This window comes from Erythrobacter sp. SN6-5, from assembly GCF_057364945.1.
Window position 1 is genome coordinate 2,902,585 of record NZ_CP200282.1, and the last position, 57,014, is coordinate 2,959,598.

Sequence of the window (57,014 nt, forward strand, 5' to 3'; positions counted from 1 at the left end):
AGAAAGCATGGTCACTTCATCGTCGCAACAAGGACAAGTTATCGAAGCGATTGATCGATGAAGCGACAAAGGAGTTTTACGCGAATGATGCGTTGAACGATATCGCCGATTGGGTCTGGAGATTTGCGCTATTTTCAACTGGCATCGAGTACGAGCCGAAGCTCAAAGCCGCAATGGACCTAATCGCGGAACCACTAAAGAACGGTGATCTCAAAGGTGTTTTGACTGATTTGGAGAAGTCGGCTTCAATTCGCGGCGAGCAATATCATTCGATCATCCGAGATTATTTCTCATCTTGGACCGAGTTTTCTCAGGTCCATTTCTCGGTCGCGGGTGGGGTCGACGTCACTGGGCTCTCAGCGCAGACGGCCAACTTTGCCTCAGTGCAAATGTATTATGGCAACGCGTTCGAGATATTTGCGTCGATGATCGATATTCTGACAATGATAAACAATGCCCTTTCCGGTAGAGCTTACGACCAGCTCCAGAATATCACGCTCGATCAGTATCGCAGCAGTGACAAGGGTAAGCGGTTCGACGCGCCATCGCAGAACAAAGTCTTTGCAGACCTCTGCGCGGAACGGGACAATCAGCTTCGCAACGCATCTCATCACCGAGAGCTTAAGTATGATGAAAAGGGTGCAGTCGTGCGTTTCAATCTTGGCAAAGGTGCTACTGGAGAAACGCGCGAGCTCACCTACGCCGAATATCTAGCGAAGTGCTCTCGCATGCATCAACAGATAATTGTGCTTCTTCGTTTGCATTTGCTCGTTGCCCAAGTTGGGCGAGTTTCTTTCCCAATCTAGCGACTGACCATGCATACCTTCGTCCGCGATCAAGAAATCAAGCTGCCAACAACCCTCTTTCCATCTCGCCCATAAGGTCCACGTCTTTCGCAGGATCATGAAACAGATGCCCATAGACATCATACGTCATGGTGATGGATGAATGTCCCAGCATGGTCTGTATCTTCTTAGGCGACCATCCTTGCTCAATGAACAGCGATGCAGCAGCGTGGCGCAAAGCATGTAGCGAGAAGCGAGGCTTGCCGTCTCCGTCAACGATACCGCACTTCACCATCAGCGGCGCGAATATACGGTTGTAGATATTCGAATGCGTCTCGACGTTTCCGACCCCGTTGGGGAACACCAAGCCTTGCTCACCAGCAGGACATGCAAGCTTCCACTCTTTCAGCACAGATGCCAATTGAGGCCCCATTGGGATTTCTCGCCGCCCTGCCCTGCTCTTTGTGTTTCCCATGTCGCAGTAACGATCTGCGCGTTGGTTGACGGTGATGATACTGCGCTCGAAGTCGAGTGCTCCCCAAGTCAGCCCTCTTAGCTCTGACATACGCATGCCAGTGAACAGGGCGGTCATGATAAGCGGCTGGTGACGCGTCGGTGCATTAGCAATCAACGCCTTGATTTCATCCTTGGTCGGGAACACGCGCTCTGGCTCGTGTCGATCAGAACGACGCAGTTTCACATCACGAGCGACGTTGTGTTTCACCAGACCGCGTTCTTGAGCTTCACTGATGATCGAGCGCAGCGTGGTGAGACACTTCTTGGCCATCGCACGACTGCTGTCTGCAAGCATGCTATCGAGGAATTCACGCACGTCTGGCGCACTTAGCTCCTTGAGCAGCAGATGCCCCATCTTCGGTTCAATATGGTTGCGAACATGCCCCCGATATGAGTGCATAGTGGCGCGTTCGAGCTGTTCGATTTCGCAGCGACGAAGCCAGATTTGTGCAGCTTCGGCGATAGTGACGTTAGTACTTTCAATTCTCATTCTTTGTCTCCGTAGTGGATTGATTTATCCCACTATTCTAGGAGACGCGGATCGCCCCGTCGGGCTAAAAATGGTCCTATCGGCTAGTTTTCTTAGCCTCGTCGATCTTCTTCTGGCGGACATAGACGTCCTTCATGAGTTCACCCAGCGCTTGGAAGTTTGCACCGATAAACAGCATACGCTCCGCATAGCTAGCGCGCTTCCAATGGTACGAAAGCTTGTCCGCTGGTGACTTGGGCTGCTTCGCACGATAGCCAGCTTCTTGCGTCGCTACGTACATTTTGATCTCGCCGCTCTCTACTCGGTCGAGTAACTCACGGTGGCCGTCCTTCTTCAACCTTGCAGCAAAGTAGGCATTATCGCGTTTACGTGACGTTGGCATTCTGGGTTCCTTTCGTCGAAATTATAGACGCGTCTACGTTGCACGCCGTTCGCTTGTGTTCTGAATGCATCTCGAAAATTCGCTCCTCTTTATTGAGCTTCAGAACGCCGAAGATTTCCCGCGTTGAAGAACTCAAAAAAATTGAAACAAAACTGAACACCGTTCGCGGTGTTTCGCCCTTCGCCGTAGGCGAAGGGTAATAAGATATATGCAATCGAAGCCCCGGAGGGGGATTTAGAATTTATAGAATATATGACTCATACATCTACGCATAACAGTCAAAGTAGTGTCTGAATGCGAGGGTTAGGTAGGGTCAATCAGGTAGAGTCAAAATCTAGGTCCGCATCTGGGTCAAACGGCTGCCAAATGCGTCCGTAGACCCCTTTTTCGGTCTCAATTGCTCGCTCAATGTCTCGCTTCAACCTGCTCTTCAGGTTTGCATATGACTGCCCCGGCGCGAGATCGCTGTCGATCAACCATCTAGCCAAGCTTCCCGGCTTGACTGGCAAGTCCTGAAAACCAAAGAGCTCCGCATAGTACCATGCGTAAGCGGTCAGATCGCAGCCTTGATCTTTGAGCGTTGAGATTTCTCGCGGTGTACCTGCAACTTGTCGAACCGCTCGAAGCTGAGCTGCACGCTTCAGGCATTCGTCCCAAGCTGCTTTCACAAATTTCTTTGTAGGTGGTTCGTGATTTGCCTTCAGTTCCTTGCGCTCCGCTTCCCGCCGCTTCCGCATCTTCAACATCTGCTTCTCATTCTTGCGGCGTTTCGTTTCCGCAATCTGGTCAGCGACGGCGTTATCGTTCGAATTCTCAAACCTGCCACGGTTGATGATCGCATGTCTTACATTTTGCCAAAGATATCCAAATGGGTCGCCAACGAATTGCCTCGAACGAACTTTCTGTGGGTGATGGGGAAAAGGGTCGTTCATGACTTCGTCGACCTCTGTTTTCCAAGCTTGCATTGCAGCGAGAATATCTGGGTCGGACTTCAGACGCTCCGCAACAAGCATCTTGCAGCTGTGTCTGGTTGACACTGGGCAGCGGTCGCAGCGGGTTTCTGATTTAACCTCTTTCCCATAGAAGTTGGAGGTTTCACCATCAGGGCGTTCATGCCGGAAGCGAAATTCGATACGCCCAAAGCACAACTTTGATGTCAACAAGGGCATATCGAGTACGTTGCCTTTCCCGTCAGTTTTTACGTCAGACCATTCGACCTCGATGACGTTTTGATTGTTGAATTCAAATTTGGGCTTCGCGCCGCCGAAGTTGTTCACTTCTGCGCGGTATTCCCAGTCGCAGTCAGGTTTCAGTTCAATTTGCATCGTTAGTTCCAATAAGTTGTTCGTCAGCGGTCAGCGCAATGCAGCTGAAATCACTGAGAATGTGTGTTGAATTAGGGCTGGAGCTCGGCTGGTGCGTATCGACAGTGATGGAGTGCTTGAGCGCAGATTGATTGACTGCCGAGGCCAAGAACTTTCACTTATTCACTTGGTCTTGCGAAAAGACCCAGATTTCTGCCATTTCGGCTTGATTTGAAGCTTACTGGGCAGGTTGACATGTAAACGCTTGTTTCAATGCAAACAGAGAAGTCTTAGGGGCTGAGTACTGCATCGAATAGGATGGCTCCGATCTGCCGGTGTTCGGGAATTCAGAGCCATCCAGAGCCGTGGTCACGCTGCCTTCTTATGGTCGCCAAAGCGTTCCAGCAGGAGTGCCTCAAAGTAGCCTGCAGAAAAGCAAACGTGCTTGAGCACAGCTTCGTCGAGCAAATGCCCCATCTTTGCAGCGCAAGAATGACAAATTGCGGTGATGGCAATGAGTGCCTCTTCGTCAACATCATTGTCGGGCATGTGCCCAAGGCACCAATCGTCCCAATCTTCGTCTGTTGCGAATGGGTGAAGGCTAAGAAATGCGCGGCGCGCGCCATCGTACGGGTTTCCGGTAATATAGTTCATCAATTTTACTCCTTGTCGATGTTCGCTGAACCGCGAACTGATTGGAGCACCCCATAGAAAGCATGTTTCAAACGCTGTCACGATGGCAAAGTGTTGCAAAATGTGTCCGCGCTAGTAACCTACAAAGACATGGTTGTTGACGTTAAAAAGCAGCGCGCTCGTTGGAAGCGGAACAAAACCGCTGAGCGCGAGCGAAAGAGAGCGGAGAAATCTGCGGCAAAGCCAATCGATCCTGATTTCGAAAAGAGCGTCTGGGCTGAGCGCGACAAACGCTTACGAAACTTCCCATGGAATTTGCCTCGATTGCCTGACGGACGTTCGCATCATCGGCGAATGTTCCCGGAGACCTACGCACTTGTCTGTGACGTTTGGGCCATGGAACTACTGCTGCAACATCAAGGCGGCTCCAAAAAGGTCTCTGACGGCAGTATTGCTAACGAACTTTGGAAGGCGGGAAGGCGGCACAGCGTGGCGAAATCCTCACTACGGACCAAAGTATGGCGCACACGTCGTGTCGTCAGATATCTTGAGGATACACCGTCCAGAGATGGCAAAGGCCGTTACTGGCCCAAGTTTCCTGATAGTGTTGCGGAACATGGCTCGTGGCTGAAGCAACACACTGACGACTTGTTCCGACTTCTGAAGCTTGAAGGACACTTTCCACCGGATCAGTGAGGGCCAAGCCAATGAACAACATTGCCGCCAAATGGTAATACGCTCGGAGCTTTACCCGATCTGGTAATACGGTTCGCGACAAGCTGTTTCACCACAATACGCGTTAGGCACACATAGAAGTCTTGGGGGCAACCCTTGCCGAAACGCAGGCGCCGTGCGTTTTACTCTGTGCATGTGCTGAGAGGCGCTTAGGATCGACCTCAGGTGTAATCTAGGTCCTCAAGCTAGAAGCCCAAGGAACGGCTGGTCACGTTCATTTGGTTGGTTTCAAACTGGCGGAGTTTCTACCCTGCTTGCCACGAATTTCTGCCCTGAGCTGACGCTTCGTTAAAGACCAACAAATCAGACCTCTACCTCTTCAGACAGTCGTCCGGTCAAACCCAAAAATCTTAAGGCTTTTGGCTCTCATCAGCTTGGCAAGGTTACCGTTGGGTTTGTCGTGTTGCTCTCGTGCTAGCCCTGCTAGATTGTCGACGAACAATTCGCGTTGCATTTCGGCTGTTGGATCAGGCACCCCAATCACGGTAGCGCGCTTATCGGTTGCTTTCTCAAGCAGTGATTTGAACAGCGTGGCTTTGTAGTAGTCTTCACCACCCTGCTCGTTGGGAAGGCGATCAGACAGGACATCTAGCTTTACTTTTTCACCATTTATCTCATCGAGCTGAGCGAGGAAAGAAGCGCACGCCTCGGTCAGCCAACCCAGAATGAACAGATCATCTTGCAGCACCTCGAAAGGCGGCAGCGGCACACCATCAACCTTGTATCCGCCGAGAAGGATTCTCGGTTTCCCTTTTTTGTTCAGACTTGATGGCGTGGGGAGCGGTCCACTTAGCTGTTCAAACACCAGTTTTCCGTGTGTAGCGATAAGCCGCTCGCTGGCGCGATTTACGCCGCAAATGATCTGCGCGCCGTCGACAACATTATGCGCATGAAAAATGAACTTTTCACGATATCCCTTTGATCCAGACGACCACTTCTTTAATGGCAACGGATCGTCCACGAAGTTGCTACCGACGAGATCGAAAGACTTCGGTGAATTTAACCCAACCAACATTCCCATCGAAAGTACTGCATTTGGGTCCCCGGATAGCTGTTCAGTTGGTGATACATCGACAGCTACTGCGTATTTCTTGGTAAGGTTTGTCATGACTGTACTATGTAGAAGATTGATCGTGATGTCATTTAGACTGATCGAAAACAGGTTGATCGTCTGTCCCACAATCACTTCTGGTCGTTGCTTGTCTCTGTCGAACCGACCAAAATCAAACATTGAAATTGTTGCATGCATGCGACCTTGTCTCGAACTGGTAATATGGTTCGCGACAAGCTGTTTAACGACAATACGCCACAGAAGCTTTAGGAAGCTCATAGGGGTTGTTGGCAGCAAAGCGCAGTATGATTGCATTTGGGACAACTAACGCACTGAGGGGCGCTTAAAATCGCCCTCAGGTTCAATCGAGTCATGCTAAGGCATGCTTTCATACTGACGACGCAAAATCTCTGCTTCAGCGCACGTTGAGCCGTATTGCTTGCAAGCAAATTCCATAGTCTCAACGTTCCTACGCATGCCATCTAAGATTGCTGGATCAGTACTGCGCCCAATTGCTGGAACGTCTGGTCCTTGTTCTCCAGAACCGCTGGCTCTAACTGCTGCAATTGCTTCAGCAGCAGCTTCTTCAGCTGCTCTCAAGCCATCGTCCTCATTCGACGGCTGGTCGTCATATCGGTCTAACAATTCTCGCGTTGCAGCGTTGCTAGCTCTTCTACCAATGCTAAGCGCAGCCTCAGCCGCTTCTTCATAATAGCGCGCCTTGTCGAAGTCGCCGTTCATGCGCGCTTCCTCATGTAAACGGTAAGCGCTTCTGGCGTCTTCGAGCGCATTCTCAGCGTCTATATCGTTGTCTCCGGTGGGAACCCTCACCAACCCGTTGTGGGTGGTTGGCTGCGGGTCATGTAGGACAGCATAAGACCCTCCGGCGAGTGCCACTGCTCCAATTGCCCAGTAAATTTTTGATTTCATGTTTTCGCCTCTCAAGTTCGAATTGAAGAGGCAAGCCCGGTCGAAGCCGGGTGTTCAAAACCCTGCGTCACCACAAGGCGCCGCCGCCTTTAGGCGAACCTTGGACATACGCGACGGCCACCCGGACACAGAAACTGTGACCGGCGGTGACGTTTTTGAGGTTTTGAAGGCCTCACGCTCAGAATTGGCTGAGCGCGGGGTTGTGATAGGAGACGCTTGATCTGACCGCAACAGATTGCGCGGCCAGAGATGAATATGGTGGATAGAAAGCAATTGGGTCGGCTTCAGAACGTTCGCCAATTGGTAGTGAGTCGCTCATTTTTCAGCATGCAGTCCTTTGGCCGCTGTGTCACAGATCGGATGGGCATTCAAAAAACTTCACAAGGAGTGGCCTGAGTTGAGCACTTAGGCTCTGCTATTCGCTTGTCGCTGCATTTGGCTGTTGCAGCAATAAAAGAAGGGGGCGCCCTATGATTAATCAGCCAGCCAACGAATAATTTATTCTAAATGATAGTTATGATGTAAGCAGCACCAGCTGTTGGTGAGGTACTTATTGATGATAAGGGGGATAAATGGGCAAACTTTTGGAGTGGTCGGAGAATAAGCCTGATTGGGTCAAAGATGCTCTCCAGCGCGTCGGTTGTAACCCGCAAGTCAGCGAAGAGAGCATTGATGCGGTCACGAACCGTGTTTCTATCGCTCATGGCTTGACGGTTGAAGGCGATCACCCTTGCCTCACATTCGATGAAGCAAGTCTTATCGACGTGGATGCCGTCCCAGATGATGTCGTACTATGTTCAGTCGGCCCGCTCCAAGGGCTCGATAGGCTGGTAGCGGATCAGGTGCTCGAGTTCGCGAACAACGGAGTTACCGTCATCTTTGGTGATAATGGAGCTGGGAAGAGCGGTTATACTCGCGCTATACGACAGCTCACGCGAGTGCGCGAAGCCGCAGTACTTGAAGGGAATGTTTTCGATCCCGGCCCCAAACCTCAGAAGACTGTCACCTATAGCTACCGCAAGGGCCAAGGAGAGAAAACATCAGAAGTTTGGCAAGACGGAGAGCCAAAGCCTTCGTCTTTGGCAGGCATCACCCTTTTAGATTCGGACAACCTGCGGGTTTATGTCAGCGGCAGAAACGACATCCTTTACATGCCGCCTGAGGCGGCATGTGTAGGACGACTTGCCGAACTCTATCAGGCCGTGGCAGGGCGCTTCCGAGCCGCGATCGACACTACCACACAACAGTGTTCGACGCCGTTCGGCGGCAGCCTCAAAGCTGGCACAAGCGCTGCGGCGCTTGTTGCCAGACTGAGTCTCAATACAACCGAAGCTCAATTGCCAAACGAAGAGGAAATGCGCCAAAGCGCTAGCTGGACTGCAGAGCACCAAGCGGAGCTGGAAGCTTTGCGACAAGAATTATCTCATGGACCCGCCATGCAAGCGGCAGCAAGCGATCGTATAGCACAAGCATGCGCTAATGTTGCCGCTGCGCTCGAAGCAAATGAGTCGGCATTATTAGATGATGTCATGGGCGGCGACGCATCGCTTCTCAAAACTAAAAGTGCGACGCGCCAAGCGGCAGACGCTCTAATTGCGGAGCAAATTGGATCACAGCCGATCGGTGCAACTGGCTCAGACGCGTGGCAAAATCTATTCCGCATGGCGCGGCAATTTGCTGCAGAAGCCGGAGTCCGATCCGTTGAAGAACCTTTCATATCGGGGGACCCTTGTCCGCTTTGCCAGCAGGCGCTCGATGAAGATGCTGCCGCGCGGATGTCTTCGTTCGACAGCTATATCAAAGGTGCGGCAATGGATCAGGCGCAAACGGCAGAGAACGCTGTAGCGCAACGTCTTCAAACTCTTCGCGGATTATCATTCAAAAGTTCCGAGGAAGTCGGCGCGCTTCTGGCCGAGGCAGCGGCACAAGACACCAACGCAAAAGCGCTCGTCTCAGAGGCGATAGCCTTTAACGATGCTCTGCGAACACGCCGTGATGGGCGTGTTGAGCAAATCGAGGCAGCGACGATTGGAGACGTTCCTGCGCTGCCTATCAACCCAGTGGAACGTATGAAGGCATGGTCTATGCAGCTTCGCGAGTACGCCAACCAATTGCGCAACACTGATGACCGTACTGCGGTCGCATCGGCAAGGGTTTCCGAGCTGGAAAGTAGGCAACAGCTGAGCAGTCAAATCGAAGAGGCTGTTGTTCGTCGAAATCAGTTAGCCAGCATTCATCTCTGGAAGAAATGCGAGGACGCGCTTGGTACTCGTACCTTGTCGCTACTGATGAGTTCGTTGAGGAAAGAATTGACTTCGCCAGCACTAGAGGCACGGATAAAGGAGGAGATCGCAAATTTTGGAATGGAACATGTGCCGCTCCGCTTCACCGATGCGACTGACCATGGCACCAGCGTCTTCGAGGTTGGATTGGACACGGACCAAGCGGCGAAGAAAGCGCGCATCTTGAGCGAAGGCGAACAGCGTGCTCTTAGCCTAGCCTGCTTCATGGCCGAAACTCATGTCGCCGAGCGAAAATCAGGTATCATCCTAGATGATCCAGTAACCAGTCTTGACCATATGCGAATTCGCAAGGTCGCTCGGCGTCTAGTCGATGAAGCGGCCAAAGGGCGGCAGATCATCATTTTCACCCACAATCTGGTTTTCTACAACGAATTGATGCTGGCCTGTACGGATCGAACAGAACCGGTGCCAGCCCTCCCTTGCTTGATCGAACAAGGCGGCACTGGAGAGTTCGGAGTGGTTACTGTCGACAGCGCGCCATGGGTCGCTCGGAAGGTCAAAGAGCGGGAACAAACCCTCAAAACGTTGCTAGATCAGATGCCCGACGAGGCCCCTTCGACAAGCGACAAGTATCGGCGAGCTTGCACAAGCTTTTACTCTGCTCTGAGAGAGACATGGGAAAGAGCTGTAGAGGAAATCGTGCTTAACGATGTCGTCAGACGGTTCGGCTCAAATGTCGGCACACTGCGTCTTGGCGGTGTCGATGTAACTGACGAGGACTACTCCGTCATCTATCGAGCTATGACGCGAGCATCAGAACATTCCGGTCATGACCAGGCTGCAGCGAAGCAAATCGAGATGCCCACAAAGGAACAGATGCAAGCTGAGTTGAACGAGCTGGCAGCGTTTCGAGCGAAGAAAGTTAAAGCGAACAAAGTTGCAGAAGCCCGAAGAAAAGAAGCAGCTACGAAACCACCCAAGGCGGAGGTTGGCTAGCGTTCACGAAGAAAGTAAGTGAACGATCATTGTCAAACCTAGTATCTAAAACCACAAATCCAGAAGCGGTACACGCAAATGTTTGCTACCGAGAGCTAAGCTTTCGGATCGCTACGGCTTAAACTAGGGCGCTAAGCAGCCATCGAGCGCCAAAAAATCACTAAGATTGATGGCGGAGATTGATTTGCCACAATCTAAGTGGATGGCACAAATACGCTCTTTCGCCAGTGTCCGCTGTGCCTCGCAGGACACAAGAAAAGCGGCAATATCATCAAGCCGGTATTTTATCTTTTAAAATCAGATATTTGGTAGCGGAGGAGGGACTTGAACCCCCGACACGCGGATTATGATTTCTCGGCTTTTCCAACAATTTCAGACCCTTCCGCTGTAAACCTTCCCCAGACCAGCCCCTTACATCTCAATGACTTACCCGTAGTGAGTAAACCGCTCACGCGCTCAACCGATCAACTAGACTAACGATCACGCGGGCCTCGTCTACGTAACGCGCGCGCACTTCAGCGATGCGCTGCGAAGTCCACCCAACAATCCGCGCGATCTCATCATCTGTGAGACCTTTGGTCGCTAGCCAGGTCACGTAAGTGCCGCGCAGATCATGGATTGTCCGATCAAAACCGTCAGGTTTGCTCCGCTGAAAGACTGTCCCCAACCCGCTCTCCGTCCACGGCTTCCCCCGGCTATTGCGCAGCAACGTACCCTCAGAATGGTCGATAGCATTAAGGAATGCGCGAAGCTCGGGAACCACGGGGATAACCGCCCTCCCCTTGCGCTTCCTGGTAGTCAGGATGATCGCCTTATCAGAGACTTGCGACCAATCGAGCCGCACAAGATCGCCAAGACGAAGGCCTGTCATGCTGGCAAGCCGCAGGGCTTGCATAAGGTGTTCAGGCGCATCGGCCAGCGCCTCCCAATGGCGAGGTTCCCAAATCTTGTCAGACTTGTCTGCGCTGTGAAGCTGATTGATGCCCGCCGCGACATTCATCGTCAGCATGGCGTTCTCGACAGCCCAGCCCAGCAAGGTTGCCATCATCACGGTTGCCTTGTCGGCGGTTCTCGGCTGTCCTCGCCACTTGTCACGCCATTCGATGATCTCCCGGCGCATCCGCCTGTCCTCGAAAGCGGCAATTGGCGCTGCGCCGAACTGATCGTCAATTCGGTCCAGGACACGGTTGTAATCGCGCCGAGTGCTGTTGGCCAGACGCTCAAACTCAGGCGAGGCACGATAGGCGACAATAACAGCCTTGAAGGTATCGCTTGGGGCACCGCCGCTGGCTTGCTCACGCGCTGCGAGCGCCTGTGCAAGAATATCGGCTGTAATAACAGGCCGCGCGCCATCCTGACGATGAACGCATGGTCCGCCACGCCAAGCATAGACGTTCCAGCGAACAATCCCGCTCGCCAGTCGCTTCTTAACGACGTGTAGGCCGGTCAGAATTCTGTTGCTTTGCCTTCCACGCATCAAATGCGCTCCCTTGTCCTTCGTTTTTCGGATAAACGGTGATGCCATCGCTTCGCAGGTCAACCGCCCCCGGTTCAACACCCAACTCGCGCAACAGCTCAATCGCGCTGCGGATTTCATTCTCTGGCAAGAGGCGGCGGCGAGCTGTCATTCGCTAGCTTCCGTTGTCTTGCGGGGGTTCCAGCCCTCGACATGGCGCACTTCGTCTGGGTCCAGAACTTTCGTCTCGATTGCGATCTTGTGAGCGTCCCAGCGTGTCTTCGGATCACCGCGCAGGAAGCCTGACAGATCGAATTCGAGTTCCAGGCCAGAATTGGAAGGGAAGACGCTGCGAGCGAATTCCGCCTCCAGCTTGCGCGCCCAAGGAGCAAGCGTGAACTGGGCAAACCAACGTCCGGCCGTCTCCGAATTGGTGAAGGTGTTATGGCTGTAGTCCTGGACCAGCGGCGGCGGCACTTGAAACAGGCGACAGATTTCTTCGATCCCGAACTTGCGGCTTTCGAGTAGTTCGGCGTCCTCTGGCGAGATAGTCGCCGTTGTCCAGGTAAGGCCCGCGTCCAAGATCAACACGCGTCCGACGTTCTGCGCGCCGGTATGGCGCTTCGTGAAGGCTTGCTGCAACGCTGCCTTGTCCTCTGGCGACATTTTCCCCGGATGCGAGAGAACGCCCGACGGATAGCCGCCCCGATCAAGGAAGCTCTTGGCGAACGTGTTGGCCGCAGCAACGCTGGCGACCGTCTCGCTTGCACGCGACAGCCGCGAACGCCCGATCAGGCCGTCGTCGGTTCGATCCCGCAAGTGAATGACTTCGCCTTCCAATAGGCGTCTGGAACGGCCCCTGTCCCACGGATCGGTTACGTCATAGGCAAGGCGTCCACTCGCCAGATATTCGACCGACACGCGCGACCAGGGAATGAATTCTAGGCCGGTGACTTGTCCGCGCCCATTGTGTTTGATTTCCGCGAGGCCGTTCCCGGTTAGCAGCGTCGATGCAACGATGTGTTCGACGAATTCAGGCCACGTCATTTGCGTGTTCACGCCCTGGCGCGTCAGCTTGGCGAGCGGATGGTTTTCAGCTTCAATCCTCTCCCCACTGGTATCGCGGCGATAGACCAGCGCAGGAATGTAGGCGAGCGCGGAACTGATTGCGGACGTGCAGGCATAGACCGCCGAGATATTCTCGGAAGCCCTTGCGTTCACAGTGGCAGGCACCCCCAGCCCCGTTGATATGGCGTTCCAACTCGGATCGGCTTCCCGGCGTTCGAAGCCAAGGCGATTGGCGATGGTATCGATCAAGCGCATGATTGCATCTCCGCAATCGTTATTGCCCGACGGCGCGCCGAAAGCCCGCTTACTGCCTCTTTCGAGCGAAGCGCAATGCTTGTGTCAGGATAGGCCGGGAAGGCACTGACAACCGAGATTTCGCGCAAGTCGATAGCGCGAAGGCTACGGCGATTGCCCGCCCAGCTTTCACCGCCATCCGGGACTAGGAAGCCAAACGACATTCCGCCAAGGTCATTGCGTTCGGCGAGCGTCAGAATATCGCGCCCCGCCTGAGTGTCAGGAAGGTCTAGCGAGAACGCCAAGCCACGGTTGTCTTCCGATAAGCGAAGCGTACCGGACTTTGTTCGACCGAGAACGCGCCCAGGATCGTGATCCATAAGTGCGAGAACATCGCCAGCGAGTGATGCGCGGAACGCGCCCGGTTCAATCGTTTCCACGATCTCGCCAAGACGCGCTTCGCTGCCAAAGGTTGCGGCATAGCCCTCTAATCGCCGCTGGTTAGCCAGCGCCCGAATTTCAGGAAACGCTCGCCTTTCGATGGCGATGGAAGGGTTTGCCGCTGTCATTATGCCATCCCCACGCTTGCCGCATCGACGCCGGTTGCAGCGACGAAGGCGAGAGGGTGACGGACTGCAATGTCGCAGGTGGCCATTGCGCGGATGCTGATATTGCCCTTCGAATAGGCGGTGCTTTCGAACGGATTGACCAGAATATCCAGCTCGCTCCACAGGCCGATCAGGAGTTCGGACCAATCGCCATAGATGTGGGCATGATCGTCACCGTCACCCAGATCAGTTGGAACCTGGTTGGAAAACGTAACCGCTTCATCATGGAAGATCGGGGCGATACCGAGGGGCTTGTTATCCATGTCCTTTTGCAGCGATGCGATCTTCTTGATCGTGTTGCTGGCAAGGAATGCGCGCTGCGCTTCGGCGACATTGGCAACGTCACACTTCGCGATCATTTCGGCGTTCGTGGTGAACAGATCGGTTGTGTAGACTTGGGTTCCGATCCCAGCGGTTGCCAGAATGCCATCCGGTTCATTTGTACCCCCGCCCTGGATAGCCGCCGCATCGATTGCGAGCGCCACGTTGCGCGCCAGCATGGAGCGCAAGAGCATTTCGACATCAGGGCTTCCTTGCATCAGCATATTGCGGCTGAATTCAGACAGCGCGCCAACATGCTTTGGCGACATGGTAACGTTATCGAAGTTGGCATCATCGCTGGAAAGCGCGCTGTTCTCAGCAACCCATCCCACGGCGGGACTGTTCGTCTCACGCGGAATGGAGACATTTCCACTTAGGCCAGTGAGCGGGCGAGCGCCCAGCGCACGAACAACGGACGAAGCGACAAGCGCGTTAATGTAGAGTTCTGGGCGATGATCGTTCGGGACCAATTCCCCGCCGGTCGCAGTTGTAAGAACGCGTTTTTCAAACAGTTCGGTAGGGACGAAAACGCCTTCCGGTGACTTACCAGCGCGCTTCGCCAATTCGACCTGCATTTCGCGCTCAAAGCCCCAATCAACTCCGGGCAGTCCAGCGGCCCCGGCAATCGCGCGAGACAGGCTGAACTTAGACCGGATTTCAGTTTCAAGAACGCTGTCACCGGAAAGCGGTTTACCCCGCTCTTGTCGTTCGGCTTCTTCGATCACGCGGGCGCGGTCGATCTGGACTGTTAGCGCCTTGAACTCGGCTTGCGCCGTGTCGAATGCTGCACCACCCGTTTCCTCGCTATCTTTCATTGTGTCGAGCGCAGCGGCGCGGCGTTCGAGCAGTTCACTCAGTTTGGTCATGCTATTGCCTTTCTATCAGGCCGGGGGAGAACATCCCCCGGCACGGAGATTGCCGACAGTCTCGCGACGTTGGCCGATGGTTTTGTTGTGTTGCTCTTGCGGGTGCTGAAGCGGATGCTGCGCCGCTCGCCCCGCCCGCAAGAGCATTGTAGAGGGTGGACAGAGTCCCTCATTTCTTCGGGGCCGAAGAACTGGTGATTTGATCGCTGCCATAAGCGCTTTCGATCAATTGACCGGGGTTGAAGCCGAGCTTTTTGACAGTGTTGTCGAAGATGTAGTCGACGCAGAGAATTGCGACACCGTCACCAAACTCTTGCATGATCGCTTCAAGCAAACCTTGGTCAGAAGCTGGGTCCCAGCGATAAACTCGGGACTTCTCTCCGACGACGCAAACGAGTGTCCGTTCGCCATTCCGATTATCGAATGGAAGACCAGTGCGACGTCTAGAAGGATCAATCTGCACCTCGCCATACCCGGCGACTGCCGCCCCCATGTGCGCGAAGTGGGCCGACGCTTGCATTGCTCCGGCGATTGGCACTCCCATTTCGGTAAAAGCCTTGGCCAGCGCAATTTCGAGAACTGTTCGGAACGAGAACTTGCGATGCTTTCCAGGCGTCCCGCCTCCCTCAATCGGATTGCTGGCGTGGCCAAGTAGCAGGTCGCGCTTGAGCCAGCTCTGAAGTGTGTGGTTTGACACTCCAGTGGCGTTGATGACCTCGCCCGTTGAAAACGTCTTCGTGAGTATATCCATAGGTGGCTCCTAATTAGCGTTTGCCAACTTAAAGCATAACAGTAATAAATTGGCAAATGCCAATTTGATCATCGTCGGGTCAGTCCTTCAGGACAGGCCCGAATTTTGCTTCATATGCTGCAATGAACTCCCGCCCCTTGTCAGATGCTATGTAGCATTCGCCTTCCCATCCCGGCGGAGTGCCAAACCGGACAAGTCCCAGCGTAGCTAGCTTTCGAATGAAAGGCTCACCCACGCGAGACGCCCTGTCGTAAATGTGACGCCATTCCGTGCGACAATATTTTAGCGCATGGCATTGCTTCTCTGAAATCATAGCTGTTCCTTTCAAACCCACGATATGCCGCTCCCCTGATAGGTGTTCTCGCCTTCGTTACGGCTCGCCAGACCGCAAGCCATGATGAGCGCCACCATCGGGTCGATCCGGTCAATCGACCTGTTCTTGCTCGGCTTCCGCGCGCCAGCGGGGTCCGTTTCGTAAATCATATTGCCCGCGCACCATCGCAGAAGCGGGTGCATCCCATGCTGTAGGTTCCTGTCCAGCATGGCGATTTCGAAAGCATCGACCGCCGGACCCATGTCCCGAAAGCCTTGTCCAATTTCGACAAGGGGAAGGTCGATCCCTTCGCGGTTCAGCACAGTGCGGAACTCGGCAATGCCCCAGCGGTCAAACGCAATTCCGCGAACGTCGTATTTGCTCGCGATTTCGCCCAGCGTTGCGGCGATGAACTGTTTGTCGATAGCGCGTCCAGGCGTCGGAGTTATGTAGCCTTGTTTCGCCCAAGTCCGGTAGGGAACGCGGTCCGTTTCCTCTCGCTCGCCGAGGTTCTCTTTCGGACACCATGCGAAGCTAAGGACCGCCCCTTCGTCCTCTGGAAAGTAAAGAACAAGAGCGGACAGATCGCGAGTGCTGGAAAGGTCCAGTCCGCCGTAGCAAGGACGCCCAGCGAGCGCCGCAACGTCTACCGGCGCGCCGCAAGCCTCCCATTCCACCGGATTGATCGCTTTTGGTTCCGCATCGACCCGCTGGTTCAAATACAGGTTGCGGAACGCAGGTTCGAACGTCGGCATTCGCTTCGCGCGCCGCGCTTCCTCTGCCAGTTCCTTTTCCGAACGGAACTTGCCAAGCGCGGGATTGGCGAGCGCCCAGTTCCTCGGATCGAACGGATCAGCGTCATCGGGAACAGCATAGACCGCGCCGTGGAAACTACTGTCCTGGATTTCGCCTGATGTGATCCGGGTCGTGTAGTCCACCATTTCCGACATTACGTTTTCGGCGTGAGGCGATTGTGTGCCGATCACAAGCATCAGCGGCTCACGCCTCTTACCTAACGACGTGCGCAGAACGTCGAACAGTTCGCGCCGCTTCCACTGGGCAAGTTCGTCACAGATGACAAAAGACGACGCCAGACCGTGAACCGAGCCGCCGTCGCTCGCCAGCGCGCGGAAGATCGAGCCTGACATGCTGTCTTCGATCCGCTTGTGAAAGCGCTGCAAATTGAGCCGTGCAGCCATCCACGGCATTTCTAGGATGATCGCTTCCATTTCTGAAAAGATCAGTGCTGACTGGTCGCGGGTCGCGGCGGCGCTGTAGCACTCCCCGCGCTGTTCACTTTCCGGACCGATTAGGTGAGCAAGGCAAAGCGCGGCGCAAAGGACGGTCTTCCCGTTCCCGCGCGCCACGCTCAAAAGACCTGTTCTTACAGCCCGCTCGCCGTTTGCGTCATCCTGATAAATGCCTTCGATCCAGTCCCGCTGAAACTGGTCGAGCCGGATGTTCTCACCAACGCCAAACCCCTTCGTGATCGGAAGACTCTCAATGAATGCGATTACCCGATCAGAGCGGGAAAGCCCTTCCACTTCCCACGGATGCACAACCACCTTCAACTTAGGTTCTAGCGGCGTAAGCAGATCCACAGCAGCGAGCGCTTCAGCCTTTCTTGCGACCGCTAGTTGCTTGGATGCTCCTGGACCTCTTGCACCCATTCTATCAACTCCGGTGCCGACGGCTCTGAAGCCGATTGGAAACTAACTCAAAATTTGTGTCCCCCATTGGTCTACACTCGCCAGCTATGAGCGATTTTCTCCGCGTCTTGTCAGGGCTTTGCGGGCTAGAATGCCACGGATGAGACGGATCGATCGGACTGCCATCGGGGTTGCATCCCTTGCGAGGCTTGCTGGTTCGCACTGCACCCGCCTCAACGCCCCTGGCTGTCTTCGCAGAGTGGCAGGAAGCGCAATAGCTGGCGAGTTCGTCAATCTGCGGGAACGGATCACCGCCTTGGTTGACGGGTGTACGGTGATCGACCGTATTGGCAGGCTTCACAATTCCCATTGCAGTGCACCCTTCGCAAAGCGGCGCTGAAGCGAGTTTCAAGCGGCGAAGGCGCTGCCAAGTGGTCGTGTTGTAGGGCCAATCAGCCATGCTGCTCAGCCTCCACTTCCACCCGGCTGACATGCTGCCCAAACGCATTGCGAGCCGCGCCGATCAGCTTGGGTTGGAAGCGCTGTTCGATCCAGTCGCGCTGAAACTCGCTCCGAACGATCACCCTGACACAATCGCCCTCGCCCAGAAACGCCGCATGGGCCAGCCAAGGGACGTAGATCGTTTCGCTAAGGCACTTGCGCATCGCATTGTGCATGGCTTGCGAGAGTTCGTTCTCGCTCGCCTTGGCTTGCACTGGACGCTCCGGACGAACGGGTTTCGGTGTCGAGAATGTGCTAGCCGACTTGCGACGGCGGCGCGTTCGCTTCTCTGGATTTCTTTCCAGCTTTCGAAGCATTTTGCCGGTATCTGTCCAGTTTCGACCGGACACACCTTTCCAGTATTCGTCACCCTCATCCCTGCCCTCACTCGCCGGTTGCTTGGGGGGATAGGGGGTAATGGGTTTTGATAAGGGTTTGGGTAAAGCTGCTTGACCGGTGGGGATCACGCTCGTTGACCGGTCAACCTCTTTTACCGGTGAAGAACGCTTACGGCTTTCCGCCTTGTCAGCTCGCTTTTGTTCGTATCCAACAGGCGGCATTGCGAACAGTGCATCCACGTTGATCGCATATTCGACCGTATGCCCAGTGTCGCAGCGCCTCTGCCCGATCTCGAACAGCAAGCCATCGCCAATCAATCCCTTGATGGTGTTGATGACAGTTTGCTTCGAGAGGTCGAGTTCATCGGCCATCGTTTGCTTGGAAGCATAGATGCCGCGTCCGTCATCGCTGGCCTTGTCGGCCATGAGCACCATCATGGCTTTGCGCGTTCCCGAACCGAGCGAGCGTTTGTAGGTTGTCGAGATGAGATGATTGCTCATGCCTGACCTCGATTGGACAGAATGAGAACGCCAATCGGGCGCGACAAATTGCAACACGGTTTACAGCCTAGTGTAAACCGCCCAATCGCCAGATCGCTAAGTGATTGAAATATGGTAGCGGAGGAGGGACTTGAACCCCCGACACGCGGATTATGATTCCGCTGCTCTAACCAGCTGAGCTACTCCGCCAGAACCAAAGTCTGGCTGGTCTCAAGGGCGTTTTCGCCCGGACCGCAGGCGGCGCGTTTAGGCGGGGGCAGAGCCTGGGTCAACACCTGTTTGACACTGTTTACGCTCGAACCGGCACTCTAGCTAGCGGCGCGGCGCCCTGCGAAAGGCCGCGCGCTTTATGAAAGTCCACGGCCCGCCTTCATACAAGTGCAATTCGAGCGCGGGAAAAGCGAAGCTGCGCGGCTCAATCTCCAACGCCAGGGCTGCTTGCAATGCCCGCGCCTCCTCTTTCGTGACCTTGTTTTGGACCGTGATATGCGGACGCGGCTCGTACAAATCCTGATCCGTGAGGCTACCATGGAAATGATCAGCAATTTCTGCACGAAGGCTAAGCAATTGCGGGCTCTCAAGGGCGATGGCTGTCCCCTTCCCCAGATCCATCACCCCGGTAACGCGGCCTTCGAGTGGCGAATATTCCGCTGCGATGCGCGGCAAGTAACTTTTTAGCTCCTCCAGCAAGGAAGGCGCAAAGGAGTGGAACATGGTGACATGCGCATGCAAGTGATTGCGATGGGTGGGATAATGCTCTCGCCGCAATCCTTCGGCCCAGGAAGCGATCTCAGGCGGCAAAGCGGCGGTGACGATAAACGGACGGGCCATGGTCTAAGTCGCCTCCTGAGACGTCTCGCTGGGCCCGACAATTGTCTCAAGCCCCAACGCCTCGCTGCTACATCTCACCGCGTTCGCGGCGGATCGCATACCATTTCTCAACATTGGCGTTGTGCTCGGCCAGGGTCTCGGCAAACCAATGGCCTCCGGTTCCGTCCGCCACCATGAATAACGCGCTCGTCTGGTCCGGGTTGAGCACGGCAGCGATGCTTTCCCGGCCCGGATTGGTGATCGGCCCCACCGGCAATCCGACACGCGTGTAAGTGTTGTAGCCATTTACAGCCGCAATCTCAGACTGACGGATACGTCGGCCCAGTGGTTTACCTTTGGTGATCGGATAGATGATCGTTGGATCTGCTTGCAGTAACATCCCCGTCTCGACCCTGTTGGAATAGAGGCCAGCGATCTTACGGCGTTCGGACGCTTTACCGGTTTCTTTCTCAACGATGGCGGCAAGGATCAGCGCCTCTCGCATAGTATCGACCGCTATATTGGGGCCGCGCTCCGCCCAGGCTTCCGCCAGGTAAAGATCCATCGCCGCTTGCATCCGCTCGACAACTTTTTGGCGGCTTTCCCCACGCTCAAAATCATAAGTGTCCGGCAAGATTGAACCCTCTACCGGAACTTCAATCTCACCTGTGAGCAGCTCTTCAGCCATCAGACGCTCGTGAACGAGGATAGAGGGCATACCTTCTGGAATAGTGACGAAGCGCCGGATCACATCTCCGCTTTGGAAGGTGGAAAGGATCTGGCCCTGCGTCATGCCGGGGTTGAGCATAAACTCACCCGCCTGAATTGGATCGCTGGAGCCAAACAACCGCGCGCGCATCACAAAACCATCAGAGGACGTGATATGCCCTTCGTCCTCAAGCTTTCGTGCAACCGAGCTGAGCGAAGCGCCTGGCGGAATGATGAAGCTGCTGTCGACCTTTACCGTGGCCGAGCCAAGATAAAGGCTGCCCGCATAAGCGCCCACCGCCAGCAACAGCGCGCAAATGAGGCCAGCGATCAGGCCGAGCCGCTTCATCTGCCTCAGTCGACCTTCTGCATGACGAGCGAGGCATTGGTGCCGCCAAAGCCGAAGCTGTTGTTGAGCACGGCACGGACTTCGCGCTTACGCGCGGTGAGTGGGACCAGATCGATCCCCTCTGTGCCATCATCCGGGTTCTGAAGGTTGAGCGTTGGTGGGACGATGCCGTCACGCATTGCGAGAACGCAGAAGACAGCCTCAACCGCGCCTGCACCGCCCAGCAAGTGTCCAATGGCTGATTTGGTAGAGCTCATCGAAGCCCCGCCCAGATCATCACCGAGCACGCGTTTCACCGCAGCAAGCTCAATCGTGTCCGCCATGGTCGATGTGCCGTGCGCGTTAACATAGTCGATATCGCCAGCAGACAGTCCAGCCTTCTTCAACGCCATGCGCATCGCCATCTCTGCACCCTTACCTTCTGGGTGAGGCGCCGTGACGTGATAAGCGTCGCCAGAGAGGCCATAACCGGTCACCTCGGCATAGATCTTTGCGCCGCGTGCCTTGGCGTGTTCGTATTCTTCGAGAACAACAACGCTAGGCACCCTCACCCATCACAAAGCCCTCGCGATCTTTGTCGTAAGGTCGGCTGGCCTCGGTCGGACGATCATTATAGCTGGTGTTCAGTGCACGCGCCTGAGCAAAGCCTGCAATGCCGAGCGGGTTCACGGTGCTTTCCGCGCCGCCTGCGAGCATAACATCCGCATCATCGAGCATGATCATGCGGGCGGCATCGCCAATTGAGTGCGCGCCAGTGGAGCAGGCCGTCACAACGGCGTGGTTGGGGCCCATAAAACCGTATTTGATCTGAACCTGACCGGTAACCAGATTGATCAAGCGGCCATGAACAAAGTGCGGGCTGACCCGGCCTGGGCCGCGCTCGTGCAGGTTAACGCTCTCTTTTTCGATGCCCGGAAGGCCGCCGATCCCGGCGCCTATCGAGCAACCTGTGCGCAATTTCAGCGCATCGTCCATGTCTTCCAGACCAGCGTCTTCTAGCGCCTGACCGGCGGCATCAATGCCGTAGACGATGAACGGATCAACCTGACGCTGAATTTTGCCATCAACGCGTTCGTCAGGATCGAACCCGTATTCGTGATCCTTGCCTTTGACCTCGCAGGCGATCTGACATTTCTGGTCAGAAGCATCAAAGCGGGTAATCGGCCCGGCGCCGCTCTTCCCAGCAATCAAATTCGCCCAAACGGTCTCGACATCTGCCCCCAGAGGCGTGACGAGGCCCAAACCGGTAACGACAACACGGCGCATTGCAGTCCTTTCGAGGCTCTTGGCCTTTCAAATACGCTACAGGCCCACGCCCACTTCGGGGCGCGGGCCTGTGATTTTGGCAAAGCTATGGAATGATCGGCGCGCGAATGCGAACCGTCAGCCTCAGCTGATTAGCCCTTATTGCCTTCGATATATTTGGTCGCATCACCAACGGTGGTGATTTTTTCGGCCGCATCGTCAGGGATTTCGACACCGAATTCTTCTTCGAAAGCCATTACCAATTCAACAATGTCGAGGCTGTCTGCGCCCAGATCGTCGATAAAGCTCGCATCTTGCGAAACCTTGTCGGCTTCTACGCCGAGGTGTTCGACAACAATTTTCTGCACGCGGTCGGCAGTATCGCTCATAATGTTCCCTCTTAATTTTGGGGTGTAAAACTCGCATTCGCCCTAATGAACGGCGCGCATGAGTGCAAGGGGGGAAGATTGCCCGTCCCAAGCGGTGATGGATGCATCAATCGAACAGCGCCCGGGTGTCGAGCAATTCAATATCGCGGCGCGCAGCCATGGACCGCGCAATCATATATTTGTGCCAACTTCCGAAAGTTACAAGGGCACGCAACCCTTTGCCGGTGATGGAATCAAGCGCTAAATTGATTAAGTCATTGTGAGCGCGGTTAATTTGCGTCCAACCGCCCGGTCCCAGATCGGCATCGAAATAACGTTGATAAGGCGTTTGGGCGCGCTCTACGATGGCATCATATTCCGCCGTGTGGATGAATTGTGGGTCATCGCCGCGCCCGGCCAGTTCCACCGAATACTGCCTGCGAGCGGCCAAATGCTCAGCCCATTGATCAGCTCGCGATGGATCATTTTCGATTGTTCTAAGCGCAGCGTTCCGATTATCGGCGATCTCCTGAGTCCAACCTGCGCCAGCGAGAATGTCAAAGTTCATCTCCCGGCTCAGCGGAAAGACGACATCGGTATATTCAGGGAAAACTTTGGTCCGCGGTTCCGTCACTGCGCCTGTTTCGACGAAACCAGCCTTCGCAGCCTCCAGCCGATCAGGCGGAATTTCCGTGATAATCACATCGGGTTTTGCCCGGAGTACCGCCTCGCGCAAAACATCGAGCGAATATTTGGTGCTGGTGCGGTGCCTTGAGTGGATCGCACCCAACACATACAGGCGTGTTTTGCCGGATGGTCTGGCTGGATTGGGGGCACAAGCACTCAATGGCAGCGAAGTCGATATCGCAGCGGCCAGAGAGCCAAAGACAGCGGAACGGCGCGTGAATGTCATAGCGTGTTATTCGTAGCTCATTGCGGCGCAGTTACAACGCGCAAAGGCTGACACGGGCAGCAACTAACCTGCGATCCCTATCCGCCGTCGGCTAGCGCCGTCTCTTCGGTAACCTCGCCTGCACCATCCACATCGGCATAACGCCGGTTTAGGATTTCGACACGCGCCGCAAGCTGATCCTCTGCGCGCATCCAGCCATCAACGCGGTCTACAGATTCCAGCGCCATCAGTTTTTGCGGTTCAACCGCCAATGCGCGCTGCAAAGTCTCAAGCGATAGCGCGAACTCACCATTGCGCTCGTGGCATATTGCAACGTTGAAAAGCACTGACACATGCTGTGGATTGCTCGCTTCCAACGACTTGAACGCATCGCAGGCCGCATCTTGATCACTTTTTGTCAGTTTGACCGCCTGCTTAAACGCCTTGCGATCCGCCTTTTCCAAGCCTTTGCGTCGTTCAAGAATTCGGTACTCCCGCTCAAGAAAGCGCGGCGCAAGAGCCGTTCTCACTCGCCATGCGAAGCCGGAGACGAGCGATTCCGACATTTCCGATATTGACGGAGGCGAACCCGTGTCTGCGCACACTTCTTTGCTGCGACTAATTTCATCACGAGCAGCATAGAGTATCGCGCCATCTCGCCCGATGATCTCAATATCAGGGTAGAACGACACTTCCGTGCGACTGCAATCGTAATAGGTCGTTTTATAGCGGATGCATTTTTTATCCTCGTCCTTTTTAGCGCATTTGCGCTCACCCTTCGGCTCTAACTCGATGACGGAGGACTCGATTCCAGCGCTGCCCTGAATGACGGCATCGACAGACGTGGCACCAATCGCGACCACTTCAAACCAGGTCTCATTTTGAGCGCGCGCTTTTTGCAACGCATCTTTGAGCTCAAACGCGAGCTGTGCCCCCTTGCTACCGCTCAGCGTATCGACCGAAATCGTTTCGATTTCGAGCCCAGCATCCGTGGACGCTGGCAGGTGCGCTCCAACTGTTAGCGTCTCAGCGTGCACAGACGTCGCGGCCAATGCGAGCCCAGCGCACAGTGCGCCAGCTCCTGTTGCATTTGTGAACTTCATGCCAATTCCCCCATTCTCGAAGGCACTGTATCGCGCATAAAGGATTAGGGGAAGATGAACCAGTTTTGCTGTCGACAGCTACAATTCCATCACTGAAGCAATGACTTGCCTATTCAGCTGCCTTTTGTGGGTTAGCCGCATCGCCTTGCTTCTTTGGCGGCTCAATCACCCTTAAAGACAGCTCGCGCAATTGCGGCAGTTCTGCCTTACTTGGCGCACCCATCATCAGGTCTTCGCCCTTCTGGTTCATCGGGAATGCAATCACTTCACGGATCGCCTCTTCACCAGCCAGAAGCATCACGATCCGGTCAATACCCGGTGCAGATCCGCCATGCGGCGGCGCGCCCAGCTTGAATGCTTCAATCATACCGCCAAATTCGCGGTCGACGTCTTCCTTGGAATAACCAGCGATCTCAAACGCCTTGTACATGATGTCCGGGCGGTGGTTCCGGATCGCGCCGGACGACAGCTCATAACCGTTGCAAACAATGTCATATTGCCACGCTTTGATCTTGAGCGGATCCTGATTTTCCAGCGCCTCCATCTCGCCTTGCGGCATGGAGAATGGGTTGTGCGAGAAGTCCACTTTCTTCGCGTCTTCGTCATACTCGAACATCGGGAAATCGACGATCCAGCAGAACTTGAAACAGCCCTCTTCGATCAGGCCGAGCTGTTCGCCCACCTGAGTGCGGGCGGCTCCTGCCAACTTCGCCGCGTCCTTTTCCTTACCCGCGGCAAAGAACAGCCCATCATCAGGGCCAAGACCCAGCTCGTCATAAAGTTGAGCCATGAGGTCGGGGCCGTGGTTCTTGGCAATCGGGCCGCCGAATTCGCCGCCCTTCCGGGTGACATAGCCAAGGCCAGCAAAGCCTTCACCGCGCGCCCAATTGTTCATATCATCGAAGAACTTGCGGCTCTTCTCATTCGTGTTTGGCGCAGGCACCACACGGACAACACCGCCGCCGCCCACGATCTTTTCAAACAGGCCAAAGCCTGACTTCTCAAAATGGCTGGTAACATCTGAAATAATCAGCGGGTTGCGAAGATCAGGCTTATCGCTGCCATATTTCAGCATCGCCTCAGCGTATGGAATACGCGGGAAGTCGCCCGAGGCGGTCACGCTTTTGCCATTGGCGAACTCAGCAAAGACGCCTGCAAGAACGGGTTCCAGCGTTTGGAACACATCTTCCTGCGTCACAAAGCTCATTTCAAAGTCGAGCTGATAGAACTCCAAGCTGCGATCAGCGCGCAGGTCTTCATCGCGGAAACATGGCGCAATCTGGAAATAGCGATCAAACCCGCTGACCATCAGCATTTGTTTGAACATCTGCGGGGCCTGCGGCAGGGCATAGAAATTGCCCGGATGCATGCGGCTCGGCACTAGGAAGTCGCGCGCGCCCTCTGGCGACGAAGCCGTCAGGATCGGTGTCTGAAACTCCGTGAACCCTTGGTCGATCATGCGCTTGCGGATCGAGGTGATCACCTGGCTGCGCAGCATAATGTTGCGGTGCATGGTTTCGCGCCGCAGATCGAGGAAACGATATTTGAGGCGGATATCCTCGGGATATTCCTGCTCGCCAGCGACCGGCATTGGCAATTCTTCAGCCGCACTTTGTACGTCGACCGCGCGGGCAAATACCTCAATCGCTCCGGTTGGCAGGCTGCCGTTCACAGTCTCGGCTGAACGCGCCTTCACCTCGCCATCAATCGTCACAACGCTCTCTACGCGCAGCGAATCGAGAACTGGCAGGGCGGGAGAATCCTCGTCCGCCACGATTTGCGTGATGCCATAGTGATCGCGCAGATCGACGAACAGCACTCCGCCATGGTCACGTTTGCGGTGAATCCAGCCAGAAAGGCGAACGGTTTCGCCGACATTGGCTTCACTTAACTGTGCGCAAGTATGGGAACGATAAGCGTGCATGCTAAACTCTTGTCCTGTTCGAGAGTATGGCGCTAAAGGCGCGCCAGCAATGATTGCATGGCGTGGCCTAGTTTAGAGCGCATATCAATATGCGCGCGCTAACAGGGCAAGCGCGGGGCTTTGTCAAGTTTCACGCACGCTAAGCGATCATCAATGGGCTGACGCCCGGAGGCGGTACTCCGCCTGACACACTGAAAAGACAGATATGAAAATACATGATCTGATTACAACAACCGACGCTTTGACTGACCTTTGCGAGCGTTTGGCGAAATCCGAATTCGTCACCATCGACACCGAATTCATGCGCGAGAACACCTATTGGCCGGAACTGTGCCTGGTGCAGATCGCCAATGAGGAAGAAGCCGCGGCGATTGATCCGCTAGCCGATGGAATTGATCTTAAGCCGCTGCTCGATCTGATGTGCGAAAACGACGAAGTGCTCAAAGTCTTCCACGCAGGCGGGCAAGATGTCGAGATTATCGTCAATCTCACCGGCAAGACCCCCTTCCCCATTTTCGACACCCAGATTGCGATGATGGCCATCAGCCAGTCAGAACAGATCGGCTATGCCAATCTGGTCGACAGCTGGCTGGGCCTGCAAATCGATAAAGGTGCGCGCTTCACCGATTGGAGCCGCCGTCCGCTGACCGACAGGCAGATCGAATACGCCATCGGCGATGTAACGCATCTTTCAGAGATCTTCCCGAAGATGCTCAAGAAATTGATCAAAACCGGTCGCGGCGGCTGGCTCGATGCGGAAATGGAAAAGCTCGCCGATGCGAGCAATTACATCGTCAATCCTGACAATGCCTGGCGCCGCATTCGCCAACCGGGCCGCAATCCAGCGGTGCTGGGACGGATGAAGGGCCTCGCCGCATGGCGCGAAGGCGAAGCGCAGCACAAGAATATCCCGCGTGGCCGGATCATGCGCGATGAGACCTTGGCAGACATCGCCAGCCATCCGCCGAAAAAGCAGGCAGATCTGGCGAAAGTGCGCGGGCTATCCTCCGCATGGCGCGACAATGATATTGGAAAGCGCCTGATGCGGGTCATTGAAGAGGCAGAGCCGCTGCCCAAGAGCGAGCTTCCCGAGAAGATGAAGCGCGGGGCGCCTCTGGGCAAAGAAGGCGCTTTGGTCGCTGACCTTCTAAAACTGCTGCTCAAAATTCGCGCGCGCGAAATTGATGTGGCCGCCCGCCTGCTAACGAGAGCAGACGAGATGGAAGCCCTCGCCGCCGGGGTCCGCGACCTCAAAGTGCTGCAAGGGTGGCGCTATGACGTATTTGGTAAAGACGCGCTGGAACTGGTCGAAGGCAAGCTCGGCTTTGCAGTAAAGAATGGCAAACTCGCCATGACCCATATCGACGATATGCAGGCGAGCATGGAGGAGGCCGCCGCCGCCAGCGATGATGCGGCAGAGGCGGAAGCCGAGGTCGATGCTGAGACGGCAGCGGCCGAGTAAAGCTCAGCCATGTCCACCTATCTCCCCACGATCAAACAGCTGCAATATCTCGTGTCCTTGCACGAGCATAAGCACTTTGGCCGCGCAGCAGACGCGAGCTACGTCTCGCAATCGACACTGTCTGCGGGTATTCGCGAACTGGAATCGCTGCTGGGTGTGACACTGGTTGAGCGCAGCCGCCGCGTCGTGCGCTTTACTGCGCTGGGCGATCAGGTAGTGGAGAAGGCGCACCGATTGCTGCGCGAGGCAGAGGAGCTTTCCGACCTCGTCCAAGCCGCCGGAAAGCCACTGTCCGGCACGCTGCGCATGAGCGTCATCCCGACCATCGCGCCGTTTCTGCTGCCGCATTTGTTGCCACGACTAAAACGCGAGCGGCCCGATCTGAAACTGCTGCTGCGCGAGGAGACCAGCCAGGATGCGGTGGAATCGCTGCAACATGGCCGGGTTGATTGCGTGCTGCTCGCCCTGCCCTTTGGCACCGGCGAGGTAGAAGTGGAGCATATCAGTGACGACAGGCTGTTCGTCGCTTTCCCCCAGGATGATCCGCGCGATCCGCCAGACAGTATTCCGCCCAGCATGATTGATGAGGGCCGCCTGCTATTGCTCGAAGATGGGCATTGCCTGCGCGATCATGCGCTGGCCGCCTGCGCGCGCCCGGAGATGCGCGCAAATGCAGCGATTATTGGCACCTCGCTGCACACTCTGGTTCAGATGGTCGACAATGATTTGGGCCTGACGATGCTGCCTCAAATGGCGCTGGATGCCGGAATATTGAACGACACCAATGTGGTCGCGCGCCCGCTTAAGTCCGCGCAAGCCAGCCGCGAGATCGCTCTGATCTGGCGCAAAAACAGCCCGCGCGCCGATGACTTTAAGCTGCTGGCTGAGGAATTGCGGGCGGGTTGATCATCGGCTGAGTCTCAATTGGAGGTGCCCGAAGCACATCAATCCATATGCTTGAGGCCGACGCGCAGATAATCCCAGCCGGTGATGCAGGTTAGCACCGCAGCAGCCCACAAGGTTGTAAGGCCGATCAAGTGCAGCCAGGTCTGTTCAACCGAGGCGCAGGCATCGCCGGGCACTTGGCATGGCTGGCCATGCACTGCCCCGCCGCCAATCAGTGCAGCCAAAGCGATCAATTGAAACGCAGTCTTCCATTTGGCCAGTTTGCTGACTGGCATCGACACCTGAATGCCTCCCAGAAACTCACGCAGGCCAGAGACGGCAATCTCTCGCATCAGAATAATCAATCCAGCAATCACATGGAAATCGCCCACATATGGCCCGCGCAAATATCCTTGCGCGGTCAGCACCAAAATAACGGTCGCAACCATGATCTTGTCAGCGATGGGATCGAGGAAAATGCCGAGCTTTGACACTGTCCCTTGCGCCCGGGCCAGATAGCCGTCGAAGAAATCGGTGATCGCAATCAAACCGTACAGCACAAAGCCGATTGCATATCCCAACTGCCATTCCGGCCACCACAGAAAGAACGCGAGCAGTGGCAAAGCCAGAATCCGCGACAAAGTGAGAATGTTGGGCAATGTCATCATTGTAAATGCCTCCTTAGCCGCCTTTGCCAATGCGCAAAAGATAAAACAGGCACCTTGTTAACCGCCGCGTATCGTCTATCTCGTGGGCCACGGGAGCGAACATCTTCATGACCACGACGACGCATCTTTTGCGCCGCAGGCGCTTCCTGCCCCTATTCTGCACGCAGTTGCTGAACGCGTTTAACGACAATTTGTATAAGACCGCGATGGTCCTGTTCGTCGTTTACCAGGTGTATAATGACGAAAGCACCGAGGCGATCTTTAGCGCGGTTGCCTCTGGCCTGTTCATTCTGCCGTTTTTCATCCTGTCTGCGCTGGCTGGGCAACTGGCCGATATGCGCGACAAGGCGGCGATCATCCGCACGGTGAAAATGTGCGAAATTGGGCTGATGTTGATCGGCGCGACCGGCCTGTTTCTGGCCTGGCGCGGGATCGCCGTCGACAGTTTTGCCATACCGCTTTTAATGTTCGCCCTGTTCTTGACCGGAGTTCAGTCGACGTTTCTGGGCCCGATCAAATATGCGATTCTGCCGCAGCATTTGAAGAAAGACGAAGTGCTGGCCGGAACCGGACTGGTCGAGGCGGGCACTTACATCGCCATTTTGCTGGGCACGATTTTGGCCGGGTGGATCCCGGTCGAATGGGCCGCTGGCGGGATCATCGTCACCTCGCTGATTGGCTATCTATCCAGCCGCCAAATTCCCTCAGCCCCTCCCTTGGGTAAGGTAGAAAAACTCGACTGGCACATCATCCGCGCGTCCGTCGCGCTCATTAAAAACACGATGCATGATCGCCAGATATTTTACGCGATCCTTTCAATCAGCTTCTTCTGGACGATTGGTGCTGTGCTGTTCATCCAATTCCCGCCACTCGCCAAAAACACCCTTATGGCCAGTAAGGAAGTCGCTAGCCTGTTCCTCGTCATCTTCTCAATCGGCGTCGCGATTGGGTCCGTTTCAGTCAACAAGCTGCTGAAAGGCAAAGTGTCGGCGCGCTATTCGCCTGTCTCCGTCATCGCGATGGGCGCTTTCGTAGTTGCATTCTATCTGGTGTGCCGCATGTGGCAGGCGGATCAGCCGACAGAGTTACTGAATGTCACCGAATTCGTCGCATGGCCGCTGGCAGCCGTCATCTTGCTGTGCTTGCTTGGCATTGCGGTGGCAGGCGGCATGTTCGTGGTGCCGCTTTATGCGTTCCTCACCACCCGCTGCGCCCCAGACGAAGCGGCGCGTACAATCGCCGCCAATAACATAGTCAATTCAGGTGCAATGGTGGTCGGATCTCTGCTCGCTATTGGCCTCAGCGCGCTTGGCGTGCCGGTGGTGGAGCAGGTGTTGCTGAGCGCGGGAATGTGCCTCGTATCCGCCTGGCTCGGCAAACGCCTGCACAATGCTGAGTTGGAGCATGCTGACGCCGCTGCTTAGAGCGCGGAGGAGTTTCGCTGACTTAAGCGATGAAGGCGATGATCGCCGCGAAGGTAGAGACATAGACCGTTGCGAAACCGCGTACATCGTCACGGGTCAATTGCCACAGACTTTCCGCCGGTGCGGCCAATTCGTTGCTGCGCACATGCGGCGGCAGTGAAGCGCGAAACGAATGCTGCGCCGCTTCGTCCGTCAGCACCAATGCACGGCGACCGCCCCGCCTTTTCGGTGCCAAACCAAGCTCTGGCTGAGTGCGTTCAATGGCGACTGTTTTGAGACTCGCATATGTCATGGGAGCATTGTTAAGACTTTCTTAACCGTTTTGGCAGGGGCGATTTGTAAACTGTCGCGCTGCGGGACATTAAGTGTTTTTGTTCATTTGGGCCTGTGGAAAATTCCGCCGGATTGCACGCGTGCAGCGCCCCCGCTAAGCGCGGTCAGAGCGCAAACAATTGCGCCGCGAAGACGGGATATGGAATGATGGAAAAGACTGCTCAAACGGCGGCAGAGCTGTTGGTCGATTGCCTGATCGAACAAGATACAGACCGGATATTCACCGTCCCGGGTGAGAGCTTTCTCGCCGTACTGGATGCGCTGCATGCGAGTGAAAGTGTGGATGTTATCACGTGCTCGAGCAAGAAGGAGGCGCGGCCTTCATGGCATGCGCCGATGGGGCTATGACAGGCCGCCCTGGCATTGGCTTTGTCACCCGAGGCCCCGGCGCAACCAATGCCAGCATCGGCGTGCATGTCGCACATCAGGATTCGCAGCCGATGATTTTGTTCGTTGGCGATGTTGCCCGCGGGATGAAAGACCGCGAAGGCTTTCAAGAGGTCGATTTTACCGCCTTCTTTGGGCCGATCTGCAAATGGGCCGCTCGGATTGATGATGCCGCGCGCATTCCGGAATATATCGCTCGCGCTTATTCAGTTGCGATTTCAGGCAGGCCTGGCCCGGTAGTCCTCGCTCTGCCGGAAGACATGCTGTGCGACCTGATCAATGATAAGGCGGGCGAACCACCCTTGCAGCCTCGCCCGGAGGTCACTCGACCAGCACAAGCCGTGTGCCCAGACGCCATGCAAGCTATGCTGGCAATGATCGGCGATGCGGCGAGCCCAATTGCGATTATCGGCGGGGCCGGTTGGAATGCCAAAGCGCGCGAGCATTTCCAGCAATTTGCTGAGAGCATTGGCGTGCCAGTCGCGACCGCTTTTCAGCCGGCAGGATGCAATCTCTCCTGGCTCACCGGTCTATGCCGGAAATCTTGGCTATGGCCCAAATCCAAAACTGGTCGAGCGGGTCAAAACCGCCGATCTCGTGCTTACCGTTGGCGCTCGCCTGGGTGAAGCGACAACGGATGGCTACACTTTCCCAACCTTGGAACATCCCGATCAAACATTGATCCATGTTCATCCGGACCCCGACGAGTTGGGCAGAGTGTATCGAGCAGACCTCGCGCTATGCTGCGCGGTGGATGAATTTGCCGAGGCCGCCGCGCTTTGGGAAGATCACAGTGTCATCCCATTCGATGCGGGCGCGCAAGCAAATGCGGAATGGCGGGAATGGTCAAGCTACGAACCCGGCGAACCTTCAGATCATGCGCTCGATATGGCCGCCTGCGTCGCCTTTATGCGGGAGGCCTATCCCGCTGATACGATCATCGCCAATGGTGCGGGCAATTTTGCCGGATGGTGGCACCGCTATTGGCGCTATGATGGCTATCCCACGCAGCTTGCCCCTACCGCTGGCGCGATGGGATATGGCGTCCCAGCCGGGATTGCCGCAGCCCTGCGTCATACGAACCGGCAAGTGGTCGCAGTTGCGGGCGATGGAGATTTCCTGATGAACGGCCAAGAGCTGGCCACAGCGGCTCAGCACGGTGCGAACCTCACCGTTTTGGTGGTCGACAACAGCGCCTATGGCACCATTCGCATGCATCAGGAACGCGAATATCCCGGCCGCGTCTCAGCCACTAAACTCACCAATCCAGACTTCGCAGCCTTCGGCGCGGCCTTTGGCGCGTGGAGCGCCCATGCAAGCACAACGGAAGAGTTCAAATCTGCTCTGACAGAAGCGCGCGGAAAGAACGGTCTAAGGCTTATCCATATGTCGATTGATATCGAGCAACTTGCCGCAAGTGGAGCGAGCGTTAGCGGACTGCGTGCAAAAGCCTCGGCAAAGGGCTGACGCTAACCCTCAGCCATCTCGCAAATGACCTGCCATTCTTCTGGCGTGATCTGCGCGACAGACAGTCTCGACAGCTTCACCAGCTGGCATTCGGCAAGCTTCGGCTCCGCCTTGATCTGCTTCAGTGAAACTGGATTTCTAAACTTGCGTTTCGGCTTCACTTTCACCGCCGCCCATTTGCCGGTTTCATCGGTAGGGTCGAGAATATCGGCCACGCTGACCGTGCAAATGCCGACAACCTCCAGCCCCTCTCGCGAGTGGTAGAAGAAGCACTCATCGCCAACCTCCATCGCCTTGAGATTGTTCTTCGCCAAGTGATTACGCACCCCGTCCCAAACACCCTCTTCCTCAGCGATCAAATCATCCCAGCCATATTTGAACGGTTCCGATTTTATGAGCCAGTAATTGGGCACAGGTTCACTCCCCAGTTTAGTGCGGTCAGACGGGCAGTGTTCTGCCGATAGAAACGCGCCACGCCAAGCGCCAAATTGTCCGCGCAGGCGTCTTAACCTGATATTTAATATGTGGTCCCATTACGGGCGAGACTGAAATCGCTGGGGGCACAGCCGATTATGGCTGAAGAGAAAACTGAGCAACGGATCGGTAAGGCCGAGCGCGACATAGTTGCGCTAGGAATTGCAACCGCTGCGATCATTATTTTTGTTGGTATCGGCGGCTCTGTAATGGGCGACGTTGTCGAGGCAACGTTTGGCGAGGGCAAAGGTCCTGACCGCTTGCTAGTCAACGCCATGCTGCTGAACATTGCGTTGATAATTTTCGGCTGGCGCCGCTACCGCGAACTCAGCTCTGAAATTCAACAGCGCCGCGCCGCCGAAGAACAAGCGCGCAGACTGTCCGAAATTGATCCCCTCACCGGCTGCCTCAATCGTCGCTCCATGGCGAAAGCGACCGAAGAACTGCGCAATGGATCAAACCGTCATGGCCAGGCACTCGCCTATGTCATGATTGATCTCGATAACTTTAAGCAAGTCAATGACATGAACGGCCATGCGATCGGCGACAAATTGCTGATTGAACTCGCCGCACGGCTTAAAGAAAAGCTTCCCAAAGACGCTCTGCTGGCGCGTCTGGGCGGCGATGAATTTGCATTCGTCATGCCCTATGATGGCAAGCACCCTGAACGCATTGATGATCAGGTCATCCGCCTGTTTGAAACCGCAACGGCCATGTATCAGGTGGACGATATGGCGGTTGAGCTGACCATGTCGATTGGTATTGCCACAGATCATGACGAGCAAGGATTCAACCCGCTTGTCAGCGACGCACAAACGCTGATGCATCACGCCGATATCGCGATGTATCACGCCAAGAACCAAGGCAAGAACCGCTATTACTGGTTTGAGCCAACGATGGAAAATGAGCTGCGCTTCCGCAATGAACTGGAAACGGGCATTCGCCGAGGGCTTGCAGTTGGTGAGTTCGTGCCATTTTATGAGCAGCAGATTGACCTGGAAAGCGGCGATCTGGTCGGTTTTGAAATGCTTGCACGCTGGCAGTCACCTCAACTTGGCCTCGTCAGCCCAGACATCTTTATTCCAATCGCTGAAGACATCGGCGTGATCGGTGATCTGTCTGAGAAACTGATGGTTGAGGCCTTTGCCGATGCCCGCGATTGGGACCCGGATCTAACATTGTCGGTGAACATCTCGCCGATCCAAATGCGCGATCCATGGTTTGCGCAAAAGCTGCTGAAACTGCTGGTCGAGCACAATTTCCCCGCGCACCGACTTGAGATTGAAATCACTGAGAGCTGCCTGCACGACAATGTCGGCATGGTCCGCTCCATGATCGCCAGCCTGCGCAACCAGGGCGTCAAGGTCAGCCTCGACGACTTTGGAACGGGTTATTCGAGTCTTGAGCAGCTGCGTTCTCTGCCGTTCGACCGGCTCAAAATTGATCGTAGCTTCATCAGCGAGCTGCGTAATCCGGATGCAAGTTCCAAGATCGTCGATGCGATTGTCTCGCTCGGCAATGGTCTGGACATGCCGATCACCGCCGAGGGCATCGAAGATGAAAACATCCTCGACCTGCTCAAAACGATGGGTCGCTTGAAAGGCCAAGGCTACCTCTATGGCCGCCCAGAAACCGCCGACCAGGTGCGTATGCGCCTGAAAGCTGCTGGTCGCCTGGTTGAGCAGCCAGACGTCGTTCCTGCAGCGCAGGACAGCGCCGTTGAAAGCAGAGTGGACCCTGAGAACCTGAGGCGTATTGCCGAATAAGGCAGCTGCCCTAAGGCACCAGCAGGACCAACGCTCAGACAAATCACTGACGCAAAACTGGACGTAGAGCCTGCGCGTGCATAAATGCGCTCCAGATCATGCGCACTCCCTTCATCAAGATGCACGGCCTCGGCAATGACTTCGTGGTGCTCGACGCCCGCGAAACCGAATTGCCAAGCGTGACGAACGCTTTCGCAAAGGCGATCGCGGATCGGCGCATCGGCATTGGCTGCGATCAGCTTGTCCTGCTGGAACCCAGCGTGTCGCATGATTTCAAAATGCGCTTCTTCAACAGCGATGGGGGCGAAGTGGGCGCGTGCGGCAATGCCAGCCGCGCGGTTGCAATCCTGCATGGCAAGCAAGCCAATGTAGAGACCGCAGGCGGCACCTTGTCACTGCATCCCAGCGAAGGCGGCGCCAGCGTCGATATGGGCACGCCCCGCTTCGATTGGGACGCGATCCCGCTCGACTATCCGATGGACACGTTGTCGATGCCGCTTGGTTGGCCGATGGACGATGGGGCACTCGAAAACCCAACCGCCGTCAATGTCGGTAATCCGCATGCCGTGTTCTTCGTCGAGGACGCCGATGCGGTCGACCTTGCGACTTACGGGCCTATCATCGAGCATGATGCAGTCTTCCCCGAACGCGTGAATGTGAATGTCGCGAGCCTAATCGCGCCGGATCATCTGCGCCTGCATGTGTGGGAACGCGGCGCGGGCATCACCCGCGCATGCGGCACCGGGGCCTGCGCCACGGCGGTGGCAGCCGCGCGGCGCGGGATCACCGGACGTGACGTCATGGTGTCATTGCCCGGCGGTGATTTGCGGATCGAATGGCGTGCGGATGATACGATCCTCATGACGGGTCCCGCGACCGAAGCCTTTAGCGGTACGTTCGAGTGGGACGATTTCGCGTGAGCGCCCGATTTACCGATCAGCCCGACGTAATCTCGCTCGGCTGCCGTCTCAACATTGCTGAGAGCGAGAAGCTGCGCGCGATGTTGCCAGAGGACGAGAATGTCGTCGTCGTCAACAGCTGCGCCGTGACCAATGAAGCGGTGCGCCAGACGCGCCAAGCCATCCGCAAGGCTCGCCGCGCCAGGCCCGATGCGCGGCTGATCGTGACCGGATGCGCTGCCGATATCGAGCGTGAGCAGCTTGCTGATATGCCAGAAATCGACGGGCTTATCTCCAACCAGTCAAAGCTTGATCCGCGCGCCTGGAACCTGCCCAGCGATCACGCGCCGCTTGCCCCGACAAAAACCCGCGCCTTTATCGCGATCCAAAATGGCTGCGATCACGCCTGCACCTTCTGCATTATCCCACAAGGGCGCGGCACCAGCCGTTCCATGACCATTGCTGAGGTGCTGCGCGAGGTGGAGCAGCATCTGGAGCTAGGCGCACGTGAAGTTGTGCTGACTGGGGTGGATGTGACCAGCTGGGGGCACGATCTGCCCGACACCCCGCCGCTGGGTGCGCTGGTCGGCGCGATCCTGGACCGCTTCCCACAGCTCGCGCGCCTGCGCATGTCATCACTCGATGGCATTGAGATTGACGAGGCTCTGTTTGAGCTCTTCGCCAGCGAGCCGCGCCTGATGCCGCATCTGCACCTATCCCTGCAGCATGGCCATGATCTGATCCTGAAACGCATGAAGCGGCGGCACCTGCGCGGCGACGCGGTCGATCTGGTGCAGCGTCTAAAGGCACGTGCGGCCGGATATCACCATTGGCGCAGACCTGATCGCGGGCTTCCCAACCGAGACCGCCGAGCATCATCAGGCGAACCTCTCGATCATTCGCGAGCTGGACATCGTCCATGGCCATATCTTCCCTTTCTCCCCGCGAGAGGGAACACCAGCGGCCCGCATGCCTCAGCAGCCCCGCACCCTTATCAAGGAGCGCGCCGCTGAACTGCGCGCGCTCGCGGCGGAAACACGCACCAGATGGCTCAATAGCCTTGTGGGCGAACCGCTTCAGGTCCTCGCCGAGGGCGACAACAGCGGCTACAGCGAGAGCTACGCCCGCGTCGCCCTGCCCAGCGGCACAGAGCGCGGCACAATTTTGACCATCACACCGACTGCCCATGAGAAAGGCCTGCTGCAATGAGCGATCCCGAGAATGCGGGCTCTAGCTGGAGTGATCGGCTGTTCGGGGGGTTTCGTAAGACCTCAGAGCGTCTGTCCACCAATCTCACGGGCGTGGTCGGCACGGCGAAGCTTGATGATGCCACCTTGGACGAGGTGGAAGACGCGCTGATCATTTCTGACCTTGGCCCGTCGGCCGCCGGGCGGATCCGCGCAAAACTGTCTGAAAAGCGTTTTGGCCTGGAAATCACTGAGCAAGAATTGAAAGAGGCCGTCGCTGAGGAAATCGCCGAAATCCTCCGCCCGGTGGCGAAACCACTCGACATAGTTGCCTTCCCCCGCCCACAAGTGATCCTGGTGATCGGCGTCAACGGGTCCGGCAAGACAACAACCATCGCCAAGCTAGCGCACCTATTTCAAGAGGATGATTACGGCGTGATGCTGGCTGCGGGCGACACCTTCCGCGCCGCCGCAATCGGCCAATTGGCGACCTGGGCAGAACGTGTTGGCGTACCCATCGTTCGCGGACCAGAGGGCGGCGATCCGGCCTCCATCGTATTCGACGCGGTGAAAGAGGCGACAGACACGGGCATTGACGCACTGATCGTCGACACCGCCGGACGACTCCAAAACAAGCGCGAGTTGATGGACGAGCTGGAGAAAATCCGCCGCGTCCTGGGCCGCCTCAATCCAGAGGCGCCGCATGATGTCGTGCTCGTTCTGGATGCAACCAATGGCCAAAACGCCTTGTCTCAGATCGATGTGTTCAAAGAGGTTGCAGGCGTCACTGGCCTGATCATGACCAAGCTGGATGGCACCGCGCGCGGCGGGGTGCTGGTGGCGGCGGCGGAGCAATATGGCCTGCCAATCCACGCGATTGGTGTTGGCGAGACAATGGACGATTTGCGCCCGTTCGACCCCGATCTGGTCGCCAAAGTTATCGCAGGAGTGGCATAATGTCAGACACTGAAACCGCCGCCCCTCCCGCAAAGAAGGCAGGCTCTGGCTGGCTCAACGTAGCGGTTGATTACGGCCCGCTCCTGGTCTTCCTAAGCGTCTATAAATATTTCTCTCCCGAAGAGCCTGAGCCTGCGGGCGAGCTGTTTGCGATCATTCGAGGCACGGCGGCCTTTATGCTGGCGGCAATCGTCGCGCTTGCGGTGTCCAAATGGCGGCTGGGCAAGGTGTCACCGATGTTGTGGTTTTCGACTGCACTCATTGTTGGTTTTGGCGCGCTTACAATCTTGTTTGGCGATCCGACCTTTGTGCAATTGAAGCCTACACTGATTTACGGTGTGTTTGGCGTCGCACTACTCGCGGGTTGGAAGATGGGTAAGGCACTGCTCAAAATCCTGTTGGAGGCCGCATTTGAGGGCCTGACAGACGAAGGCTGGCTGAAACTGTCGCGCAATTGGGGCGTGTTCTTCCTCGCGCTGGCAGCGCTCAACGAGGGCCTGCGCGCCTATATGACCTTTGAAGGTTGGTTGTGGGCGAAGCTGTGGGTATTCCTGCCGCTCACGTTCCTGTTCACCTTCGCCAATATCCCCATGCTGCTGAAGCATGGGCTGGACCTAGGTGAGGAAGAAGAAGCCGAGGCGAAGGACGAAACGCCTTAGGCGGCGCAGTCTTCCCAACCAAGCGGCGCACGGTCACAATTGGCATAGAGCGCACGGCGTGCGCGCTCTTGCAAGACGTCGCGCACGACCTGCTTTTGATTGTCGGTAGAACGGCTGGTGGTGATGACATTGAGATAGCCACCATGGCCATGTTTGACCTCGCTACGTCCTGATGCGAAAATGCGATGTGCAGTCATTTGCCTTCTCTTTCGTTGGTGACTGCGGCCTACGCCCCTTTCCCAGATTCGTTCAACCTACGGGCATGTAACATCTTGTTACGACCAACAGGTGTGATCACCTGTGCGCCATCCATGCCACCTAAATCTCGACCTGACTGCCTAGCTCCACCACACGGTTGGTCGGCAATCGGAAGAACTCCATTGCGGTCGCCGCGTTTCTCAGCATCCACGCAAAGATCTTCTCGCGCCAGATCGGCATGCCCGGCTTGTCGCTTGCCAGAAGTGTCTGCCGCGAGAGGAAGAAGCTGGTGTGCATCATGTCAAACTCGCCGCCACACTGTTCCATCTGCTTCAAGCCCAGCGGGACGTTCGTCTCTTCCATAAAGCCATAGCGTAACACCGCGCGATAGAATCCGTCGCCCATATCCGTATATTCGCAGCGGTTGCTCGGATCGACATAGGGCACGTCCTGAATATCGACCGTCAGGATCACCACGCGTTCGTGCAGCACCTTGTTGTGCTTGATGTTATGCAGCAGCGCAGAGGGCACGCCAGCCGTGCTGGAGGCCATGAAGATCGCCGTGCCGGGCACGCGAGTGGCGGAATTCTTGGCGGATTTTGCGAAGATTTCCATCGGCAGAGCAACTTCGCTCATCCGGTCGCGCATCAGCTTGCGCCCACGCGCCCATGTCGTGAGCAGCAGGAAGGCGATAAAGCCCACCATCAGCGGGAACCAGCCGCCGTCCGGCACCTTCGTAAGGTTCGCCGCGAAGTAAGCGCCATCCACGATCAGGAACAGGATCACGACAGGCGCAGCGTACCACCACTTCCATTTCCACACGCCAATCAGCAGCACCGCCATCAGCAGCGTGTCAATCGTGACCGCGCCGGTCACAGCAATGCCATAGGCGCTGGCGAGATTAGAGGAGTTCTGGAACGTTAGCACCAGAATGATCACCGCCACCATCAGCGCCCAGTTTACCACTGGAATGTAAATCTGGCCGCCTTCGGTTTCGCTGGTGTGGCGGATTGAAAGGCGCGGAATATAGCCCATCTGAATGGCTTGGTGCGTAATCGAGAACGCGCCGGAGATGACCGCTTGGCTGGCGATAAAGGTCGCGACCGTGGCCAAGAACACCAACGGCAAACGCCATTCCTCGCTGGCGAGGAAGAAGAACGGGCTCTGGATGGCTTCGGCGGCTTGTTCCGGCGGCAAGCCAATGATCATCGCCCCCTGCCCAAAGTAATTGAGCAGCAGGCAGGGCATAACGAAGCCAAACCACGAAAGCCGCATCGGACCACGGCCAAAGTGCCCCATATCAGAATAGAGCGCCTCTGAACCGGTAACCGCCAGAACGACTGAGCCCAACGCCAGAAACGCCAGCCAGCCATCAAGGACAAAGAAATTCACCGCGTGATAAGGGTTAAGCGCCCACAAGATCTCTGGCGTGTTGAATATCTGCCACGCGCCCATGCTGGCGATGACCGTGAAGTAAACGATCATGACCGGGGCAAACAGCGCCCCTACCTTCGCCGTTCCGCGCTTTTGCAGCATGAACAGAAAGACGAGTAGGCCCAGCGCAATCGGAATAACAAAACGCTGCAATCCGGGGTCCACAACCGTCAGGCCCTCGACCGCAGACAGGACCGAAATTGCAGGCGTAATCATGCTGTCGCCGTAGAATAGCGAGGTCGCAAACACGCCGAGCAACAGCGCCACCCAACCATATTTCGACTTGCTAAGCTGACTAGAAATGAGCGCGACCAACGCGAGTGAACCGCCCTGCCCCTTGTTATCGGCGCGCATCAGGATCGTGACATATTGGATCGAAACGACCAGCGTCATCGACCAGAAGATCAGGCTGATGACGCCCAGAACATGCGCCGTATCAACCGCAAGCGGGTGCGGACCAACAAATGTTTCGCGGAACGCATAAAGCGGACTGGTGCCGATATCGCCAAAGACGATACCAATCGCGCCAACCGCAAGCGCCTTTTTAGACGCGCTATGGCCCTTGCCGCCTTGGGGCGGCTGGTGTGCTGGCGCTGCTGTATCGCTCATGCGTAATGGATTTCCCGAAGTAGAGCCGCGGCCCTATCGATACTGCCCTCGTAAATAAGCCGCCCGATTTGGCGACTCTGCCCCCTCACGAACCATGTGAGGTGGGCGCGCTTAGCACCGCCTTAGCGCCCCTGCAACTCAGGCGTTGGATGCGCGCCTTATTGGGCCGCTGGATTGGGCGCACCAGACAGCATGGCATCAATGACCTCTAGCCTTTGGGTCAGCTCTCCGTGCCATGGCGCGTCCTCTGGCGTGCGCTCCAGCAATTCGGCCCAGACGGCGCGCGCCTCACGCACCTGACGAGTGCGAAAATAGGCCGCTCCAAGGAAGAAACCCGCTGCGGGATTAGCAGGATCGGCCTTGCTTGCCCGGTCATAGGCGTTGTGCGCCGCAGGTGTAACTCTACCATCGGCGTGCTCAACCAAAGCCATACCGAGCGCTAACCAGCCCTCTGCGTGCCTCGGATTGTCTGCGAGGCCGCCACGCAGCAAGCCAGCAGCATCAGAGAACCGCCCGCGCCGGGCAAAGCCATCAGACACAGTAAGGTAGTTGGGTTTGGGCACGCCTGCGTCAAACAAGGCGCGGCGCGCCTCGACCATCTGTTCGCCAGAGCGAGGTTCCTGCACCATCGCTGCCTTGGGACTGCCCGGTTGGCTAGCGCTGCCCTGCCATGCGTAGCCGGTAAGACCGAAGACCAAGACCGCGCCAAACAGCGTCCAGCTCGATTTCGGCAGACGCAGCACGAATGCAGCAAAGCCGAACGCGGCAAGCGCGAGGAGTGAGACAGCGATCCACCCCATTATGCGCTTTCCTCTGAAGTCGGCGCCCTGTCCGTACCTTCGCCATCGGAGCGTTTGCGCCCCAGACGGCGGAACAGCAGCAACAAGCCAAAACCAAAGATGATCGCTGGCACCAGAAACAGCGGCCAGGTCGTGGAGCTGACCTCTGGCTGGTAACTGACATAATCGCCATAACGCACGATCAGCCATTGGCGGATCGCCTCCGGTTCCTCCCCAGCGGCAAGGCGCGAGCGGACCTGATGGCGCATATCGCCAGCCATCGGAGCATCGCTATCGTGGATATTCTGGCTCTGACAGGTGAGGCAACGCAGCGTCGCCATCAGCTCCACGGCTTGCGCCTCCAGCGCTGGGTCTTCCAATTGGGTGTAGGCATAGGGTGCCGGCGGCAGCGAGATCTTGCGCGGTCAGCGGCACACCGAGCATGGCAAAAGGCGCAAGCACGGCGGCCAGCAGAGCAATGGAGAGCGCCCTCACGTTTCCGCCTTCTTGAGCTCTTCCAGAAGAAGCGGAATATGCTCCAGCCTGATGTCGCCAATATGCTGATAACGGATCACACCCTCGGCATCGATCACATAGGTTTCCGGCACGCCTGACGCACCAATCTCCAGCATCAGCGACGAGATATCGTCCTTACCGATGCGGGTGTAGGGATTGCCGTAGCGCTCTAGGAAATTCGCCACATCCTCCGGTTTATCCCGGATTGCGACGCCGATGATCTCCACGCCCTGCCCTTCGAGCACTTCGAGTTGCTTTGCCTCCGCAATGCACGGCAGGCACCAGCTCGCCCAGATGTTGAGCAGTTTTGGCTTTCCGCCGATGAAGTTCGCACGCGATGCACCGGGCATTGTCTCAACCGCCGCAGGCAGTTCAAACTCTGGCAGAGCTTTCTCAACCATGGCGGAGGGGATTTGATCATCCTTCGGCTGGGTCAGCTGATATCCGGCCACGCCCAGAAAGAAGACAAACAGCCCCAAAGGTATCCATAAGGTCCAGCGCATCAGAACGTCCCGTATCCGTCGATTTTTTCCATTTTGAGCTGCTCAGCTTCCGCGCGCTTTTCGGTGCCTCGCAGCACCGCACGGCGGCGTTTCAGGTCTGTGCTCACTCGGCCAATAATCGCCAGCGCGCCGCCCAGCGCAATCAAGAGGCCGCCGTACCAGATGAAGGTCACAAATGGCTTCCACCATACGCGCAGCTGCCAGCGCTGATTGCCATTGGCATCAACCCCGGCGGAATCGCCAATCACCGCGTAGAGCTGCCCATCCCAGCGTGTGAGCAGAGCGCTCTCGCTGGTGGCTTGCGCGGGCGCCCAGAAATTGCGCGCCTGCGGGACCATAACGGAGGCCTCGCCCTTGCCCCGCTGCGCAATCACGCGGGCTTCCATCGCGGTCCAGTTCGGCCCGGCAATCGGATCAACGCTTTCCAAGGTAATGTTCCATCCGGCAACCTGCTGGCTTTCGCCCGCGGTCACCGCCGACAAGCGCTCTGTTGTAAACGCGCTCTCGCTGGCCATACCGAACAGCGACACGGCGACACCGAAATGCGCCAGTACCATGCCCCATGTCGCCAACGGCACGCGCGCTAGTTTGCGGCCACGCAGTGGCATGAAAGAGGCAATCGCGAGGCCTGCCGACAATGCAAGGCCGAGGATTGCCAAGATTGAATAATCACCCAGCACCGCGACTACCGCCAGCACGCCAAGAATGATCGCGCCGACAATCGCCAGTTCCAACTGAATGCGCGCAGGTTTATCCTCGCGCCAACGCATCAATGGCCCGGCGGCCATCACAAGGAACATTGGAACGGCAAAAATCGCGCTGACCGGATTGAAATATGGCGGGCCAACGGACACGCGAATATCAAACGCCTCAGTCAGCAACGGATAAAGCGTGCCGAGCAGCACAATCCCGAGGATCGCGGACAACATCACATTGTTGAATACAAGTGCGCCTTCGCGGCTGGTCATGGCAAAGCGCTTGCCCTCTGCCACGGTCCCTGCGCGCAAAGCAAAGATCGCTAGGCTACCGCCAATGTAAATCGCCAGCAGCGCGAGGATAAAGCTGCCCCGTTCTGGATCGACGGCGAACGCATGCACGCTGGTCAGCACGCCAGAGCGCACCAGAAATGTGCCCAGCATGCTCATCGAGAAGGCGACCACGCCGAGCATAATCGTCCAGGTGCGCAAGGCATCACGCGCGGCCAGTACGCTGGTCGAATGCAGCAATGCGGTCGCTGCGAGCCACGGCATTAGAGAAGCGTTCTCAACTGGATCCCAAAACCACCAGCCGCCCCAACCAAGCTCGTAGTAAGCCCAGTAACTGCCAGCGGTAATACCCAGCGTCAGGAATACCCAAGCGCCCAGCACCCATGGCCGCATCACCCGCGCAAATTCGGGCGTCACATTTCGCGTAAGCAGCGCACCAATCGCGAAGCTAAAGGCGACCGACAGGCCAACATAGCCAATGTAGAGCGTCGGCGGATGCAGCGCCAAACCAATGTCTTGCAGCAACGGGTTCAGCCCCTGCCCCTCTGGAGCAGGGATTGGCAGGCGCTCAAACGGGTTCGAGCTGAGCAATAGGAAAGCGTAAAAGCCAAGCGCAACAAAACCCTGCGTCGCCAGCGTAGCCTGCATCGTGCGCACGGGCAGGCGTTTCTCAAGCCAGCCGATCAACCCGCCGGACATCGCCATCACAGCGACCCACAGCAGCATGGAGCCTTCGTGATTGCCCCAGGTGCCGGTCACTTTGTAAAGTATCGGCTTTAGTGAATGCGAATTCGCCGCGACCAGTTTCACCGACAGATCAGTGATCGCAAAACACCACATCAGCATGAGAAATGCGAGGCTCGCCAAAAGCGCCTGAACCATCGCCGCTGGGCGCACCAAGCGCGCTAGCTCGCCATCTTCATCCTGATTCTGGCGCAGCGCCAAAACGCCCGCGAACAATTGCAGCGCGGCAAGCGCAGCGGCGAGCCACAGGGCGGCCAGGCCAATCTCTGCGATCATCCTATGGCCTTAATCCGTGTACATCGTGGTGGTGTAGGATTGCTCAGGTGACTTATGCTGCTCCAATCCTTCCAACTCGCGCGGCACGTAATTCTCATCGTGCTTCGCCAACAGGTTCGTGGCGAGGAAGGTGCCATTTTCTTGCAGGCTGCCATCGGCGACCACGCCAGAACCCTCCACGAACAGATCAGGCAAAATACCGCTGTAGCGGACCGGGATAGTCGCCGCTTCATTACCTGTGACGACAAAGGCCACGGTAATCCCATCATCAAGCGTTTGGAGCGAGCCGGGCTGCACCATTCCGCCAAGCCGCACCGCTTTGCCTGTCTCAGGCGGATCTCGCGCTCATTTGCTCTGGCAGATAGAAGAAGTTCGCCTGATTGCGCAGCGCATAGGCCGCCAGCAGGCCCGCTGCGATAACCGCGACAATGGCGATCACGACCAGCACCATTCGTTGATGCTTTGCGCGTAGTCCCGTGCTTATCTCAGTCATCGCCGCTTTACCTCATCCCGGCGGCGTTCGGCCCGCCGCATGCTTTGCCACGCCCAAATCGTCACCGCGATCAAGGCGCCAATCCCGATCACATAGGCTGCAATCACATAGTCCCACTGGTTGAGTGCCTCGCGCATCAGCTGGCTCCCATCGAAGCGGAAGCAGGTACATCATCTTCGAGCGCGCGGCGGCGTAGGCGCGCCTCAACCTGCATTTCTGCGATCAATGCGCGCATCCGCATCAGCACAATTCCGCCAAACAACAGCGAAAAACCAAGCACGGCAACCAACAGCGGGACCAGAAACTCACCCGCAATCGCACTCTTACCAACGGTAATGCTGGGCGGTTGGTGCAACGAATTCCACCACACGACTGAGCGGTTGATGATCGGAATATTGATCGCGCCAACAAGGCCAAAGATCGCTGGGATCTTGCTCGACCCGCCGTCGCGTGCGCTGGCCTGGGCCAAGGCTATATAGCCCGCATAAAGGAAGAGCAGCACCAGCATGCTCGTCAGCCGCCCATCCCAAACCCACCAGGTGCCCCAGGTTGGGCGCCCCCAGATTGAGCCGGTGGCCAGGCAGATCGCCGTAAATACCATCCCCGGCACCGCAACCGCGCGTGCACCAATCGCCGCGAGCGGATGCTTCCAGATCAGCAGCGCCGCGCTGGATAGCGCTATACCGGTCCAACCGCCCATGCCGAGCCACGCCGATGGTACGTGAATATAGAGAATGCGCACCGTCTCACCCATCAGCCGATCAGCTGGAACGACGAGCAGTCCCCACGCCACCGCACCCGCAGACAGCACAATGCCGCTCAGCAACAGCGCCGGCGCGAGCCAGCGGGCGAGTGAGAGAAAACGGGTTGGATTGGCGTAGCCGTGCATAAATACCGTTGCTTGTTCGTCGCTGATTAAGCGCACCCTCGCTGCGCGGCAAGGGCACAAAACAAACAACACCCTGCAACTGTCATGAACAACAGGCAATTCGCGGAGCAAAAAAGCCCAACTGGGTGGGCGAAAAACTTAGCGGCGACCGATCAACTCTTGCGCCATGCGATCAGCAACCACGTCAGATGAGACACCAGTTTCCTCACTTTTGAGCCAGATTTCCTCAAGCCGTTCAGGTATCTGCGCAATCCGTTTGCGAACGTCATTGATGTCGCCCGGCGTGCCATTACGACGTGCGAGATATTCCAGCGCGACCGAGATAATGCCGCCCGCGTTGATGACATAGTCCGGGGCATAGAGAATTCCGCGCTCTGCCAGCGCTTTACCGTGTTCTGCGCGGGCAAGCTGGTTATTCGCGCCGCTCGGCGACGATTGGCGTATCCAAGCGAGCAATACCCTCCTCATCCAAGATCGCGCCGAGCGCATTGGGGCTAAAGACATCGCAGGACGTGCTCATGATGGCATCCGCGCTAACGGCTTCTCCGCCCAGTTCGCGCGCCAATTCCGCTGCGCGATCAGCGTGAATATCCGCCAAGGTCAGCTTCGCTCCATCCTTCGCCAACAGCCGCGCAACGCCCGCGCCGACGCTGCCAGTGCCCTGCACCGCAACATGCACGCCATCGACGTTATCTTTACCGAGCTTATGGCGAACAGCGGCCTTGATGCCGTGATAAATGCCCATTGCGGTAAACGGGCCGGGATCACCGCCCGCATTACCCTCGCCCTCAACTGGGAGGCCAGAGACATGCGCCGTTTGCTTGGCCACGGCGACCATATCAGCTTCGGTGATACCGACATCTTCTGCCGTCACATAGCGGCCGCCGAGTGCTTCGACGGCATCGCCAAACGCAGCCAGCATTTCAGGCGTCTTAGTGCGCGCATCATTGGCCAGGATCACCGCTTTGCCGCCACCCATCGGCAGACCCGCCATTGCATTCTTATAGCTCATCCCGCGGCTAAGGCGCAGCGCATCGGATAGGCCATCTTTGGGATTGGGATAATGCCAGAAGCGTGTGCCGCCTGCGCCTGGGCCGAGATGCGATGAATGCACGGCAATAATCGCGGTCAGACCGCTCTTGCGCTCATGCACAAGCTGCACGAGTTCGTGTTCATCAAAGTCCGGTTCGGTCCAGAATGCGGTCATCAGCGATCAAGCCCCAGTTCAATTGGCGGTGCGCTTTGCAAGACCGCGCATCGAAAGGGGGCATTGAAGGGGGAAATGGGGCGACCGAGGGAGCTCGAATCCCCGACCTCCGGTACCACAAACCGGCGCTCTAACCAACTGAGCTACGATCGCCATATGCCCCGTCTCAACGCAACCTAAGTCGCTGCCAAGCCTACGCAAGGGGGGCGTGTTACGCGTGCTGACGGCCTGGTCAAGGCCGCTTGCGTGCGGGGCGAGCCTGTTGCACAAACACAGACCCGTGTGAAGCGAAAACTGCGCGAAAATCGCTTTTGCGCAAGAATATTTCGCTCCGCACTTGGGATCGCTCTGGCCTCGCGCAGATTAGTCAGACTGTGTGCGAATCTTGAGGCGTCTATTGTTGAGGTCCTCGCCCCGCAAACGAACACTTCCGATGCGCCCTGCACGAGCTGGCCAACGCGAGCCGCGCGCTGAAACTAACGCTCACAGCCACTATGACCGAGCCAATAGGCAAGCAAAAAGGGCGGCCCCGCAGGACCGCCCCATTGGTACGATGTTACCATCGCAAATCTCGTTAAACGCTTACTTCTTAAGCGAAAGACCGCCAAAACGTTTGTTAAACGCAGCAACACGGCCGCCTTCTTGAATTTGCTGCTTACCGCCAGTCCAAGCCGGGTGGCTGGTCGGGTCAATATCAAGCGCCAAAGTGTCGCCTTCTTTACCCCAAGTGGAGCGTGTCTGAAACTCTGTACCATCGGTCATCTTGACCGTGATCATGTGATAATCGGGGTGTGTATCGGCCTTCATGGCGGTATATCCTTCGTAGCTTTCGCCGGTACCGACCGGCTGCGCTGTTGAATTGAGAAGCGGCGCGTTTAGCCGTCTTCCCCAAAAATGCAAGCGTTATTGGGTCACGCTGGCGGGTCAGCAATCATCGCGGTGAACTCAACTTCGCACGAGGTTTTGCCCTCGACGCTCGCCTTGCCTTGGAACTTATAGACCCGGCTGCGCTTCTGAACGAATTCAACATTGAGATCGAGCAAGCATCCCGGTGTCACCGGGGCACGGAATTTCGCATTCTCGATCCCCATAAAGATCACCAGCTTACCCGTGCCCGAAAGCTCTAGCGTCTCAATCCCCAGGATTGCCGCCGCCTGCGCCAAGGCCTCAATCTGAAGCACGCCTGGCATGATCGGAGCGCCAGGGAAATGCCCCTGAAAGAACTCTTCATTCATGCTGACAGCTTTCACCGCATGGATGCGTTCGCCCAAATCAATCGTGCGAACCCGATCAACCAGCAGCAATGGATAACGGTGCGGCAGGGCTTTGAGGATCTTGTGGATGTCGTAATCCACGATCTGTTCTGCGCTGGCCGGTGCTTCCGAACCCTCACTCATGCCTTGCCCCCTGTGTTATCTATCGCTGCTGCTTTGCCCAGGTAGGCTTAGCGTCCCTCGGGAGCCTGCGCTGCTGGTTGCTGTTGCTGCTGTTGAGCGGCCTGCGCCTGCTGAATGGCCTGAGCCTGGAGCAGCACCTGCTGGATTTGCTGGAACACGCCGACTGAATTGCGGTTTGGTTGCCATCCTTGAGCAGGGACAATGGTGACGCTTGGAACTTTTGCGTTAAGCGCGGCGGTCACTTGCTGGCTAATGTCAGCTTGTGGCGGCGCATAGATAATCGCATCAGGCGAAACGATCATTTGGATCGATTGCGCTTGCACTACTTCTTGCAGCGATGACGAATATTGCATGAGAATTTGCTCAACCGCATAGACACGCGCACCATCGATTTGCGCGGTCAGCGTTTGAATTTCCTGATCAATCGCCTGAATACGAGTGGTTTGTGCCGCGTTCGCTGCGGCAGCCTGTTCAGCTTCATCCAGCTGATTGTCGTTATTCGTATCGAGCTGTTGCAGCAGCGTCTGACGCTCTTGATTGCGCGCGCGGCGGGTGTCGATTTGCGACTGATAAGTGGTCGAAATCTGCTGATAAGCGGTTTGGAACGCGGTGGTGCCGATAACAACACGCGCGGTGTCGACTGTCGCGACATTGCCCTGCACCTGAGCGGTGGCAGGCACTGCAACAGCGGTGGACATAGCGAGGCCCGCAATCGCGAGCGACTTAGCAAAGAGTTTCATTAGAACTGAGTTCCTACATTGAATGAAAATGTTTTGGTCTCATCGCCTTCGACGCTGCGCAATGCATGCGCAAAGTCGATGCGGAATGGCCCAAAGGGTGAATTCCAATTTACGCCGATACCGACGGTTATGCGAGGTGATGGCGAGTCGCCCAAGAAGACTTCTTGGAAGCCTCCTCCACCAAAAGGAGTATTCGGTGTGCCATCCGGCGCAACGGGATCAGTAGTGATCGTGTTATCCGCCTGCTGAAACAGTTGTGGTGAGGAAACAAGCAGAGGATCCGTGATCCCCCACAATGCACCAACATCTGCAAAAATCGATGGGCGAAGGCCAAGTTCGCGGGCACCAGTACCGAGCGGAATTTCAAGCTCAGCACGGCCAAGATAGAATTTGCGACCGCCAAGCGCGTCGTCGCGTGCCTGATCCCGGTCAAGAACGGGATTTCCATCGCCATCTAGCGGACGACGCAGAATCCGAGGGCCAACACCGCGAATATCAAATCCGCGAATTTGCGGCTCACCCAGGAAGAAACGATCAGTCAACAAGACATCGTCAACACCCGCGCCTGGGCGATTTTCAAGCGGAATGATTGATCCACCCTCTGCGCTAAGCGAGAAGATAAAACCGCTGCCCACATTGAAATATTGCGTCCCCTTTGCACGAAGCCGGAGATATTTCACGTCGCCACCAAGACCGGCAAACTCTGTCGTAAAGTTGATATTGGCGCCGCGTGATGGCCGGATCCGCGAGTTCAGCGTGTTGTACGCCAGACTTACCCCGAGGATTGAACTCAACCGTTCGCCCAATGCATCGCACAGGAAACGTCCAGCAAGATTTGGATCGCAAGTCTCGATGCCATCGCCGTTTTGATCGGAGAAGAACTGATTACCCAGATTCACATCGTCATAATTGAGCGTGTAACTGCCAACGAGCGACAGAAATTCCGTCAATGGCACACCGGCACGAAGCGAAAAGCCTGTTGTGGATTGTTCGAACGATGGAGCACGGTTGTTTTGAAGAAAGCTTGGATTCTCAAAATCACGCCGGAAGATATCAATCCCCGCCGAGATATTGCGATCAAACACATATGGGTCTGAGAAGCTAAGCTGAGCAGAACGCGAGAAACGCGAGAAGTTCAGACTCAATCCGACTGTCTGGCCACGCCCGCGGAAGTTCCGCTGACGAATGCTACCAGAGAGAATGAAGCTTTCAATCGAAGAGAAACCAGCAGAGAATTGCAATTCCCCGGTCGGTTGCTCTTGCACGTTTGCTTCCAGCACGATCCGATCAGGCTGACTGCCCTCAACCTGATTGACCTCAAAGTTCTCTTGGAAATATCCGAGCGATGCAATCCGGGCAGTTGTCCGTTGGACACCAATCGAGTTGAATGCATCGCCTTCGCTGATCCGAAATTCGCGGCGGACAACTTTATCTTGGGTCAGCGTGTTGCCGTTTACGTCCACACGTTCAACATAAACACGCGGTGCCTGGCGCAGCACGAAGTTGATGTTCATCGCCAGATTGTCTTTGTCGCGGTCAAAGCGCGGCTGAACATCTGCGAAGGCATAGCCAAAGGTTCCGGCCAAATCAGACAATTGCTCAACCGTGTCTTCGACCGATTTTGCATCGTACCAATCGCCGGTCTTCATCGGCAGGCGGCCCGCCAACGCGTCGCCGTCAAAATCGCGCAACTGGCTCTCAACTTCCACATTGCCAAATTTGTAGCGTTCGCCCTCTTCCACCACATAGGTGATGATGAAGTCTTCTTTGTCAGGCGTCAGCTCAGCCACGGCCGACACAACGCGGAAATCGGCATAGCCCTCGGTAAGGTAGAACTGGCGCAGCTTCTGCTGGTCAAAGGCAAGCCGGTCGGGGTCATAGCTGGTGTTGGAACTGAAGAAACGGGTGAAGCGCGCCTGCTTCGTCACCATTTCGCTGCGCAACTCGCCGTCGGAAAACTCTTCGTTTCCGATGATATTGATCTGGCGGACCTTGGACTTTGGCCCTTCACTGATCTCAAATACAATATCGACGCGGTTTTGCGGCAGCTGGACCATCTTCGGTTCAACTGTGGCGGCAAACCGTCCCTGACGCTTATACAGCTCGATAATCCGAGCCACGTCAGCGCGCACTTTCGAGCGGGTGAATATCTGCCGCGGCGCAAGCTTTATCTCGGGGATGATCTTGTCGTTCTTAATACGCTCGTTGCCTTCGAGCACGATGCGGTTAATCACCGGGCTTTCCGTCACATTGATTACGACATTGCCGCCATCATTGCGGATCGAAAAGTTCGAAAATAGCTCGGTTGCGCCCAAGTCCTTAAGCGCCGCATCAGCGCCCGCCGTGGTGTATGGCTGGCCCACGCGCAGACGAATGTAGCTTAGGATAGTTGTCGGCTCTAGCCGCTCTGAACCGACCACGCTGATCGACCGGATCGTATCGGCCGCAGGCGCGGGCTCTGGGGCCTGTTCCGTTGAACTTTCAGCCTGCTGCGCGGTGGCGGCATTGCTGGTCTCGGTCTGATCCTGCGCCACGGCCGCCTGTGGAAGGCTGACAAGAGCGCTCGTGCACAAAAGTGCAATGGAGAGCCGCCCGGCTGACTTAGCAGACACGGCGTCTGTCTCGCTGCATCGATTCATTGAGTAAGTGTTCCCGTCTAACCCGTATCTAATCACGCACGCCTGCCCCGGGGCATGATCCCATCATAGGCTGTTACAGCACAGATTTGCCTGTGCCCGATGCTGCCTGCGCAATCAAGCGGAGAGACCCACCAATTGCCGTTCACCGGACCCCTTTCCCCGGTTAACTGCCAAATAGTGGCCCGAAGACCGGCAGCGAAACGAGGTCGTTTACCGTCACGACCACCATGAATACCAGCACCAAACCTATCCCGGTACGATATGCATATTCGGTCGCTCGTGGTCCCACCGGCTTCTTTCGAACCGCTTCCGCAGCATAAAATGCCAAATGGCCACCATCGAGTGCAGGGATTGGCAAGACGTTGATGAATGCCAAATTAAGCGAGATCAAAGCCGCGAAGTTCACGAATGCGACCAGACCTAGACTCAATTGCTCGCCAGAGAATTTGGCAATCTTTACAGGCCCACCCAGCTCTTTGATCGAGCGGTCGCCGACCACAATCTGTTTTATCCCTGTCACCATCATCTTGGTGATTTCCCAGCATTGGCTGGCTGCGAGCGGGATGGATTCCAGAATACCGACGTCTTTAAAGACATATTCGGCCTCAACCGGAGCAACCCCGATCAGGCCAATCGTGCCTGTGTTTCCGAAATTATCGGTCTGCTCAACACTGGCGATTGTCACCGGAATATCCAGCTCGGCGCCATCACGCTCTACGCCGATGACAATCGATCTGTTTGGATAAAGCGCGACATTCTCGCGGATACCTTCAAAGTCTGTGATCGCCTCCCCATCGATCTCGACGATTAGATCACCGACTTCGAGGCCAGCATCGCGCGCGGCGGATTCTTCAGCAAATTCCCCGATTTGCCGGGTGTCGACTTCGCTTTCGATCTTTGGCTGACCATAGATAGTGAAGAATGCAGCAAAAATCGCGATTGCCACCAGCAGGTTCGTGACCGGGCCAGCGGCGACAATCAGCGCGCGCTTCCACAGAGCCGCGCTCTGAAAGTTTCCCGGCTCCACCGGCGCATTGGGATCAGGCACACTCGCCGGGTTCATATCACCCTTAAACTGGACATAGCCGCCGAGCGGCAATGCCGAGAGCTTCCAACGCGTGCCATGCTTGTCCGTGCGGCCAAACAGCTCTTTGCCAAAGCCGACCGAAAACGCCTCTGCCTTCACGCCGAACCATCGGCCAACCAGATAATGCCCCAGCTCATGCACAGTGACGAGCGGCCCCAGCAGCAATATGAAGCCGCATGGCGTACATCCAGAAAGGGGGCGATTCAAACAAGAGCAGAGCTTTCCAATAATTCACGAGCGCGCACGCGGGCCTCGGTATCGATGCTCAACACATCATCCAATCCTTGCGGCGCCGCCACGCTATAGCGATTTAAGACATCCTCGACCACTAAGGCAATCCGGGTGAACCCAATCTGACCAGCCAGAAACGCGGCGACCGCCACTTCGTTCGCAGCATTCAGCGTTGCCGGAGCCCCGCCGCCAGCATGGATCGCCTCACGCGCCAACCGGGTGGCAGGAAAACGAGCCTCGTCTGTCGCGAAGAAAGTCAGCCCGCCAATGCTTGGCAGATCGAGCGGCTCCATCGGCGTTTCCATTCGTACGGGATAGGCCAGGCAAGATGCGATCGGCACGCGCATGTCGGACGGGCCGAGCTGCGCAAGCGTCGAGCGGTCTTTATACTCAACCATGGAGTGAATAACGCTTTGCGGGTGCACAACGATCCCGAGCCGGTCCAGCCCAACAGGAAACAGATGGTGCGCCTCGATGAACTCCAGTCCCTTGTTCATCATGGTCGCGCTGTCGACGCTGATCTTCGCGCCCATATCCCAATTGGGGTGTGCGACGGCTTGCACTGGCGTTGCCGCATCAAGCTGAGCCTGCGTCCATTCGCGAAAGGGCCCGCCGCTAGCCGTGAGAGTAATGCGCGCGACATCGGCGATGTCATTGTCGGCCAAGCATTGGAAGATCGCATTGTGCTCGCTGTCGACGGGCAGCAAGGTCGCACTGTATTTTGCAACCGCTGCCGTCATGACGTCACCAGCGGAAACAAGCGCTTCCTTATTGGCGAGCGCGACCACCCCGCCCTGCTCTATCGCCGCCATGGTTGGGGCCAACCCAGCGCAGCCAACAATCGCCGCAACCGTCAGATCGGCTCCCCGCGCCGCCGCATCGCATAGTGCCTGCGCGCCGCCTGCCGCTTCGATCCCGCTATCGCCCAGAGCCGCGCGTAGATCGCCAAGGCAACTCTCATCACCGACAACCGCGATCCGCGCATCAAACTCGCGCGCCAGGGCGGCGAGTTCGTCTGCCGAGCAATTTGCAGTGAGCGCCTCAACCTGCCAGTCATCGCGATTGCGCCGGATCAAATCGAGCGTTGAGGCCCCCACGGACCCCGTTGCACCAAGAATTGTGATCGAGCGGGTCACCGATGCTACCCTAAGAAGATCTCGCGTGCATGCGAGCACAAAGAACACGGCGATAAAACCATCGAGCCGGTCAAACACACCGCCATGGCCAGGGATGAGCTTGCCGGAATCCTTTGCGCCTGCGCGCCGTTTCATCCAGCTTTCAAAGAAATCACCTACCTGCGCGAGCACCGCGATTAACGTGCCAGCCGCCAGAGGACCGACCAGGTTTGCGAGATCCAAAGCCTTCCGGCGGCACCTCACCAAAATGCCCCGCCTCTGGGAAGAAATACTGCACACAGATCGCAACCACGCTGGCCGCGACGATCCCGCCGCCTAGGCCCGCCCAAGTCTTTGATGGGCTGATTTTAGGCGCAATCTTGGGTCCGCCAATGGCGCGGCCCGCAAAATAGGCCCCAACATCAACTGCTATAATCGGCAGGATAAAGCCGATGAGCATAAAAAACGGCACATAGCTTTGCCGGACTTCAACCATGGCCAGCGCCGCGCCGCCGACATAGATCGCGCCAAAGAACAGCCAAAGCACCTCGGTTAGCGGCGATTTCGCAAATGCCTTTGCCAGCAGATTCCATTCCCACAGAACCAATCCCGCGAGCAGCGCAACAAACGCGATCCAGAACCAACCGCCGAGCCACAGCGCGATACAGGACACGCCCACCATCACGACGGCGGAGGCAAGCCGCACCGGCAGGTCTGTGTGTTTAGAAGCTGGCTTATCCGCCTCTTCGCCAGTCATACTATCAGCGTCCGCCAAAGCGTCTCTCCCGCTGCGCGAAGTTATCCAACGCTTCTTGCAAATGCGCCGGTTTGAAGTCCGGCCAAAGCGTATCGATGAACAGCATTTCGGCATAGGCCGATTGCCACAATAGGAAGTTCGATAGGCGAACCTCGCCGCTGGTGCGGATCAATAGGTCGAGCGGCGGCAAATCAGCCGTGTCGAGATGCGCTGCAATCGCCTCTGGCGTAACATCGCCAATCGCCGCAGCCTTTGCAGCAGCGCGCGCAATCTCGTTTTGCGAGCCATAATTGAGTGCAACCGCCAGCGTGTTCGACCCGCCAGAGGTTTGCTCCAAGGCGTCTTCAAGCATGGCGACAATGTCCGGCGCCAGACCTCGCCAATCACCGATGATTTTGAGGCGCACGTCATTGGCGACAAATTCGGGCAAGTCTGATTTGATGAACTTACGCATCAGGTTCATCAGATCATCGACCTCTTCATCGGGTCGTTTCCAATTCTCCGATGAAAACGCATAGAGCGTGAGACAATCGAGTCCCATTCCGCCAACATTGCGCACCAGTTCGCGCACCGCCTCAACACCGCGCTGATGGCCAACGGCGCGCGGCAAGGCGCGCTTCTTCGCCCACCGGCCATTGCCATCCATAATGATCGCGACATGCCGGGCGCGACTGGCCTCTGATTGCTTCCCCATCAGAGCCTGACCTTACTGGGTCAGGATCTCCTGTTCTTTCTTAGCCGCTGCCTCGTCGGCTTCGGCGACATATTTATCGGTCAGCTTCTGCACGTCTTCTTCATGCCGCTTGCGCTCGTCCTCTGAGATGTCTTTGCTCTTCTCATCCGCTTTGAGCGATTCCATCCCATCACGGCGGACATTGCGGATCGCGATCTTGGCGTTCTCAGAATACTGACCAGCCAGCTTGGCGAGTTCCTTGCGGCGCTCCTCGGTCAGGTCTGGCATTGGCAGACGCACGGTTTGACCATCAGTCATTGGGTTCAGGCCAAGGTTCGCCTTGGTGATGCCTTTCTCAACCGCGCTGACGTTCGACTTGTCCCACACTTGCACGCTCAGCATACGCGGCTCTGGCGCAGACACGGTCGCTACCTGGCTCAGCGGCATCATCGCGCCGTAGACTTCGCAAACCACTGGATCGAGCAGGCTGACATTGGCCCGGCCCGTGCGCAAACCGCCCAGATCGCCCTTCAGTGATTCCACTGCGCCGTTCATCCGGCGCTCGATATCGGCCTTGTCATATTGAGCCATAGGTCAGGCTTCCTCTTTCACAATTGTTTGTACGCCGCCGCCATCAAGCACGCGCACGACGTTCCCTTTTTCACGGATTGAGAACACCACTATCGGGATATTGTTCTCGCGGCAAAGGGCAACGGCGGTTGCATCCATCACCTTCAAATTGTCAGACAGCACTTTGTCATAGGAAATCGCATCGAAGCGCGCGGCATCCGGGTTTGTTTTCGGGTCACTGTCGTAGACGCCATCAACGCTGGTGCCCTTCATCAAGGCATCGCAGTTCATCTCTGCTGCGCGCAAGGCCGCGCCGGTATCTGTGGTAAAGAAGGGATTGCCAGTGCCGCACGGCAAAAATCACGATCCGACCCTTCTCAAGATGGCGCTCTGCACGGCGGCGAATATAGGGCTCGCACACGGTGCTCATCGGGATGGCTGATTGCACGCGGGTCGGCACGCCCAACTGCTCCAGCGCATTTTGCATCGCCAGTGCATTCATGATGGTGGCTAGCATCCCCATGTAATCGCCG

Annotated in this window: 50 protein-coding genes, 2 tRNA genes and 7 pseudogenes (2 of these 59 only partly in view); 12 read left to right on the forward strand and 47 right to left on the reverse strand. The window is 56.6% G+C overall.

Going from position 1 to position 57,014, the window contains the following annotated elements:
* Window positions 1–806, forward strand: partial view of a hypothetical protein gene (locus AC0V6Z_RS14505; RefSeq protein WP_472639129.1) — the 3' portion only. Its footprint begins 355 nt before the window's first position; 806 of the gene's 1,161 nt are visible here — the last part of the coding sequence; the start codon falls outside the window, past its left edge; its stop codon occupies window positions 804–806.
* A 37-nt stretch (window positions 807–843) separates the two neighbouring features.
* On the opposite strand, the gene AC0V6Z_RS14510 is transcribed toward AC0V6Z_RS14505, so the two are convergent.
* The 4 genes from AC0V6Z_RS14510 to AC0V6Z_RS14525 all read right to left on the reverse strand — a co-directional run bounded on the left by AC0V6Z_RS14510 (window position 844) and on the right by AC0V6Z_RS14525 (window position 4,131).
* Window positions 844–1,791: a tyrosine-type recombinase/integrase gene (locus AC0V6Z_RS14510; RefSeq protein WP_472639130.1), complete on the reverse strand. Its 948-nt coding sequence runs from the start codon at window positions 1,789–1,791 to the stop codon at window positions 844–846.
* 76 nt (window positions 1,792–1,867) lie between these two features.
* Window positions 1,868–2,173, reverse strand: coding sequence for a hypothetical protein (locus AC0V6Z_RS14515; protein WP_472639131.1), 306 nt, complete (start codon window positions 2,171–2,173; stop codon window positions 1,868–1,870).
* A gap of 317 nt (window positions 2,174–2,490) precedes the next feature.
* Window positions 2,491–3,498, reverse strand: a complete 1,008-nt coding sequence (locus AC0V6Z_RS14520; RefSeq protein ID WP_472639132.1) for a hypothetical protein — start codon at window positions 3,496–3,498, stop codon at window positions 2,491–2,493.
* Window positions 3,499–3,846: 348 nt separating this feature from the next.
* Window positions 3,847–4,131, reverse strand: a complete 285-nt coding sequence (locus AC0V6Z_RS14525) for a hypothetical protein (protein ID WP_472639133.1) — start codon at window positions 4,129–4,131, stop codon at window positions 3,847–3,849.
* Window positions 4,132–4,260: 129 nt separating this feature from the next.
* Here AC0V6Z_RS14525 and AC0V6Z_RS14530 point away from each other — a divergent pair, with 129 nt between their 5' ends.
* Entirely contained in the window at window positions 4,261–4,806 is a 546-nt protein-coding gene (locus AC0V6Z_RS14530) for a hypothetical protein (protein ID WP_486176501.1), read from the forward strand.
* 358 nt (window positions 4,807–5,164) lie between these two features.
* On the opposite strand, the gene AC0V6Z_RS14535 is transcribed toward AC0V6Z_RS14530, so the two are convergent.
* On the reverse strand, window positions 5,165–6,076 hold the full coding sequence (locus AC0V6Z_RS14535; RefSeq protein WP_472639135.1) for a hypothetical protein: 912 nt from the start codon (window positions 6,074–6,076) through the stop codon (window positions 5,165–5,167).
* A 195-nt stretch (window positions 6,077–6,271) separates the two neighbouring features.
* Entirely contained in the window at window positions 6,272–6,826 is a 555-nt protein-coding gene (locus AC0V6Z_RS14540) for a hypothetical protein (RefSeq protein WP_472639136.1), read from the reverse strand.
* Between the two features lie 572 nt (window positions 6,827–7,398).
* Between AC0V6Z_RS14540 and AC0V6Z_RS14545 the strand changes: the two genes are divergently transcribed.
* Complete coding sequence (locus AC0V6Z_RS14545) at window positions 7,399–10,065, forward strand: AAA family ATPase (protein WP_486176502.1); 2,667 nt, start codon at window positions 7,399–7,401, stop codon at window positions 10,063–10,065.
* A gap of 448 nt (window positions 10,066–10,513) precedes the next feature.
* Here AC0V6Z_RS14545 and AC0V6Z_RS14550 read toward each other — a convergent pair whose 3' ends face one another.
* The 17 genes and pseudogenes from AC0V6Z_RS14550 to aspS form a co-directional block, all read right to left on the reverse strand.
* Window positions 10,514–11,542 carry a tyrosine-type recombinase/integrase gene (locus tag AC0V6Z_RS14550; RefSeq protein WP_472639138.1) on the reverse strand — a complete coding sequence of 343 codons (1,029 nt, stop codon included), beginning with the start codon at window positions 11,540–11,542 and terminating at the stop codon, window positions 10,514–10,516.
* A complete protein-coding gene (locus AC0V6Z_RS14555; protein WP_486176503.1) occupies window positions 11,493–11,693 on the reverse strand; it encodes a hypothetical protein in 201 nt (66 codons plus the stop codon). Before AC0V6Z_RS14555 ends, AC0V6Z_RS14550 begins: the two co-directional genes overlap by 50 nt.
* Window positions 11,690–12,844 carry a phage portal protein gene (locus tag AC0V6Z_RS14560; RefSeq protein ID WP_472639139.1) on the reverse strand — a complete coding sequence of 385 codons (1,155 nt, stop codon included), beginning with the start codon at window positions 12,842–12,844 and terminating at the stop codon, window positions 11,690–11,692. The genes AC0V6Z_RS14555 and AC0V6Z_RS14560 overlap by 4 nt, the downstream gene beginning before the upstream one ends.
* Window positions 12,835–13,392 carry an HK97 family phage prohead protease gene (locus tag AC0V6Z_RS14565; protein ID WP_472639140.1) on the reverse strand — a complete coding sequence of 186 codons (558 nt, stop codon included), beginning with the start codon at window positions 13,390–13,392 and terminating at the stop codon, window positions 12,835–12,837. The genes AC0V6Z_RS14560 and AC0V6Z_RS14565 overlap by 10 nt, the downstream gene beginning before the upstream one ends.
* The gene (locus AC0V6Z_RS14570) at window positions 13,392–14,618 is read right to left on the reverse strand and encodes a phage major capsid protein (RefSeq protein WP_472639141.1); all 1,227 of its coding nucleotides are present in this window, start codon (window positions 14,616–14,618) and stop codon (window positions 13,392–13,394) included. The genes AC0V6Z_RS14565 and AC0V6Z_RS14570 overlap by 1 nt, the downstream gene beginning before the upstream one ends.
* A gap of 169 nt (window positions 14,619–14,787) precedes the next feature.
* A complete protein-coding gene (locus tag AC0V6Z_RS14575) occupies window positions 14,788–15,369 on the reverse strand; it encodes a MerR family transcriptional regulator (RefSeq protein ID WP_472639142.1) in 582 nt (193 codons plus the stop codon).
* A gap of 324 nt (window positions 15,370–15,693) precedes the next feature.
* Entirely contained in the window at window positions 15,694–17,283 is a 1,590-nt protein-coding gene (locus AC0V6Z_RS14580; protein ID WP_472639143.1) for a terminase large subunit, read from the reverse strand.
* A gap of 73 nt (window positions 17,284–17,356) precedes the next feature.
* Complete coding sequence (locus AC0V6Z_RS14585) at window positions 17,357–17,839, reverse strand: HNH endonuclease signature motif containing protein (protein WP_472639144.1); 483 nt, start codon at window positions 17,837–17,839, stop codon at window positions 17,357–17,359.
* Window positions 17,784–18,671 carry a DnaA N-terminal domain-containing protein gene (locus AC0V6Z_RS14590; RefSeq protein ID WP_472639145.1) on the reverse strand — a complete coding sequence of 296 codons (888 nt, stop codon included), beginning with the start codon at window positions 18,669–18,671 and terminating at the stop codon, window positions 17,784–17,786. The genes AC0V6Z_RS14585 and AC0V6Z_RS14590 overlap by 56 nt, the downstream gene beginning before the upstream one ends.
* A 112-nt stretch (window positions 18,672–18,783) precedes the next feature.
* Window positions 18,784–18,860 (reverse strand) — tRNA-Met (locus AC0V6Z_RS14595).
* Between the two features lie 123 nt (window positions 18,861–18,983).
* Window positions 18,984–19,502, reverse strand: coding sequence for a 2'-5' RNA ligase family protein (locus AC0V6Z_RS14600; RefSeq protein ID WP_472639146.1), 519 nt, complete (start codon window positions 19,500–19,502; stop codon window positions 18,984–18,986).
* Between the two features lie 67 nt (window positions 19,503–19,569).
* Complete coding sequence (gene mltG / locus AC0V6Z_RS14605) at window positions 19,570–20,538, reverse strand: endolytic transglycosylase MltG (protein ID WP_472639147.1); 969 nt, start codon at window positions 20,536–20,538, stop codon at window positions 19,570–19,572.
* A gap of 5 nt (window positions 20,539–20,543) precedes the next feature.
* Window positions 20,544–21,804 (reverse strand): annotated as a pseudogene (fabF, locus tag AC0V6Z_RS14610) (beta-ketoacyl-ACP synthase II).
* Between the two features lie 131 nt (window positions 21,805–21,935).
* Window positions 21,936–22,172 carry an acyl carrier protein gene (locus tag AC0V6Z_RS14615; RefSeq protein ID WP_472639148.1) on the reverse strand — a complete coding sequence of 79 codons (237 nt, stop codon included), beginning with the start codon at window positions 22,170–22,172 and terminating at the stop codon, window positions 21,936–21,938.
* A 106-nt stretch (window positions 22,173–22,278) separates the two neighbouring features.
* Window positions 22,279–23,064 (reverse strand): hypothetical protein, encoded by a 786-nt coding sequence (locus tag AC0V6Z_RS14620; RefSeq protein WP_472639149.1) that lies wholly within the window; start codon window positions 23,062–23,064, stop codon window positions 22,279–22,281.
* 77 nt (window positions 23,065–23,141) lie between these two features.
* The gene (locus AC0V6Z_RS14625; RefSeq protein ID WP_472639150.1) at window positions 23,142–24,146 is read right to left on the reverse strand and encodes a tetratricopeptide repeat protein; all 1,005 of its coding nucleotides are present in this window, start codon (window positions 24,144–24,146) and stop codon (window positions 23,142–23,144) included.
* 109 nt (window positions 24,147–24,255) lie between these two features.
* On the reverse strand, window positions 24,256–26,070 hold the full coding sequence (gene aspS, locus AC0V6Z_RS14630) for an aspartate--tRNA ligase (protein ID WP_472639151.1): 1,815 nt from the start codon (window positions 26,068–26,070) through the stop codon (window positions 24,256–24,258).
* Window positions 26,071–26,275: 205 nt separating this feature from the next.
* Here aspS and rnd point away from each other — a divergent pair, with 205 nt between their 5' ends.
* Both rnd and AC0V6Z_RS14640 read left to right on the forward strand, forming a co-directional pair.
* The gene (gene rnd, locus AC0V6Z_RS14635; RefSeq protein WP_472639152.1) at window positions 26,276–27,532 is read left to right on the forward strand and encodes a ribonuclease D; all 1,257 of its coding nucleotides are present in this window, start codon (window positions 26,276–26,278) and stop codon (window positions 27,530–27,532) included.
* 9 nt (window positions 27,533–27,541) lie between these two features.
* A complete protein-coding gene (locus AC0V6Z_RS14640; protein ID WP_472639153.1) occupies window positions 27,542–28,438 on the forward strand; it encodes a LysR substrate-binding domain-containing protein in 897 nt (298 codons plus the stop codon).
* A 38-nt stretch (window positions 28,439–28,476) separates the two neighbouring features.
* Here AC0V6Z_RS14640 and pgsA read toward each other — a convergent pair whose 3' ends face one another.
* Window positions 28,477–29,085, reverse strand: coding sequence for a CDP-diacylglycerol--glycerol-3-phosphate 3-phosphatidyltransferase (gene pgsA / locus AC0V6Z_RS14645; protein WP_472639154.1), 609 nt, complete (start codon window positions 29,083–29,085; stop codon window positions 28,477–28,479).
* A gap of 107 nt (window positions 29,086–29,192) precedes the next feature.
* Between pgsA and AC0V6Z_RS14650 the strand changes: the two genes are divergently transcribed.
* Window positions 29,193–30,509, forward strand: a complete 1,317-nt coding sequence (locus AC0V6Z_RS14650) for an MFS transporter (protein ID WP_472639155.1) — start codon at window positions 29,193–29,195, stop codon at window positions 30,507–30,509.
* A 22-nt stretch (window positions 30,510–30,531) separates the two neighbouring features.
* On the opposite strand, the gene AC0V6Z_RS14655 is transcribed toward AC0V6Z_RS14650, so the two are convergent.
* Window positions 30,532–30,801: a hypothetical protein gene (locus AC0V6Z_RS14655; protein ID WP_472639156.1), complete on the reverse strand. Its 270-nt coding sequence runs from the start codon at window positions 30,799–30,801 to the stop codon at window positions 30,532–30,534.
* Window positions 30,802–30,989: 188 nt separating this feature from the next.
* Between AC0V6Z_RS14655 and AC0V6Z_RS14660 the strand changes: the two are divergent.
* Window positions 30,990–32,696 (forward strand): annotated as a pseudogene (locus tag AC0V6Z_RS14660) (thiamine pyrophosphate-dependent enzyme).
* A gap of 2 nt (window positions 32,697–32,698) precedes the next feature.
* On the opposite strand, the gene AC0V6Z_RS14665 reads toward AC0V6Z_RS14660, so the two are convergent.
* Complete coding sequence (locus AC0V6Z_RS14665; protein WP_472639157.1) at window positions 32,699–33,109, reverse strand: EVE domain-containing protein; 411 nt, start codon at window positions 33,107–33,109, stop codon at window positions 32,699–32,701.
* 159 nt (window positions 33,110–33,268) lie between these two features.
* On the opposite strand from AC0V6Z_RS14665, the gene AC0V6Z_RS14670 reads away from it, so the two are divergent.
* The 5 genes and pseudogenes from AC0V6Z_RS14670 (at window position 33,269) to AC0V6Z_RS14690 (ending at window position 38,638) form a co-directional block, all read left to right on the forward strand.
* Entirely contained in the window at window positions 33,269–34,936 is a 1,668-nt protein-coding gene (locus AC0V6Z_RS14670) for a putative bifunctional diguanylate cyclase/phosphodiesterase (RefSeq protein ID WP_472639158.1), read from the forward strand.
* Window positions 34,937–35,034: 98 nt separating this feature from the next.
* Entirely contained in the window at window positions 35,035–35,856 is an 822-nt protein-coding gene (gene dapF / locus AC0V6Z_RS14675; RefSeq protein WP_472639159.1) for a diaminopimelate epimerase, read from the forward strand.
* A gap of 80 nt (window positions 35,857–35,936) precedes the next feature.
* Window positions 35,937–37,044, forward strand: a pseudogene (locus AC0V6Z_RS14680) (MiaB/RimO family radical SAM methylthiotransferase).
* Entirely contained in the window at window positions 37,041–37,979 is a 939-nt protein-coding gene (ftsY, locus tag AC0V6Z_RS14685; protein WP_472639160.1) for a signal recognition particle-docking protein FtsY, read from the forward strand. Before AC0V6Z_RS14680 ends, ftsY begins: the two are co-directional and overlap by 4 nt.
* Window positions 37,979–38,638 (forward strand): inner membrane-spanning protein YciB, encoded by a 660-nt coding sequence (locus AC0V6Z_RS14690; protein ID WP_472639161.1) that lies wholly within the window; start codon window positions 37,979–37,981, stop codon window positions 38,636–38,638. The genes ftsY and AC0V6Z_RS14690 overlap by 1 nt, the downstream gene beginning before the upstream one ends.
* On the opposite strand, the gene AC0V6Z_RS14695 is transcribed toward AC0V6Z_RS14690, so the two are convergent.
* The 21 genes and pseudogenes from AC0V6Z_RS14695 to pyrH form a co-directional block, all read right to left on the reverse strand.
* A complete protein-coding gene (locus AC0V6Z_RS14695) occupies window positions 38,635–38,835 on the reverse strand; it encodes a hypothetical protein (RefSeq protein WP_472639162.1) in 201 nt (66 codons plus the stop codon). The two genes, AC0V6Z_RS14690 and AC0V6Z_RS14695, sit on opposite strands and share 4 nt — an antisense overlap.
* A 121-nt stretch (window positions 38,836–38,956) precedes the next feature.
* Complete coding sequence (locus tag AC0V6Z_RS14700) at window positions 38,957–40,879, reverse strand: potassium transporter Kup (RefSeq protein ID WP_472639163.1); 1,923 nt, start codon at window positions 40,877–40,879, stop codon at window positions 38,957–38,959.
* A gap of 158 nt (window positions 40,880–41,037) precedes the next feature.
* A complete protein-coding gene (locus AC0V6Z_RS14705; RefSeq protein WP_472639164.1) occupies window positions 41,038–41,679 on the reverse strand; it encodes a tetratricopeptide repeat protein in 642 nt (213 codons plus the stop codon).
* Window positions 41,679–42,102: pseudogene (locus AC0V6Z_RS14710) on the reverse strand (cytochrome c-type biogenesis protein). Before AC0V6Z_RS14710 ends, AC0V6Z_RS14705 begins: the two are co-directional and overlap by 1 nt.
* A 47-nt stretch (window positions 42,103–42,149) precedes the next feature.
* Window positions 42,150–42,677 carry a DsbE family thiol:disulfide interchange protein gene (locus AC0V6Z_RS14715; RefSeq protein WP_472639165.1) on the reverse strand — a complete coding sequence of 176 codons (528 nt, stop codon included), beginning with the start codon at window positions 42,675–42,677 and terminating at the stop codon, window positions 42,150–42,152.
* The gene (locus AC0V6Z_RS14720) at window positions 42,677–44,683 is read right to left on the reverse strand and encodes a heme lyase CcmF/NrfE family subunit (protein ID WP_472639166.1); all 2,007 of its coding nucleotides are present in this window, start codon (window positions 44,681–44,683) and stop codon (window positions 42,677–42,679) included. Before AC0V6Z_RS14720 ends, AC0V6Z_RS14715 begins: the two co-directional genes overlap by 1 nt.
* Window positions 44,684–44,692: 9 nt before the next feature.
* Window positions 44,693–45,176, reverse strand: a pseudogene (gene ccmE / locus AC0V6Z_RS14725) (cytochrome c maturation protein CcmE).
* Window positions 45,173–45,313, reverse strand: a complete 141-nt coding sequence (locus AC0V6Z_RS14730) for a hypothetical protein (protein WP_472639167.1) — start codon at window positions 45,311–45,313, stop codon at window positions 45,173–45,175. Before AC0V6Z_RS14730 ends, ccmE begins: the two are co-directional and overlap by 4 nt.
* On the reverse strand, window positions 45,313–46,065 hold the full coding sequence (gene ccmC, locus AC0V6Z_RS14735; RefSeq protein ID WP_472639168.1) for a heme ABC transporter permease CcmC: 753 nt from the start codon (window positions 46,063–46,065) through the stop codon (window positions 45,313–45,315). Before ccmC ends, AC0V6Z_RS14730 begins: the two co-directional genes overlap by 1 nt.
* 138 nt (window positions 46,066–46,203) lie before the next feature.
* Window positions 46,204–47,272: pseudogene (locus AC0V6Z_RS14740) on the reverse strand (Leu/Phe/Val dehydrogenase).
* A 76-nt stretch (window positions 47,273–47,348) separates the two neighbouring features.
* A tRNA-His gene (locus AC0V6Z_RS14745) sits at window positions 47,349–47,425 on the reverse strand.
* 429 nt (window positions 47,426–47,854) lie between these two features.
* Window positions 47,855–48,079: a 50S ribosomal protein L31 gene (gene rpmE / locus AC0V6Z_RS14750; RefSeq protein WP_472639169.1), complete on the reverse strand. Its 225-nt coding sequence runs from the start codon at window positions 48,077–48,079 to the stop codon at window positions 47,855–47,857.
* A gap of 104 nt (window positions 48,080–48,183) precedes the next feature.
* On the reverse strand, window positions 48,184–48,669 hold the full coding sequence (gene fabZ, locus AC0V6Z_RS14755; protein ID WP_472639170.1) for a 3-hydroxyacyl-ACP dehydratase FabZ: 486 nt from the start codon (window positions 48,667–48,669) through the stop codon (window positions 48,184–48,186).
* Between the two features lie 47 nt (window positions 48,670–48,716).
* The gene (locus AC0V6Z_RS14760) at window positions 48,717–49,409 is read right to left on the reverse strand and encodes an OmpH/Skp family outer membrane protein (RefSeq protein WP_472639171.1); all 693 of its coding nucleotides are present in this window, start codon (window positions 49,407–49,409) and stop codon (window positions 48,717–48,719) included.
* Complete coding sequence (gene bamA / locus AC0V6Z_RS14765) at window positions 49,409–52,048, reverse strand: outer membrane protein assembly factor BamA (RefSeq protein WP_472639172.1); 2,640 nt, start codon at window positions 52,046–52,048, stop codon at window positions 49,409–49,411. The genes AC0V6Z_RS14760 and bamA overlap by 1 nt, the downstream gene beginning before the upstream one ends.
* A gap of 163 nt (window positions 52,049–52,211) precedes the next feature.
* Complete coding sequence (gene rseP / locus AC0V6Z_RS14770; RefSeq protein WP_486176504.1) at window positions 52,212–53,300, reverse strand: RIP metalloprotease RseP; 1,089 nt, start codon at window positions 53,298–53,300, stop codon at window positions 52,212–52,214.
* Between the two features lie 38 nt (window positions 53,301–53,338).
* Complete coding sequence (gene dxr / locus AC0V6Z_RS14775; protein ID WP_472639174.1) at window positions 53,339–54,724, reverse strand: 1-deoxy-D-xylulose-5-phosphate reductoisomerase; 1,386 nt, start codon at window positions 54,722–54,724, stop codon at window positions 53,339–53,341.
* Window positions 54,654–55,256, reverse strand: coding sequence for a phosphatidate cytidylyltransferase (locus tag AC0V6Z_RS14780; RefSeq protein ID WP_472639175.1), 603 nt, complete (start codon window positions 55,254–55,256; stop codon window positions 54,654–54,656). Before AC0V6Z_RS14780 ends, dxr begins: the two co-directional genes overlap by 71 nt.
* Window positions 55,243–55,932: a polyprenyl diphosphate synthase gene (gene uppS / locus AC0V6Z_RS14785; RefSeq protein WP_472639176.1), complete on the reverse strand. Its 690-nt coding sequence runs from the start codon at window positions 55,930–55,932 to the stop codon at window positions 55,243–55,245. Before uppS ends, AC0V6Z_RS14780 begins: the two co-directional genes overlap by 14 nt.
* Before the next feature lie 12 nt (window positions 55,933–55,944).
* Window positions 55,945–56,502: a ribosome recycling factor gene (gene frr / locus AC0V6Z_RS14790; RefSeq protein WP_472639177.1), complete on the reverse strand. Its 558-nt coding sequence runs from the start codon at window positions 56,500–56,502 to the stop codon at window positions 55,945–55,947.
* 3 nt (window positions 56,503–56,505) lie between these two features.
* Window positions 56,506–57,014, reverse strand: a pseudogene (gene pyrH / locus AC0V6Z_RS14795) (UMP kinase); it runs 215 nt beyond the window's last position.

Excerpts from the sequence above, each read along its gene's own strand:
- AC0V6Z_RS14510 (WP_472639130.1), bottom strand. The coding sequence starts at position 1,791 with ATGAGAATTGAAAGTACTAACGTCACTATCGCCGAAGCTGCACAAATC.
- AC0V6Z_RS14515 (WP_472639131.1), bottom strand. The coding sequence starts at position 2,173 with ATGCCAACGTCACGTAAACGCGATAATGCCTACTTTGCTGCAAGGTTG.
- AC0V6Z_RS14520 (WP_472639132.1), bottom strand. The coding sequence starts at position 3,498 with ATGCAAATTGAACTGAAACCTGACTGCGACTGGGAATACCGCGCAGAA.
- AC0V6Z_RS14525 (WP_472639133.1), bottom strand. The coding sequence starts at position 4,131 with ATGAACTATATTACCGGAAACCCGTACGATGGCGCGCGCCGCGCATTT.
- AC0V6Z_RS14530 (WP_486176501.1), top strand. The coding sequence starts at position 4,261 with ATGGTTGTTGACGTTAAAAAGCAGCGCGCTCGTTGGAAGCGGAACAAA.
- AC0V6Z_RS14535 (WP_472639135.1), bottom strand. The coding sequence starts at position 6,076 with ATGTTTGATTTTGGTCGGTTCGACAGAGACAAGCAACGACCAGAAGTG.
- AC0V6Z_RS14540 (WP_472639136.1), bottom strand. The coding sequence starts at position 6,826 with ATGAAATCAAAAATTTACTGGGCAATTGGAGCAGTGGCACTCGCCGGA.
- AC0V6Z_RS14545 (WP_486176502.1), top strand. The coding sequence starts at position 7,399 with ATGGGCAAACTTTTGGAGTGGTCGGAGAATAAGCCTGATTGGGTCAAA.
- AC0V6Z_RS14550 (WP_472639138.1), bottom strand. The coding sequence starts at position 11,542 with ATGCGTGGAAGGCAAAGCAACAGAATTCTGACCGGCCTACACGTCGTT.
- AC0V6Z_RS14555 (WP_486176503.1), bottom strand. The coding sequence starts at position 11,693 with ATGACAGCTCGCCGCCGCCTCTTGCCAGAGAATGAAATCCGCAGCGCG.
- AC0V6Z_RS14560 (WP_472639139.1), bottom strand. The coding sequence starts at position 12,844 with ATGCGCTTGATCGATACCATCGCCAATCGCCTTGGCTTCGAACGCCGG.
- AC0V6Z_RS14565 (WP_472639140.1), bottom strand. The coding sequence starts at position 13,392 with ATGACAGCGGCAAACCCTTCCATCGCCATCGAAAGGCGAGCGTTTCCT.
- AC0V6Z_RS14570 (WP_472639141.1), bottom strand. The coding sequence starts at position 14,618 with ATGACCAAACTGAGTGAACTGCTCGAACGCCGCGCCGCTGCGCTCGAC.
- AC0V6Z_RS14575 (WP_472639142.1), bottom strand. The coding sequence starts at position 15,369 with ATGGATATACTCACGAAGACGTTTTCAACGGGCGAGGTCATCAACGCC.
- AC0V6Z_RS14585 (WP_472639144.1), bottom strand. The coding sequence starts at position 17,839 with ATGCGTTTGGGCAGCATGTCAGCCGGGTGGAAGTGGAGGCTGAGCAGC.
- AC0V6Z_RS14590 (WP_472639145.1), bottom strand. The coding sequence starts at position 18,671 with ATGAGCAATCATCTCATCTCGACAACCTACAAACGCTCGCTCGGTTCG.
- AC0V6Z_RS14600 (WP_472639146.1), bottom strand. The coding sequence starts at position 19,502 with ATGGCCCGTCCGTTTATCGTCACCGCCGCTTTGCCGCCTGAGATCGCT.
- mltG (WP_472639147.1), bottom strand. The coding sequence starts at position 20,538 with ATGAAGCGGCTCGGCCTGATCGCTGGCCTCATTTGCGCGCTGTTGCTG.
- AC0V6Z_RS14615 (WP_472639148.1), bottom strand. The coding sequence starts at position 22,172 with ATGAGCGATACTGCCGACCGCGTGCAGAAAATTGTTGTCGAACACCTC.
- AC0V6Z_RS14620 (WP_472639149.1), bottom strand. The coding sequence starts at position 23,064 with ATGACATTCACGCGCCGTTCCGCTGTCTTTGGCTCTCTGGCCGCTGCG.
- AC0V6Z_RS14625 (WP_472639150.1), bottom strand. The coding sequence starts at position 24,146 with ATGAAGTTCACAAATGCAACAGGAGCTGGCGCACTGTGCGCTGGGCTC.
- aspS (WP_472639151.1), bottom strand. The coding sequence starts at position 26,070 with ATGCACGCTTATCGTTCCCATACTTGCGCACAGTTAAGTGAAGCCAAT.
- rnd (WP_472639152.1), top strand. The coding sequence starts at position 26,276 with ATGAAAATACATGATCTGATTACAACAACCGACGCTTTGACTGACCTT.
- AC0V6Z_RS14640 (WP_472639153.1), top strand. The coding sequence starts at position 27,542 with ATGTCCACCTATCTCCCCACGATCAAACAGCTGCAATATCTCGTGTCC.
- pgsA (WP_472639154.1), bottom strand. The coding sequence starts at position 29,085 with ATGATGACATTGCCCAACATTCTCACTTTGTCGCGGATTCTGGCTTTG.
- AC0V6Z_RS14650 (WP_472639155.1), top strand. The coding sequence starts at position 29,193 with ATGACCACGACGACGCATCTTTTGCGCCGCAGGCGCTTCCTGCCCCTA.
- AC0V6Z_RS14655 (WP_472639156.1), bottom strand. The coding sequence starts at position 30,801 with ATGACATATGCGAGTCTCAAAACAGTCGCCATTGAACGCACTCAGCCA.
- AC0V6Z_RS14670 (WP_472639158.1), top strand. The coding sequence starts at position 33,269 with ATGGCTGAAGAGAAAACTGAGCAACGGATCGGTAAGGCCGAGCGCGAC.
- dapF (WP_472639159.1), top strand. The coding sequence starts at position 35,035 with ATGCGCACTCCCTTCATCAAGATGCACGGCCTCGGCAATGACTTCGTG.
- ftsY (WP_472639160.1), top strand. The coding sequence starts at position 37,041 with ATGAGCGATCCCGAGAATGCGGGCTCTAGCTGGAGTGATCGGCTGTTC.
- AC0V6Z_RS14690 (WP_472639161.1), top strand. The coding sequence starts at position 37,979 with ATGTCAGACACTGAAACCGCCGCCCCTCCCGCAAAGAAGGCAGGCTCT.
- AC0V6Z_RS14695 (WP_472639162.1), bottom strand. The coding sequence starts at position 38,835 with ATGACTGCACATCGCATTTTCGCATCAGGACGTAGCGAGGTCAAACAT.
- AC0V6Z_RS14700 (WP_472639163.1), bottom strand. The coding sequence starts at position 40,879 with ATGAGCGATACAGCAGCGCCAGCACACCAGCCGCCCCAAGGCGGCAAG.
- AC0V6Z_RS14705 (WP_472639164.1), bottom strand. The coding sequence starts at position 41,679 with ATGGGGTGGATCGCTGTCTCACTCCTCGCGCTTGCCGCGTTCGGCTTT.
- AC0V6Z_RS14715 (WP_472639165.1), bottom strand. The coding sequence starts at position 42,677 with ATGCGCTGGACCTTATGGATACCTTTGGGGCTGTTTGTCTTCTTTCTG.
- AC0V6Z_RS14720 (WP_472639166.1), bottom strand. The coding sequence starts at position 44,683 with ATGATCGCAGAGATTGGCCTGGCCGCCCTGTGGCTCGCCGCTGCGCTT.
- AC0V6Z_RS14730 (WP_472639167.1), bottom strand. The coding sequence starts at position 45,313 with ATGCGCGAGGCACTCAACCAGTGGGACTATGTGATTGCAGCCTATGTG.
- ccmC (WP_472639168.1), bottom strand. The coding sequence starts at position 46,065 with ATGCACGGCTACGCCAATCCAACCCGTTTTCTCTCACTCGCCCGCTGG.
- rpmE (WP_472639169.1), bottom strand. The coding sequence starts at position 48,079 with ATGAAGGCCGATACACACCCCGATTATCACATGATCACGGTCAAGATG.
- fabZ (WP_472639170.1), bottom strand. The coding sequence starts at position 48,669 with ATGAGTGAGGGTTCGGAAGCACCGGCCAGCGCAGAACAGATCGTGGAT.
- AC0V6Z_RS14760 (WP_472639171.1), bottom strand. The coding sequence starts at position 49,409 with ATGAAACTCTTTGCTAAGTCGCTCGCGATTGCGGGCCTCGCTATGTCC.
- bamA (WP_472639172.1), bottom strand. The coding sequence starts at position 52,048 with ATGAATCGATGCAGCGAGACAGACGCCGTGTCTGCTAAGTCAGCCGGG.
- uppS (WP_472639176.1), bottom strand. The coding sequence starts at position 55,932 with ATGGGGAAGCAATCAGAGGCCAGTCGCGCCCGGCATGTCGCGATCATT.
- frr (WP_472639177.1), bottom strand. The coding sequence starts at position 56,502 with ATGGCTCAATATGACAAGGCCGATATCGAGCGCCGGATGAACGGCGCA.